Below are 47,246 nucleotides of genomic sequence, written 5' to 3'. Positions count from 1 at the left end.
GGGCGCGCCGCCCGGACGGGGCGCCTGCGGGCGCGCCATACCGGTGGAGCCACCAGAGGTGAACGGGTTGTTGCCCGGACGCGGGCCTGCGGGACGGGCACCGGGACGCGAGCCCTGGCCACCCGGACGCGGAGCGCCCGGACGGTCGCCACGGCCCTGGCCACCCTGACCGCCCTGCCCGGGGGCCGGACGGCCGCCCGGCTTCGGGGCGCCGGGACGGGCGCCCGGACGCGGGCCGGAGGACGGTGCGGCGGGAGCCGACGGCGGTGCCGTGAACTCGGGCGCGGCCGGAGCCGGAGCCGCGGGGCGCGGCGCGGGCTTCGGGCCGGGCGTGGGACGCGGACCCGGAGTCGGGGCCTGCGGTGCCTGCGGGGCCGACGGACGCTCGGCCACGGGGGGCTTGGGTGCCGCCGGGCGTGGCGCGGCCGGACGCGCGGCCTGCGCCGGGGAGGGCGCGGCCGGACGGGCCGGCGTCGCCTTGCGGGGGGCGGCGGGCTTGGCGCCACCGCCGTTGCCCTGCTGGAGGGCGTCAGTCAGTTTGCGTACTACGGGCGCCTCGATCGTCGAAGACGCCGAACGGACGAATTCACCGAGTTCCTGGAGCTTGGCCATGACGACCTTGCTCTCCACACCGAACTCCTTGGCGAGTTCGTATACCCGGACCTTAGCCACTTCGCTCCTTTTAGGTCCGGGTTGCGGCCGGACCGTCGCTACTTCATGGGCGTACTCATCGCGTACTCATCGAGTGCTCATCGCAATCTCGACCTGCTTTCGACTCGCGAGGTACCAGGACCGCACGGGGGGTTCCGCACGACCACGTTCTTACGGTGTTGCCCGATCAGCCTGCTCGGCCTGATCGGCAACGGTCTTTTCGACGGCCTGACGCAACGCCGCTGTGTCGAGCGCTCCTGGGGCACGCAACGCCCGAGTGAACGCCCGGCGGCGGACCGCCAGATCGAGACAGACCAGTGCGGGGTGTACGTACGCACCCCGGCCGGGCAGCGTACCGCGATGATCGGGGACGCAGACGCCCTCGACCGCCACGGTGCGCAGCAGATCGCTCTGGGCCGCTCGCTCCCGGCATCCCACACAGGTGCGCTCAGGGCATGCTCGGGTACGCGTCCGGCCAGACACTCTTAAGTCTACCTCCCCGCACCGACCTCACCCCTTTGGGGCAAGAATCGAACGGTTGTTGTCGAGATCTCGGCCACGTAAGGCCAGGATCTTGCTCTTGACCGCGACGGTGCAGGCCTTTCAGCTCAGCGCGGCGCGGCTCCGGTCTATTCCGCGATCACTCCCGGACTTCACGGAGTGTTCTATTCCGGCTTCTCGGCGGGCTGCGCGGCCTGCTCGGTGTCGGGCCGGATGTCGATGCGCCAACCGGTCAACCGCGCGGCCAGTCGGGCGTTCTGGCCCTCCTTGCCGATGGCGAGCGACAGCTGGTAGTCCGGGACCGTCACCCGCGCGGAGCGGGCAGACATGTCGACCACCTCGACCTTGGACACCCGGGCCGGGGAGAGCGCGTTGGCGACCATCTCGGCCGGGTCGTCGGACCAGTCGACGATGTCGATCTTCTCACCGTTCAGCTCGCCCATGACATTGCGCACACGGCCGCCCATCGGGCCGATGCAGGCGCCCTTGGCGTTCAGACCGCTGCGGGTGGACCTCACGGCGATCTTCGTACGGTGACCGGCCTCACGTGCGATCGCGGCGATCTCCACCGATCCGTCGGCGATCTCCGGGACCTCCAGGGCGAAGAGTTTCTTCACCAGGTTCGGATGGGTGCGTGAGAGCGTGACGGAGGGCCCGCGCACGCCCTTCGCAACCCTGACGACGTAGGAGCGCAGCCGCATGCCGTGCTGGTACGTCTCGCCGGGGACCTGCTCCTGCACCGGGAGGATCGCCTCGAGCTTGCCGATGTCGACGAGCACGTTCTTGGGATCGCGGCCCTGTTGGACAACACCGGTGACGATGTCACCCTCACGGCCCGCGTACTCACCGAGCGTGGCGTCGTCCTCGGCGTCGCGCAGACGCTGCAGGATCACCTGTTTGGCGGTCGTGGCGGCGATGCGGCCGAAGCCGGACGGCGTGTCGTCGAACTCGCGGGGCTCCTGGCCCTCTTCGAGGTCCTCGGGGTCCTCCTTCGCCCACACGGTCACATGGCCGGTCTCCCGGTCGAGCTCCACGCGCGCGTGGCGGCGGCTTCCCTCGGTGCGGTGGTAGGCGATGAGGAGGGCGGCTTCGATCGCTTCCACCAGCAGGTCGAAGGAGATCTCCTTCTCCCGTACCAAGCCCCGCAGGGCACTCATGTCGATGTCCACGGCTACGCCTCCTCCTCTTCCTTCATGTCCTTCTTGTCCTTGCGGTTGAACTCGACCTGGACGCGGGCCTTCACGACGTCGGCGAAGGCGAGCCTCCTGGCGGTGGGCTTGCGCCCCTTGACCCCGGGGACCTCGACGTCGACGCCTTCGTCGTCGACCTTCAGGATCCGGGCGGTCAGCTCACTCCCGGCGCCCTCGGTCAGCTGGAACCTGACCAGGCGGTCGGTCGCGCGTACGTAGTGCCGGTGCTCCTTGAGCTCGCGCTCCGCTCCGGGGGTGCCGACCTCCAGGGTGTACTCGCCCTGGCCCATCGCGTCGCTGTCGTCCAGCTTCGCCGAGAGCGCTCGGCTCACATCGGCGATCCGGTCCAGGTCGGCGCCTTCGTCGGAATCGACGACGACCCTCAGCACACGCTTGCGTCCGATCGCGTCCACCGCGATCTCCTCGAGATCGAGTCCCTGGGAGCGTACGAGCGGTTCCAGCAGTTCTCGCAGCCTCTCGCTCTGGGTGGTGCTCATCCGGGTGACTCCTCGGCCGCGTGTGCTGTTGTGGGTAGGTCGTGTGTCAGGTCAAAGGGTATCCGGTCGGCGGGGGTGTTGCCGTCCATCGGGTGCGGGGCGGGTTCCCAGGCGGGAGCGCGCGATGCCGTCCCTTCCCGGGCGGGTTCTCGCGGGCACCGGCCTGTTGCGGCCGCGTGTTGCTCCCGGGCGGAGGTTGGCGTCGGCGGGAGGTTGCGCCGGGCGCGGGGTTCGTCCCGGGCGCGGGTTCGTCCCCGGACGCGGGTTCGTCTCGGGCGTGGCTTCTCGCGCGCGGGTTCTCCCCGCTGCCGTGATCCACCACGCACGAAGGGGGCGAAACGTACCGGGTCGGCTCAGCGGCGTGCGCCCGCGTGTGCTCCGGGCGTGTGCCCGGGAGGGCCGCTGGTGGGTGTGCGGGTGGGGCGCGGGTACGGTGATCACGGGCCCGGGGGCTCCCCGAGCGGGCCAGCCCCGGCCCTTCCCTTTCGTACGAGCCTGTCGAGGACGTCTGCCGTGCCGTTGCCTCCGCCGTCGCGCACCCGCTCGGGCCCGCCCCGCAGGAGCCTGCTCGTGGGTGCGTTCGCTCTCGCGGGCTGCAGCGCCCCCGAGTCCGCCACCGAGGAGCGCGCGAACAGCGAGCGGTCGGCCGCCGAGACGGTACGCGCGCGTGCCGCACGGGACAGCGAGGAGCTCGGAGCGCGGTACGACGCGGTGATCGCGGCACATCCGGGGCTCGCCGACCGACTGGCGCCGTTGCGGGCGGACGTCACGCGTCATGTGTCGGCGTTCGCCGGGCCCGCCTCGCCCAAGTCCGCGCGCTCGCCCTCCCCCACTGCCGGCTCCGGGTCGCCGAGCGCGTCCGGCTCCCCCGTACCGTCCGACGGGAAGGCCGCCCTGCTGGCGCTGGCGGAACAGGAGCGCCGGCTCGCGGATCGGCGCACGAAGGCGTTGCCGAAGGTACCGGGGGAACTGGCCCGGCTGCTGGCCTCGGTTGCCGCGGCCGGCGCCGCGCATGTGTATCTGCTGTCGGAAAGCGCGAAGGCCGTGGAGGGCGATACGTGAGCGGGACCGCTGACCGGGCGGAGGTACTGAAGGCCCTGCAGGCGGCGCTCGCCGCGGAGCATGCCGCCGTCTACGGGTACGGGGTGGTCGGTGGCCGGATCGGTACCGAGCGGCAGGCCGAGGCGCGGGCCGCCTACGATGCCCATCGCGCCCGGCGCGACGAGTTGGAGCGCACGGTGCTGGACCTCGGTGGCAAGCCCGTCGCCGCCGGCGCCGCGTACTCCCTGCCCTTCGCCGTCTCGGGCTCCGCCGACGCCCTGCGGCTGGCGGCCGAGCTTGAGGAGCGGATCGCAGGGGTCTACTCCGATCTCGTCAGGGCCGCGGCCGGCGCCCGGCGGGCCGCGGCGGCCGAGGCGTTGCGGGACGCGGCGGTGCGGGCCGTGCGCTGGCGCGGGAGCAGCGTAGCCTTCCCTGGGCTCGCCGAGCGGGCCGCGGCGGCCGACCCGCCGACGACACCGACGACACCGCAGACGTGACGCGTACCCCGCGTACCGGGAAGGGAACGACTCGCGCATGGCTTTCGAACCGCCGCGCCGTCTCGTGAGGGCGCTCGCCGAGACGCGGCAGCAGGAAGCCCGCGACTGGCTGGAGAAACTGCCCGACATAACGCAACAGGCCGTGTCCCTGCGCGAGTTGACGGTGGAGAGGGTGCAGGTTCCCGGTGGGCGCAGCAGCCTGGTGGTGTTGGTGCGGCTGCCGGACGACACTCCCGCCGTGCTGAAGCTCGCCCCGCCGCGCGCCCGCCCCGAGGCCGAGCGGGCAGCGCTCGCCCACTGGGAGGGGCGGGGCGCCGTACGGCTGCTCGGGGGCGAGGCGGGTGTGATGCTCCTGGAGCGGCTGCATCCCGAGGTCTCCGTGCGGTCGCTGCCGGAGGCGAAGTCGATGCTGGAGGCGGCCGGGGCGCTGCGCCGGCTGTGGGTCGAGCCACCCGCCGGGCATCCCTTCGAGACGGTGGCCGAGCGGACCGGGCGGCAGGCCGAGGCGATGCGGGCGAGTGCGGGGACCGACACCGAGGTGGCGCCGCTCGTCGACGCGGCCCTCGCGGTCCGTACGGAGTTGGTGGCCGCGCCGCCGGAGGAGCGGCTGCTGCACGGCACCTTCCGGCAGAGCAAGGTGCTGGCCGGTGAGCGCATGCCCTGGCTGGTGGTCGGTCCCGATCCGCTGGTCGGCGAGTGCGCCTTCGACCTGGCGCGGCTGGTGCGCGACCGGGTGGAGGACGTGATCGCCTCCCCGTCCGGCGCTGCCGTCACCCGCCGTCGTATCAAGCGGCTGGCGGAGTCACTGGACGTCGACCAGGAGCGGCTGCGGGGGTGGACCCTGTTCCGCGCGGTGGAGTCGGGTGTGCGCGCGCGCCGGGTGGGCCGCGGTCAGGACGCGGAACTGCTGCTGGAGTTCGCGGGGTGGCTGTAGGCGTGGTGGGCGGGTCCCTGCCCCCGCCGCCCGTCGGTGGCGGAACCGTCTGACCTGAGGGCGTGTCCTCAGGGGCGTGCCCTCAGGATTCCTGCCGCGGACGCGCGGAGCATGCGCATCTTCACAGAGCAGCGGGCCTGTCCCGGGCCTCACAGAGCAGCGGGCCCGTCCCTGGCCTCACAGAGCAGCGGGCCCGTCCCTGGCCTCACAGAGCAGCGGGCCTGTCCCTGGCCGAGTTGGCGCGGCGGCCGGGTTGAAGTCGAGCCCGTCCGCCTCGGCCAGGTAGATGCGCCGTCTCGCCGGGTCCGCCGCGCCGGCAGTCCGAGCGCGGCGGTCGGCCGCCGACTTTCCGCGTATGCGTCCCCGATGAGGGCAGAGGGCCGGGTGCCCGCGGACCTGGCGTCGGCGCAGGTCCCGGCGGCCACCGTCACGGTGTGCCACCGGGTCCGCACCGGCGGGCCGGTCTGCGGGCTGCCGCGTGGGCGGGTGGAGGTGGCTAGTGCCGCGGCAGGCAACGTTTGCCCGTCAAGGAGCGGCGTCATGGGGGTCCCCCTGCTCATGGGGGTCCCCCCGCTCGAGCGCAGCCGAGAGTGGGGAGAAGTCGAGAGCTTGGGGGAGCGTGCTCTGGGGGTACCCCCTGCTCGAAGAGCTTGGGGAGTGCCGGCCGGAAGCCCTCGTACCGGACGTACTTGGGCTTTCGGCCGGTGCGGCGAGTGGGAGTGGGGGTCCCCCTGCTCGAAGAGCTCGGGGGAGTGCCGGGCGTCGCGACGGGGCGAACGTTGCCTGTCGGGGCACTAGGCCGAAAGGCGGGCGATCGCCTCGTCGACGGTCAGCTCCTCACGCTCACCGGTCCTGCGGTCCTTCAGCTCAACGACGCCCTCGGCGGAGCGCCGGCCGGCCACGAGGATCTGTGGGACGCCGATGAGTTCGGCGTCGGTGAACTTGACGCCCGGGGAGACACCGGCCCGGTCGTCCACCAGGACCCGGACGCCGGCCGCGGCCAGCTTCTCGGAGACGTCGAGCGCCAGCTCCGTCTGCAGGGCCTTGCCCGCGGCGACGACGTGGACGTCGGCGGGGGCGACCTCCTTGGGCCAGCACAGGCCCTGCTCGTCGGCGCTCTGCTCGGCCAGGGCCGCCACCGCACGGGAGACGCCGATTCCGTAGGAGCCCATGGTCACCCGGACCGGCTTGCCGTTCTGGCCGAGGACGTCGAGCTGGAAGGTGTCGGCGTACTTGCGGCCCAGCTGGAAGATGTGGCCGATCTCGATGGCGCGGTCCAGCTTGAGGCCGGTGCCGCACTTCGGGCAGGGGTCGCCCTCCTCGACGACGACCACGTCGAGGTAGTCGTCGACCTCGAAGTCACGGCCCGCGACGACGTTCTTCGCGTGCTTGCCGTCCTTGTTGGCGCCGGTGATCCAGGCCGTGCCGGGGGCGACGCGGGGGTCGGCGATGTAGCGGACCTTGTCGAGCCCCTGGGGGCCGACGTAGCCGCGTACCAGGTCTACCCGGCCCTCGAAGTCCTCGGCGGTGACGAGTTCGACGACGGCGGGCGCGAGGTGCTCGCCCAGCTTGCCCAGGTCCACCTCGCGGTCGCCCGGGACGCCGACGGCCACGATCTCGCCGTCGACCTTCACCAGGAGGTTCTTGAGGGTGGCCGAGGCGGGAACGCCCAGGTACTCGGCGAGGGTCTCGATGGTCGGGGTGTCGGGGGTGTCCAGCTCCTCGACCGCGCCGTGCTCGGCGCCCTCGACGGGCTGCAGGGCGAAGGTGACGGCCTCGCTGTTCGCCGCGTAGTCGCAGTTCGGGCAGTCCACGAAGGTGTCCTCGCCGGCGGGGGCCGGGGCCAGGAACTCCTCGGAGGCCGAGCCGCCCATCGCGCCGGAGACGGCGGAGACGATGCGGTAGTCCAGGCCCAAGCGCTCGAAGATCTTCTGGTACGCCACGCGGTGCAGTCGGTAGGACTCGGCGAGGCCCTCGTCGCTGGTGTCGAAGGAGTACGAGTCCTTCATCTGGAACTCGCGGCCGCGCAGTACCCCGGAGCGGGGACGGGCCTCGTCGCGGTACTTCGTCTGGATTTGGTACAGCATGACCGGCAGGTCCTTGTACGAGGCCACCTGGTCCTTCACCACGAGGGTGAAGATCTCCTCGTGGGTCGGACCGAGGAGGTACTCGGCGCCCTTGCGGTCCTTGAGGCGGAACAGCAGGTCGCCGTACTCCTCCCAGCGGGCCGAGGCCTCGTAGGGCTCCTTGGGCAGCAGGGCAGGGAGGAGGACCTCCTGGGCGCCGATGGCGTCCATCTCCTCGCGGACCACGCGCGAGATGTTGTCGAGGACCTTCTTGCCGAGGGGCAGCCAGGTCCAGATCCCCGCGGAGTTGCGCCGTACGTAGGCGGCACGGACGAGCAGCTTGTGGCTGAGCGTCTCGGCGTCCGCCGGGTCGTCACGCAGTGTCTTGACCATCAAACGGGACATGCGCTGGACCTGGGCCATGATTCTCGACTCCTGCTGCGTAAGGGTGATGGCAAGGAGGTTAGCCGGGTGGGAGGGGGCGGCGGAAATCGCTTTTGATCCGACGAGGTCGACGCCGCGGGTCCCACGCCCCCACCGCCACCACCCGCCCCCCACTCTCGGGGCCTCCGCACCGGGCCTGCTCTCCGCGCCGGAGTCGGCCGGGGCCGGGGCCCGCTGTAGGGCCGGGGGGCGGCTGTAGGGCCGGGGGGCGGCTGTAGGGCCGGGGGGCGGGGCCGGCCGTAGGCCCGGGGCCGGAGCCATAGCCCAGGGCCAAGGGCCGGGGGCCAGCGGCCGGGGCAGGCGGCAGGCGGCAGGCGGCAGGCGGCAGGCGGCAGGCGGCAGGCGGCAGGCGGCAGGCGGCAGGCGGCAGGCGGCAACGACCAGCGGGCGGGGGCCGAGGGCCGGGGGCACGACGCCCGCGACACGCCCCGCGCCCGCAGGGCGATGCAACGCGCCATCGCCCTGCACGACGGCAGGCCGCCCGCGGCTCCACCGTCGGCTCCCGCCGCGCCGTCCACGCCGTACCCGGGCGGCCGCCCGGCGCTCCGAAGCCGGGCGGCCATCCGGCCCCCGGGCAGGGCGGTCAGGGTGGCCAGGGCCGTCGCAACCGTCCGGACGCGGAGCGCACCGGGCCCGGGGCCCGGGGGCCCGCTGGCCAGAGGGGCGGGGGCCAGAGGGGCGGGGGCCGGAGGGGCGGCCGCGGCCAGCAACCAGCGGCCGGGGCCGGGGGGCAGCGACCAGCGGGCCAACCGGGGACCGGAGGGGCGGCCGCGGCCCTGGACAGGCGGCCAGCGGCCAACGGCCAGGGTCCGGGGCCCGGTGCCGGCGGCCAAGGACCGACTGCCAACGGCCAGCACCAGGCGGCGAACCACCAGCGGCCAGGGGCCCGGGCCGACGACCAGAGGTCAGGGCCCAGGGTCAGCGGCCGGGGCCAGCAACCAGCGGCCACGGTCCAACGACCAACGACCAACGGCCACGGGCCACGGGCCACGGGCCACAGGCCACAGGCCACAGGCCACGCCAACGACCAGGGTCCGGGACCCGGTGTGGGCGGCCAAGGACCAACTGCCAACGGCCAGCGACCAGCACCAACACCAGCACCCGGCGGCGAACCACCAGCGGCCAGGGGGCACGGGCCGACGACCAGGGGCCAGCGCCCAGGGGCAGCGGTCGGGTCAGCGGACAGCGGACAGCGGACAGCCGTTAGTGGGTGCGTAGTGGCAGGGGTGCTCCCATTACCGCGTACGGCTTCGGGGCGCTGGGGAACAGGACCTGGCGGGCCAGGTCCTCGTAGCCGAGTGAGCGGTACAGGCCCCGCGCCGGGCTCTCGATGTCGATCGCCGAGAGGATCGAGCGGCGCATACCGCTGGCGGCGGTGAGACCGGTGATGAGGCGGCGGCCGATGCCCCGGTTCTGGTAGTCCGGGTGAACGTGCAGCTCGGTGATGACGAAGGAGTCGTCGAGCCAGTGGTCGTTGCCACGGGCCCGCAGATACGGTTCGACGACCGTGGACCACCAGTGCGCGCGGTCGTTCGGCATGCCGTAGACGAAGCCGACCAGCCGGTCGGCCGCGGTGGTGGCGCCCAGCGCGGCCGCGCCCGGATAGGCGAGGTGACGCAAGACGATCTGGCGCCGTACGGCGATCTCGTCGGGGCCGAGTCCGAAGGCGACGGCCTGCACGGCGAGCGCCTCGTCGACGCGGGCGGCGAGATCCAGCGGACCGATCACGACATCGTCGGGCGTGCGGTGGCCCTGACCGGGAAAACGCAGCATGTCGGCGAGACTACAGGCCGCCCGGAAGTGTCAGTACGGTGCAGTCCGAGTACGGTGCGCCCTTCGGACAGCGGCTAGAACAGCACGCTCATGAAAGCCCCGACCTCCTGGAAGCCAACCTTGCGGTAGGTGGCGCGGGCCGGGGCGTTGAAGTCGTTGACGTAGAGGCTGACGATCGGTGCCACGTCGGCGAGGGCGTAGCGCAGGACCGCCGCCATGCCGGGGGCGGCGAGGCCCTGCCCGCGGTATTCGGGGGCCACCCAGACGCCCTGGATCTGGCAGGCCTGCGGGGTCGCGGCGCCGATCTCGGCCTTGAAGACGACCCGGCCGGCCTGGTCTATGCGGGCGAACGACCGCCCGGAACCGACGAGTTCGGCGACCCGGGCCTGGTAGAGCAGCCCGCCGTCCCCGGCGAGCGGGGAGACACCGACCTCCTCGGTGAACATCGCCACGCACGCGGGCATGATCGTTTCCATCTCGTCCTTGCGGATGCGCCGGACGTAGGGATCCGGGGCGACATCGACGGGGAGCCGGTCGGTGACCATGAGCGGCTGGTGGGCGCGGATCTCCCGGGCAGGGCCCCAGTTGCCCTCCAGCAGCCGCCACAACTGGGCGGTGGGTTCGGCGGGACCGACGATGGAGGAACAGCGGCGGCCGGCCCGGCGGGCGCGGTCGGCGAAGGCGCGGACGGCGCGCGGGGTGGCGCAGACCGGGACGAGGTTGGCGCCCGCGTAGCACAGGGACGTGAGCATTCCGTCCTCGTACCAACCCCACATCTCACCGCCGAGCCGCCAGGGATCGAGCCCGGCGATCTGCACGCGCGAGGTGACGAACGCGTTCGCCACCGGCTCGCGGTCGAGGACGGCGAGAGCGGCGTCGAGGTCACTCGGTTCGAGGACCCTGGTGGTGGTCTGGGTCAACACGTGCGGAGGCCTCACCATACGGTCTGCTGATCTCCGCACTGTACCTGGCGAGAATGTGCCGCGCCGCCCGGCGGTGGGGGCCTCCGGGCGGCGCGGGGGGCTCCAGGGGTCAGCCCTGGCCCCGAGGGTGGCCGAAACCTGTCTGTATCTCGTCGATTCTGAGTTTTTGGTAGTAGTTCGGCACGGTGGCCGCCGCCCAGGTCGTCTTGACGTCGAGCCTGATGAAGCGGGCGCGCAGGCCGTCGCCGAGATCGATGAAGCGGGTCCCGCGGGCGCTTTCCAGGACACCGGCCTTCACTTCGCGCCAAGTGTTGCCGTTGTCACTCACCGAGACCGTGTAGTCCTTGATCCGCGCGGAGTCCTCGAGCCTGCCGAAGGTCTCGCGGTTGTACGTGGGCGACCACTCGCGCTGGTTGATCCCCAGGTGGTCCGCCGTGCGGCGCTTGCCGAGGTCGAGGGTGTAACTCACGGGGAGGACGCCCTTGTTGTCGGAGTAGGTCGTGAAGTCACCGTCGGTGAGGGAGGGTTCACTGGCCTTGACGGTGCCGGTGGGGTACACGCCCACGCGCTGCGGCGCCGTTCTGATCTTGAACACCGTGTCATACGGGTCCCAGTCGGTGATGCCCTTGATGGTCAGGGTGCCGTCGCGTTGGTCGAACCGGAGGCGTTTGCCGGTGCGCAGGTCGGTGACGCGCTCGACCCGGTGGCCGTTGTCGCGGATGCGGACGCTGTCGCCGGTGGTGGGTTTGGTGGTGACGTGCACGTACTGGGATGGGGTCTGGGCGCGGCTGACGGTGACGTAGCCGTACGCGCCGTCGTTCCAGGCGCCCGGTTGCAGTCCGCCGTACATGTAGCCGCCGCCGTCGACACCGTTCAGTGACTCCCAGATGGGCGGCAGGTAGTTCGCCATGAGGTCGGTGAACTTCTCCTGCTGGGGCGGGAATCTGCCGTTGACCATGGCCGTGAGGTTCATCAGCGACTTGATCGAGGTGCCGGCGTTGGCGATGTAGCGGCCGACGTTGAGTCCCGTGGAGACGGGCCGGTCCTGGCCGTCGTACCACCAACTGCCCGTGTCGGGGACCTTGTAGCAGGACTCGGTCAGGCGCGGCATGGGGGTCCAGATCGCGGCGGGCTGGTCGTACGGCGGGGTCATCCCGGTCTTCTGCTCATGGGACACCATGTCCATGATCGGGGTGTCCTCGTTGTTGTTGCTCAGTGTCATGTCCGGGCGCAGCTCGCGGATCTGCTCGTAGAGCTTGTTCTGTTCCCAGTACTCGTTGTCGTTGTCGATCCAGAACCCGGCGAGCTTCGGGTAGTTGGCCATGACCTCGAAGAAGTTCTCGTAGCTGAACTCGCCGAAGCCGGGGCGGGTGGTGAGGTCGACGTCACGGCCCTTGTAGGCGGAGTAGGCGGCCGAGTCGAGGCTCTCGACGCCCTGTTCGTTGTGCCACTTGGGGTCGTCGGTCATATAGAGGATGACCTTGAGGCCCTTCTTCCCTGCGGCCTTGATCAGTTCGCCGAGGATGTCGCGCTCGGTGGAGCAGGTGCCCGGGATCTTGGAAGGCCAGGGGCGGGCGTAGCCGAGGCGGGAGTGGAAGGTGGCGAGCACGATGTAGCTCGCGCGGAGTTTGCGGGCCTGGTCGACCCAGTAGTCCGGGGTCCAGCCGCCGTCGGTGACGGCCTTCTCCCACTCGGCACAGTCATAGTGCTTGGGCGCGGTGTACATGCCCCAGTGGAGGAAGAGGCCGGCGGTGGCGTTCTGGAGCATGGCCTGGCGGGGAGGGTACGGCCGGGCGCCTGGCGTGCCGGCCCGGGCCTGGGCGCTCGCGGCCGGCGTGCCGGTGCCGGCCGTTCCCGCGCTGTCTGCCGTTTGTGCGCTGTCTGCCGTTCGCGCGCTGCCCGCCGTGCCCGCCTGGGCGGCCGGGGCGGTGAACAGTCCGCAGAGCAGGGCGAGTACGGCCGTCCAGAGGAATAAGGCGACGGGCGTTGTACGTCTCATGGATAGGTGACCTCCGTGCCGTTGACGGTGACCCGGTGGAAGGTGAGGCCGTCGGTGTGCGCGACGCTGTCGGGTCCGCGCACCCCGGTGAAGTCGGAGCGCGACAGACGCACCCCGGTGATGTGGTCGGACGGCAGGCCCTCGAGGTTCAGCACCGCCCGCGCGCCGTCGAGCCGGGTGCGGTCCACTGTGATGTCACTGACGGCGACGGGCAGTGTGCCGCCCTCGCCGCCGTTGTAGTTCAGCGTGACGAACACGGCCTCGCGTTCGACGCCACCACCTGTGAAGTCACGGATGTGCACTCCCTCGATCCGGCCTCCGCGCTTTTTGCTGGCCTTGACGTAGAGCGGGTACTTGACCGGGTAACGTCCGGGGAACGCGGGCGAGTTGATGACACACCGCTCGGCGAAGACGTCGCGCACCCCGCCCGACATCTCGCTGCCGACCGTGAGCCCGCCCCACCGGCCGGAGAACCGGCAGTCCTGGACGACGATGTTCTCGCTGGGCACTCCGACCCGGTGCCCGTCCTCGTCACGGCCGGACTTCACGGCGACGCAGTCGTCGTTGGTGTTGAAGTCGCACCCGGTGATGTGCACGTCCCGGCAGGCCTCCGGGTCACAGCCGTCGGTGTTGTAGAGGGTGCTGTCGACCGTGATGCCACGGACGGTGACGTTGGTGGACAGTACGGGGTGCACCGTCCACATCGGTGGGTCGACGATGGTGACGTCGCTGACGAGGACGTCGCGGCAGCGGTTGAACTGGATGAGCTGGGGGCGCAGCCAGTGGCCGGCGCCGAAGCGGCGCTCCGCCACCGGGACGCCGGAACTCCCCATCTGCCGCAGCAGTTTCTGGTCGGGGCCCTGGAGTCCGTCGGTGCGGTACCAGCTCTCCCAGGGTCCAAGTCGCGCCTGGCCGTCGAGTACGCCCTCACCGGTGACGGCCACGTTCCGGGCTCGGTGGGCGTAGACGAAGGGTGAGTAGTTCCAGCATTCGGTGCCCTCCCAGCGGGTGAGCACGGCGGGCAGGTAGTCGGCCGGATCGGGGCTGAAGGCGATGACCGCGTCCCCGGTCACATGCAGCTCGACATTGCTGCGCAGATGAATGGCTCCTGTCAGGTACCTGCCATCCGATACGACGACACGGCCGCCGCCCGCCCGATGAGCCGCCGCGATGGCCCGGCGGAAGGCCTCCGTGCACGGCACGGCCGCGCCCGCGACCGCGCCGAAGTCCCTGATGTCGAACCGGCGCCGGGGGAAGACGGGCGGACGGATCCGGGCCAGGACGCGGGGCACCCGGGCCCACGGATCGCCCCGGCCGCCGGCCGCCGCGGGGGGCGGGCGCAACAGCGGGCCGACCACGGCCAGACCGCCCGCGGCCAGCGCCCTGCGTCGGGACATGCGTACGCGCACAGTGGACCACTCCTCAGTCACAGTTTCCTGTTCATCGGATGAATCCTTGCCAAAGACCTACAGCAGCAGGTCCTTTGGTCGCAGCCTCGAACAAGATCCTGCGATACATCGGAGCTGTCAAGAGATCGCGCAGACGTGGACGTCGTACGGAACGCGCCGTGGGGGTGGGCGAAACGCCCACCCCCACGGGTGAAGTGTCACTCTCAGGTCACTCGGTGACGGTGGTCACTCGCTGACGGACACCGAAGGCTCGCCGGAGGCGGCGCCCGCCGCCTCCATCTCCTCCGCGATCTTCATCGCCTCTTCGATCAGCGTCTCCACGATCTTCGACTCGGGCACCGTCTTGATGACCTCGCCCTTGACGAAGATCTGCCCCTTGCCGTTGCCGGAGGCGACGCCGAGGTCGGCCTCCCGGGCCTCGCCCGGGCCGTTGACGACGCAGCCCATGACGGCGACGCGCAGCGGGACCTCCATACCGGTCAGCCCCGCGGTGACCTCCTCGGCCAGCTTGTAGACGTCGACCTGGGCCCGGCCGCAGGACGGGCAGGAGACGATCTCCAGGCCGCGCTGCTTCAGGTTCAGCGACTCCAGGATCTGGTTGCCGACCTTGACCTCCTCCACCGGAGGCGCCGACAGCGAGACCCGGATGGTGTCGCCGATGCCCTGGGAGAGGAGCGCGCCGAAGGCGACGGCCGACTTGATCGTGCCCTGGAAGGCGGGTCCGGCCTCCGTGACGCCGAGGTGGAGGGGGTAGTCGCACTGCGCCGCCAGCTGCCGGTACGCCTCGATCATCACGACCGGGTCGTTGTGCTTGACGGAGATCTTGATGTCGCGGAAGTCGTGCTCCTCGAAGAGCGAGGCCTCCCACAGCGCGGACTCGACCAGCGCCTCGGGCGTCGCCTTGCCGTACTTCTGGAGCAGTCGCCGGTCCAGCGAGCCCGCGTTGACGCCGATGCGGATGGGCGTGCCGTGGTCCTTCGCCGCCTTGGCGATCTCCTTGACCTTGTCGTCGAACTGCTTGATGTTGCCGGGGTTCACCCGGACCGCGGCGCAGCCCGCCTCGATCGCGGCGAAGACGTACTTCGGCTGGAAATGGATGTCCGCGATGACCGGGATCTGGGACTTCCGGGCGATGGTCGCGAGCGCATCGGCGTCGTCCTGCGTGGGGCAGGCGACCCGGACGATCTGACAGCCCGACGCCGTCAGTTCGGCGATCTGCTGGAGGGTCGCGCCGATGTCCGAGGTCCGTGTCGTCGTCATCGACTGCACCGAGACGGGTGCGTCGCCGCCCACGGCCACGGTTCCCACCTGGATCTGCCGGCTCTTCCGGCGCTCGGCGAGCTTGGTCGGAACGGACGGCATGCCGAGAGAAATGGCAGTCATCTGCTGTGCAACCCCAAGGTATGGATCGAGGTCCCGTTTTCAGCGGGCTCCACCCTGAGATTACGGCACCCGCGCAGCACGATTCACATCCCGTACGGGTGATCGGCGCCGGTCACCGTCGTGCGGCGGGCGGCCGGGCCGCCGGTGTGTCCGGCGGCCGCGAACCGCGTGCGACTTCCCGGTGAACCGGGGTCGGCCGGGGCCGACCAGGAACGATCCGGTGTCGTCGGGTGGCTCAGGAGATCGTCACCGGGTTCACCAGGTCCGCGATCAGGACCAGGATCGTGAAGCAGATGAAGATGCTCGCGACGACGTACGCGACCGGCATGAGCTTCGCGACATCGAACGGGCCGGGGTCCGGGCGGCGCAGTACCCGGGCCGCGTTCCGGCGCAGCGACTCCCACAGGGCGCCCGCGATGTGCCCGCCGTCGAGCGGGAGCAGCGGGAGCATGTTGAACAGGAAGAGGGAGAGGTTGAAGCCCGCGACCAGTAGCAGCATCATCGCGACCTGCTGGGACGGCGGGATGTCGAGCGTGAAGACCTCGCCGCCGACCCGGGCCGCGCCGACCACACCCATCGGGGAGTCCGCCTCGCGCGGGCCGTCGCCGAAGGCCGCGTCCCACAGGGCGGGAACCTTGCTGGGCAGCGCGATCAGCGACTCGACGCCGTTGACCATCATGTCGCCCATACGGTCCACGGACTGTCCGAAGGACTGCTGCACGATGCCGGAGGCCGGAGTGAAGCCGAGGAAGCCGGCGTAGACGTACTTGCCCTCGACGTATCCGCCGCTGCCGTCGCTCTGGCTGACCTGGTTGCGGATGAGGTGGGCCTTGAGGTCGACCGTCTCGCCCTTGCGCTCGACGGTGAGCGTGACGTCCTTGCCGGGGTTGGCGCGGATGTCCTCCTGCAGCGTGGACCAGTCGCGGACCTTCTCGCCGTTGAACGCGACGATCTTGTCGCCCGCCTTGAGGCCCGCAGCCTTGGCGGGTGCCTCCGGGTCGGAGGCCGCGCACTTCGAGCGGCTCTCGCTCTGCTGGATGACGCAGTCCGAGACCTTGCCCACGGTGGTGGTCTGCGTGTTGACGCCGAAGGTCATCATCACGCCGACGAACACCACGACGGCCAGGATGAGGTTCATGAACGGGCCGGCGAACATCACGATCACGCGCTTCCAGGGCGCGCGCGTGTAGAACAGCCGGTTCTCGTCGCCGGGCTTGAGTTCCTCGAACGCGGCCGCGCGCGCGTCCTCGATCATGCCGCGGAAGGGCGAGGTGGAGCGGGCCTCGATCCGGCCGTCCGGGCCGGGCGGGAACATACCGATCATGCGGATGTAGCCGCCGAGCGGGATCGCCTTGATCCCGTACTCGGTCTCACCCTTCTTGCGTGACCAGATGGTCGGCCCGAAGCCCACCATGTACTGCGGCACGCGGATGCCGAAGAGCTTGGCGGTCGACAGATGTCCCAGCTCGTGCCAGGCGATCGACACAAGCAGGCCGACCACGAACACGACTATGCCGAGGATCATCATCAGTGTCGTCATGCACGAGCCTCCGCCGTCTGCTCGGTCGTCATTTGTTTTTCGGTCGTCATGTGTTCGGTCAGCTCCCGGGCCCGGGCCCGTGCCCAGGCCTCCGCTTCGAGGACGTCTTCGACGGTCAGTGAAGTTCCCGTACGGGGCGTTCCGTGCTCGGCGACGACCCGTGTCACGGTCTCCATGATCCCGTTGAAGGGCAGTGCGCCGTTCAGGAAGGCGTCCACGCACTCCTCGTTCGCGGCATTGAACACTGCCGGTGCGGTTCCCGCGAGCTCCCCCACGTGCCGGGCGAGGCCGACCGAGGGGAACGCGTCATTGTCGAGGGGGAAGAACTCCCAGGTGGAGGCCTTGGTCCAGTCGAAGGCGGGCGCCGCGTCGGGGACGCGCTGCGGCCAGCCCAGACCGATGGCGATCGGCCCCCGCATGTCGGGGGGCGTCGCCTGCGCCAGCGTCGATCCGTCCGTGAACTCCACCATCGAGTGGACATACGACTGCGGATGCACGACCACCTCAATCCGATCGAAGGGAATGTCGTAGAGGAGGTGCGCCTCGATGACTTCCAGTCCCTTGTTGACCAGCGTCGCCGAATTGATCGTGATCACCGGGCCCATGGCCCAGGTGGGGTGCGCGAGGGCGTCGGCCGGGGTGACGTCCGCCAGCTCCGCCTTCGTCCGGCCCCGGAACGGTCCACCGGAGGCGGTCACGACGAGCTTGCGCACTTCAGGGCGCGTGCCCGCGGCGAGCGCCTGGAACAGCGCCGCGTGCTCCGAGTCGACGGGGATGATCTGCCCCGGCTTGGCCAGCGCCTTCACCAGCGGGCCGCCGACGATGAGCGATTCCTTGTTGGCGAGCGCGAGGGTGCGGCCCGCCTCCAGGGCGGCGAGGGTGGGGGCGAGGCCGATGGAGCCGGTGATGCCGTTCAGTACGGTGTGGCAGTCCCCCGCCGCGGCGAGCTCGGTGGCCGCCTGCGCGCCGGCGAGGATCTCGGGGAGCGGTTCCCCAGGTCCGTAGAGCCGGCTGAGTGCTTCCCTGAGCGCTGGCACGGCGTCCTCGCGGGCGACGGCGACGGTCCGCACCCGCAGCCGGTGGGCCTGCTCCGCGAGCAGCGACACCCGGCCGCCGGCCGCGGAGAGCCCGGTGACGGCGAACCGGTCGGGGTTGCGCAGTACCAGGTCGATGGCCTGTGTGCCGATCGAGCCGGTGGATCCGAGGACGACGATCTCTCTCGGTCCGTCACCGACGCCGGGGTCGTAGACGAGATGCGGGTCGGCGAGGGGGGCTGGGCTGTCGCTCATGGCCCCCATTGTCGCCGGTCCGCGGGCGGGCCAGGACAGGGTGTCCCACTCCTCGGCGGGAGTTCTCCCGTAGGAGTGGCTCGACCGGACGGCACGGGGTTCACCGCCACGCCTCGGGTCCCCGCCCCGGTCACCGGTCAGGCTGCCCGGCGCCTCGCTCACCGGTCAGGCTGCCCGGCGCACCTGTGCGTCGGGCAACCTGCGTCCTCGGTCGGTGAGCCTGCGTGCTCGGTCAGCCTCCGTCCCCTGTCAGCCTGCGGGCTGGGTCAGCCGATGGTCCGGCGGGCGGACTCCGGTCAGCGGATCGGTCGGTGGACGTTCTTTCGCTGGGACGGGCCGGGTGTGGCGTCCGCGATCCACGGACCCTGCCCCGAGGGGTCGACGACGCCCTCCTCCAGCCACTCGTACATGCCGGAGAGCACTCCCTTGACCACCCGGCGGTCGAGGTCGTCGGTGTTGCGCCACAGCCGGTCGAAGAGTTCCTCGACTCGGATGCGGGACTGGCGGCAGAACGCGTCGGCCAGTTGGTAGGCCTCGCGGCCGTGGTCGCCGTTCCTGCGCAGGAGCTCGGCCCGGACGCAGGTGGCGCTCATGGCGAAGAGTTCCGCGCCGATGTCCACGATCCGCCCGAGGAATCCCTGCTTGGTCTCCATGCGGCCCTGCCAGCGGGACATCGCGTAGAAGGTGGAGCGGGCCAGCTTGCGGGAGGTGCGCTCGACGTAGCGCAGGTGCGTGGAGAGATCCACGTGACCTGCGGGGTGGAACTCCCCGTACGAGCGCGGCAGCTGCCCCGGCCCGGCGACCAGCTTGGGCAGCCAGCGGGCGTAGAAGGCTCCGGCGTTCGCGCCCGCCCTCGCCTTGTCGGAGAGCGACTTCTCGGGATCGATCAGATCGCCCGCCACCGACAGGTGGGCGTCGACCGCCTCCCGGGCGATCAGCAGGTGCATGATCTCGGTCGAGCCCTCGAAGATGCGGTTGATGCGCAGGTCGCGCAGCATCTGCTCGGCCGGCACCGCCCGCTCGCCGCGGGCCGCCAGCGACTCGGCTGTCTCGAATCCGCGTCCGCCCCGGATCTGCACCAGCTCGTCCGCCATCAGACAGGCCATCTCCGAGCCGTAGAGCTTGGCGAGGGCTGCTTCGATGCGGATGTCGTTGCGGTTCTCGTCGGCCATCTGCGACGACAGGTCGACGACCGCTTCCAGCGCGAACGTCGTCGCGGCGATGAAGGAGATCTTCGAGCCGACCGCCTCGTGCAGCGCGACCGGCTTGCCCCACTGCTCACGGGCGGCCGACCACTCGCGCGCGATCTTCAGACACCACTTGCCTGCGCCGGCGCACATCGCGGGCAGGGAGAGCCGCCCGGTGTTCAGGGTGGTCAGCGCGATCTTCAGGCCGGCGCCCTCGGGGCCGATCCGGTGGGCGGCGGGGACCCGGACCCGGTGGAAGCGGGTGACGCCGTTCTCCAGACCGCGCAGGCCCATGAAGGCGTTGCGGTTCTCGACGGTGATGCCCTCGGACGAGGCCTCCACGACGAAGGCCGTGATGCCGCCCTTGTGGCCCTCGGACTTCGGTACGCGGGCCATCACCACGAGCAGGTCGGCGACGACGCCGTTGGTCGTCCACAGTTTGACGCCGTCGAGGATGTAGTCGTCCCCGTCCGGAACGGCCGTCGTGGCCAGCCGCGCCGGGTCCGAACCGACGTCCGGCTCGGTCAGCAGGAAGGCCGAGATGTCCGTGCGGGCGCACCGCGGCAGGAACAGCTCCTGCTGTTCCTTGGTGCCGAAGAGCTTCAGCGGCTGCGGTACGCCGATCGACTGGTGCGCCGAGAGCAGCGCGCCGATCGCGGGAGAGGCCGAGCCGACCAGGGCGAGGGCCTTGTTGTAGTAGACCTGCGTCAGCCCCAGACCGCCGTACTTGGTGTCGATCTTCATGCCGAGGGCGCCGATCTCCTTGAGGCCGTTGACGACCTCGTCGGGGATCCGGGCTTCGCGTTCGATGCGGGCCGAGTCGATCTTCGTCTCGCAGAAGTCACGCAGCTTGGCGAGAAACTCCTCGCCTCGCTGGGCGTCCTCGTCTGCCGGGAGCGGGTGCGGGTGGATCAGGTCCAGCCGGAAGCGGCCGAGGAAGAGTTCCTTGGCGAAACTGGGCTTGCGCCAGTCCTGCTCCCGGGCGGCCTCGGCCACTTCGCGCGCCTCGCGCTCGGTGACGGTCGGCTTCGTGGGTGCTGCGGTCATGAGGGGCTCACCTCGCCGCGATCGGGGGTCTGGGCGGGTCGGCCGGTGATCCCGGTTACCGACCGGTGCTACTCGGTCGTATGTACCCGATTTCGGGCACCCTCACCAGTCCTCGCGCACCTCCCACGGGCCCGGGGCCACCGTTTCGGCCGAGGGCGTCCGGGTGCCGCGGACAGGCAATCGAGTGATTGTCAGGTCAGTGGGAAGCCCCGGAGCCGGGAGCCGCGCAGCACGTACAGCCGCTGCGAATCGGCGAGCAACTGCAGGTCGGCGGCCTCCGCGTCGACGGACTTCAGCGTCCATGCGGTCTTGTGCGTGCGCAGGTCCACCGCGCAGGCGTCCTCGGTGCTTGCGGCCACCCGGGGGAAGACATAGCCGCCCGCGAGCAGCGGCGGAGCCACCGGTCCGAACCAGAAGTACGAGTGGGACCAGGACCACCGCCGCTTGCGCCGGTCCCGTTCGACGACGAGCAGGTCGGGGCCGTCGCTGCTCAGACAGACCGTCCTGCCGTCGATGGTCGCACCGCCGTACAGGGCCCTGCCCTTCCGGTCCGCGCCCGTGTCCTCGGGGTCGACGCTCCACAGGGTGCGGCCGGTGCGCAGTTCGAGGCAGAGGACACCACGGCCGGTGACCACCACGGTGTCGTCGGCGGCGGCGAGGGTCCGGTCGGGCATCCCGGCCCCCTCGGGCACCTCGAGCGCCGTGGTGGACAGCTCGCGGCGCCACGCCGGAGCGCCGGATCCGCTCCGGTACGCCGTGACCGAGTCCTCCTACAGGAACAGCAGCATGCCGTCGGCGACCGCCCCGACGACGGCACTGGCACCGCTCCGCCGGAGCGGCCGCCGCCAGCGCTCGCGCCGGTCCCGCATGTCGTACGCGACGAGGAACCTCTCGCGCCGCACGGGATCGTCCCTGTAGTCCGCGGCCGGCTCGTGTCCCACCAGGTAGACCGTCCGGCCGTCGGACGCGCACACGGGCTGCAGCAGCAGCGCGAAGCTGAGTCCGAGCGGATCCGTGTACCGGACGCGGCCGTCGAACGCCTCCACGGCGGCCAGCCGTCCGCCGCTGTCCACCGTGGAGGTGACGGCCAGCGGCCCGCACGCGGTCAGGTGGGGGATCACGCCCTGGGCCGTCCAGCGCAACGTGCCGCGGCGGGCGTCGATGCCGTACAGCTCCCGCCCGCCCGCGGGAACGAGGAGCGTGTCGTCGACGAGCAGGGCCCGTCGGTCGAGTTCCCAGTCGGTGTAGAAGTCCGCGCGGTACTCCCACAGCGCCCGCGGCGGTCCGTCCGGGTCCTGGGGGGCGGGCGCGGGCGCGGTGCGCGATGCCGTGGTCGCGGCCTCCTCCGGGGCGGAGGCGGCCAGCCACCAGGCGGTACCGGCGGCGCCGGCCGCGGCCAGGGCCGCGCCGCCGGTCAGCAGCCGACGGCGGGTGAGGCGCCGCGCGGCAGGCGTGGCGGCGGCGGTGGGACGGCCCCGACGCCGGCGGAGCGGGCGGCGATGTCGGCGCGCACGGCCGATGGCAGCCGGTCGCCGAACCAGCCCGAGCCCCCCGACCACTCGCCCGAGCCGCCCAGCCGGTTATCCGGGCCGACCATCTGCTCGCCCGAACCGCCCAGCCGGTCGTCCAAGCCGCCCATCTGCTCGCCCGAAAGCAGCTCCTCCATGCCGATCCCCCCGCCGCTCCCCCTGAGTGCTCCTGCCGGAGGGAACACGCCCGGGGCCCAGGCCCGCCCACCCCGGCGCGGGCCCGGACCGGGGCGCGCCCCGGCGTGCGGTCACAGCGTGGGCATCGCGCGCAGGCTGGTGAGGCGGGCGACGAAGACCCGCCCGGCCGCGCCCGCGAGGCGCCAGCCTCCTTGTTCGGCCTGGTCGTCGAAGGTCCACACGAGGGTGCCGGTGCGGATGTCGACGGTGAAGACGCCGTCGTCGTCGCTCCCATCGCCCCCGGAATCGGCCGGATTGCCGAGTGCCCCGTACAGCGCGTGTCCGACGACGACATCATCGCGCAGCGGTAGACCGCTGTAGTTCACCGAGGCGGGTCACCGTGGGGCGCCCGAATCGGCCTCCACGCACGAGAGTTCGGCGGGACGGCCCGCGTGCACCCGGCCGCCCGCGACGGTCGGCGCTCCCCAGAAGGTGTCCTCGGAGTCCTGTTCCCAGCGTTCCCGTCCGGTGCGGGCGTCGAGTACGGCGAGCAGCCGGCCGCCCACGCAGAAGCCGCCGTCCGTCACGGCGGGGGCGAGCGCGCCCGCCCGGCCTCCGCCGAGCAGCTCCGGCGTGCCCAGGTCGAGCGCCGGCTCGGCGAACCGTCGGCGGTGTCGAGGACCGCGGTGCCGTCGTCGGCGGTGACCATCAGCCGCCCGTCGGTCACGGCCGCGCGGGCGGTGCCGCTGCCGGTGACCGCGCGGGCGGAGGTCCATCGGAGGGAGCGGTCGGCCAGTGCCACGGCGCGCACCCGGCGTTCGCGGTCCAGGAGGTACGCGGTGGTGTCGTCGACGGCGAGCGCCCGGGCGGCGCCGACGTCCCGGGTCGCCCAGCGCTCCCCGCCCGTGGCGGCGTCGAGCGCGGTGACACCATCCTGAGCCGGGGCGATGTCCTCGGCCCGCGCCGCCACCGCCTCGGGAGTGGGACGGTTCGCCGGGCTCCCGCTCAGGCAGTCCCGGGCCAGCCCGAGCAGCCCGTCGGGCATCCCGTCGAGTGACGGTTCCTCGTGGACGACGCGGTAGTTGACCGCCGCCGGGTGCCCGGCGCCGAAGGGTCCCTGGCCGTGCACGCGAAGACCAGCACCGCGCCCAGGGCGAAGACGTCCGCGGGCGGGCCCGCACGGCGGCCGGTCACCTGTTCCGGCGGGGCGTAGCCGGGGGTCGCGGGGATCACGCCGGGTTCCGTGAGGGTGAGCCCGTACTCGGGGCGGGCGATGCCGAAGTCGATGATGCGCGGGCCGTCACGGGTCAGCACGACGTTGGACGGCCTGAGGTCGCGGTGGACCAGCCCGGCGCCGTGGATCACCGCGACGGCACGGGCCAGTTCCGCAACGAGCGCCCGGGCCCCGCCTCGTCGAAGACCCCGCACGCCGCGACGGCCTGTCGCAGGGTGGGCCCGGCCAGGTAGGCCGAGGCGATCCACGGCACGGGACCGTCGAGGTCGTGGCCCAGCACCGGAGCCACGCCCGGCCCGCGCACCGCCGCGGCCGCGTCGGCCTCGCGACGGAAGCGGCGCACCATGGCCTCGTCCCCCGCCAGTTCGCCGCGCAGCACCTTCACGGCCGCCAGCCGTCCTCGCGCGTCGCGTCCGAGGTGGCCGGTGCCCATACCGCCCTCGCCGAGCACGGCGAGGACCCGGTACGGGCCGATCCACCGGCCGGACCCGTCGACCCCTCCGACCTCATGGCCCCCCACGACCGGGCATGGTAGGGATGAACCCGCACTCCGGAAAGGGTGATCCAGGGACGAAGCGGCACGGCTGTGCGAACGCACCGCAGTCGAAGCGCTTCGACAACCTATGGACACCCGCATCGACGTCAAGCTACTGTCGTGCCACCCTCACTGATCTCTTGTCCGCAGCGCCCCCTGTCGAAGCGCTTCACACCAAGCTTGGAGAGAGCCGGATGGTCACTCTCGCCGAGGTCGCCCAGCACGCCGGAGTCTCGGCGAGCACGGTGAGCTATGTCCTCAGCGGTAAGCGGTCCATCTCCGCGGGCACCCGGCAGCGGGTCGAGCGGAGCATCCGGGAGCTCGGCTACCACCCCAACGCGGGCGCCCGGGCCCTGGCGAGCAGCAGGTCGAACATCATCGCGCTGATGGTCCCGCTGCGGACCGACATGTACGTCCCCGTGATGATGGAGATAGCGATCGCGGTCGCCACCACGGCCCGCCCCCACGGCTACGACGTCGTCCTCCTCACCGGCGAGGAGGGGCCCGACGCGGTGCGCCGGGTCACCGGCAGCGGGCTCGCCGACGCGATGATCCTGATGGACGTGGAGCTCGAGGACGAGCGGCTGCCGCTGCTCCGCCACACGGACCAGCCCTCGGTGCTCATCGGGCTGCCGGCCGAAACCACCGGTCTGACCTGCGTCGATCTGGACTTCACCGCGACGGGCACGCTCTGCGTCCAGCATCTGGCCGGGCTCGGACACCGCGACATCGCGGTCATAGGCGAGGCGCCCGCGGTTTACGAGCGGCACACCGGCTTCGCCGAGCGGACCCTCGACGGACTGCGGTCGACGGCACGGGAGTTGGGGCTCCGGCTGTTGCACCGGCCCTGCGAGGGCGGGTACGACGCGATGGCCCTGACCCTCTCCCGGATCTTCGACGAACGCCCCGGCACCAGCGGTTTCGTCGTCCAGAACGAGTCCGCGATCGAGCCGCTGCTGGCGCTGCTGCGCCAGTGGGGGCGGGCGGTGCCCGAGGACGTGTCCGTCGTGGCGATCTGCCCGGACCAGGTCGCGGCTCAGGCCTCCGTGCGGCTGACGTCCGTCGCCATTCCCGCGCAGGAAATGGGACGGCGGGCCGTGGAGCATCTGGTCGCGAAGCTGGACGGACGCGGGAAGGACGAGGTCGTGCTGCTCGGCCCGGAACTGACGGTGCGTGCGAGTACGGGGCCGGCGCCCGCGGCGTGACCCGGGGGCCGCCCGCCCCGCCCCGCCCCGCCGGCCTTCCGTCACCTCCGATCTCCCACCCCCCACCCCCCACCTCCCACCTCCCACCTCCCTCGACACCTCGCCCCCAGGCCGGACCGGCATGCCCGCGGTGGCCCGGAACTTGACGTCCTGTCACCGCTGGCGGGCGTCCGGCACCCCCTACCTCCTTACTCCTGGAGCACTCGTCGTGAATCAGTCCGCCGAGAAGCAGCCACAGGAGCACCGCACGCCCCACCCCGAGGGCACTTCCCCGCAGCAGGGTGTGGTCAGCCTCGCCCAGTCGTCGCCCACCGTCGGAACGTTCCGTGAGCGCGACGGCGCTCTGGAGTGGAGCGGGCGGCAGGAGACCGTGCGTGTCGAGCCGTGGGGCCCGGACGCCGTCCGGGTCCGGGCCCGGCTCGGCGGTCCGGTCCTCGAAGGGGTGCCCGGCGCCCTGCTCGACGACCCGCCGAGCACCGAAAGCACCGTGAAGGTCGAAGGGGGCACGGTCAGTTGACCGTCGGTTCGCTGACCGTGGAGGTCAACGCCGAAGGGCTCATCCGTTTCGTGCGGACCACCGACGGCGGTGAGTTGCTCGCCGAGGAACGCGCCCACTTCTGGTGGCCGGGTTCCCGCCTCCACACCGCCGTCGGTCACGGCCACCACCGCCTGGAGCAGCGTTTCGCCGCGTACGAGGGCGAGAAGCTGTACGGACTCGGCCAGCACCAGCACGGGCGGCTCGACCAGAAGGGCGTCGTCCTGGACCTGGTGCAGCGCAACGCCGAGGTGTCCGTCCCGGTCCTCACCTCCAGCCGCGGCTACACCCTGCTGTGGAACAACCCGGCGATCGGCCGCGTCGAGCTGGCGGAGAACGGTACGCGCTGGGTCGCCGACTCCGCCCGGCAGATCGACTACTGGATCGCCGCGGGCACCCCGGCCGACGCCCAGCGGCGCTACAGCGCGGTGACAGTGCCCGAGGTGGAGTCGGAGGTCCGCAGGAACGAGAAGACGTCGTGGTACGAGCCGTCCTGGTTGTTGACCCGGCCCTTGTACACGCCCCAGTTGTGCCCGCCGAGGGTGGCGTTGCCCTGGTAGTCGCCGAGCGCGCCTACGGCGCCGTTGTGGTTGACCCAGAGCATGATCTCGTAGTCGTGGTCCGTGTCCCAGATGTCCACACACGGCCGACGGCGGCTCGAGCCGGGTGCGTACGACGTGCTCGTCGGCGCGTCGAGCGAGGACATCAGGCTCCGTTCGACGCTCCACCTGGACGGAACTCCCGCCGCCCCGCGCCCCGTTGCCGAACTCGGCCTGAACGGCGTGGACTTCGACGAGCAGCGGAACACGGAGATCGTCGACCGCACGAAGGTGTCGGGGGACGCGGTGGCGCCACTGGTCGGCGGCAGGGGTGAACTGCTGTTCAAGAACTGTGACTTCGGGGACGGGGGCCCGTGGGAGGGCGGCCTCGCGGACCACGACCTCGGGGACGGCGGCCTTGGGGACGCGGGCCTCGGGGACGGGGTCCTCGGTGGCGGTGCGACGGTGGTCGCGGTGGAGGCGGCGGGCGAGGGTTCGGTCGAGCTGTCCCTGGCCGGCGGTGAGGTTCTGGCGACCATCGACGTCCCCGCGACGGCGGGTCCGTACGACTACGTGATCGTCGGGGCCGCCGCCGCCCGGGTCTCCGGCGTCCACGATCTGCGCCTGCGGCTGCGCGGCCCGTTGCGGCTGGCGCGGGTCGGCTTCTCCGGTTGAGGGTCCGGAGCAGGCCGGCACCGAGGGGGAAGGGGCCCGGCACTGCATCGCTCCGGTGCCGGGCCCCTTCGCACGTTCCCCGGTGCGGGTGCTCAGAGGGCGGTCACAGGTCGAGCCCGGTCAGCACCATCACCCGCTCGTAGGTGTAGTCCTCCATCGCGAACCTGACGCCCTCCCGGCCGACACCGGACTGCTTCACACCGCCGTACGGCATCTGGTCCGCGCGGTACGAGGGCACGTCGCCGATGACGACGCCGCCGACCTCCAGGGCGCGGTGGGCACGGAAGGCGGTCTGCAGGTCATGGGTGAACACCCCTGCCTGCAGGCCGTACTTGGAGTCGTTGACGGCGGCGAAGGCGGCGGCCTCACCGTCGACCCGCTGCATCGTGAGGACGGGTCCGAAGACCTCCTCGCAGGAGATGGTCACATCGGCGGGCACGTCGGCGAGGACGGTCGGCGCGTACGAGGCGCCGTCGCGCTTGCCGCCGGTGAGGACCCGGGCACCGGCCTTCGCGGCCTCCTCCACCCAGGCCTCGACCCGCTTGGCCGCGTCCTCGCTGACCAGTGGCCCGACGTCGGTGGCGTCGTCCGAGGGGTCACCGGTGACCTGTGCCTCCACGGCGGCGACCACACGGGGCAGCAGCCGCTCGTAGACGGACGCGTCCGCGATGACCCGCTGCACGGAGATGCAGGACTGGCCGCCCTGGTAGTTGGAGAAGGTGGCGATACGGGTGGCCGCCCAGTCGAGGTCCTCGTCGCTGGCGTAGTCGGCGAGCACGACCGCCGCGCCGTTGCCGCCCAGCTCCAGGGTGAGGTGCTTGCGCGGCACCGAGTCCATGATCGCGTAGCCGACCTTGTCGGAGCCGGTGAAGGAGATCACGGGGAGGCGCTCGTCCTGCACCAGGGCGGGCATCCTGTCGTTGGCGACCGGCAGCACCGACCAGGAGCCCGCCGGAAGGTCGGTCCCGGCGAGCAGTTCACCGAGGATCAGACCGCTCAGCGGGGTCGCGGGGGCGGGTTTGAGGATGATCGGCGTGCCCACCGCGATGGCCGGTGCGACCTTGTGGGCGCACAGGTTGAGCGGGAAGTTGAAAGGCGCGATACCGAGGACGACTCCCTTGGGGAAGCGGCGGGTGAACGCGAGCCTGCCCTGGCCGCCGGGGTCGGTGTCGAGCCGCTGGGCCTCGCCGCCGTTGAAGCGGCGGGCCTCCTCCGCGGCGAGCCGGAACACGGAGACGGCGCGGCCGACCTCGCCGCGGGCCCACTTCACCGGCTTGCCGTTCTCGGCGGAGATCAGCTGCGCGATCTCCTCGGTCCGCTCGGCGAGACGGCGGCTGACGTGGTCGAGGGCGGCGGCGCGGACGTGGGCCGGGGTGGCGGCGAACTCGTCGCGCACGGCGTGCGCGGCGGCGACGGCCTCTTCGACCTGGGCGTCGGTGGGGACGCTGACCTTGCCTACGAGACGCCCGTCCCACGGGGAGGTGACGTCGAAGGCGGCCTCGCCGGTGGCCTGGCGGCCGGCGAGCCAGAAGGCGTGGGTGGAAGTCATGTCGGGTTCCGGCCCTTCCGCGGTGGGGTGCGCTTGTTTTCCCTGGTCTGCTTTTCTCGGTCCACGGTAGGGCGGGAGGGGCGGCGGGTCGTTTGTCCGGGGTGGAGTAGTGGGGGCGGGGCGCTGGCCGGATTGGCGTGGTGGTTGCGGGTCACTCGGAGCCGGGGCAAGGTGTTCGCCCCCGCCGCCCCTACCCGTCCCCGTCCCGTCCCCTCCCGTCCCAAGGGGGCCTACCCCGGCCCCACCGCGGCCGTCGCCTTCAACGCCAGCCACAGCTCCATCCGCGCATCCGGATCCTCCAACGACCGCCCGAGGATCTCCTCGACCCTCCGCATCCGGTACCGCAACGTGTGGCGATGCACCCCCAGGTCCGCCGCCGCCGCGTCCCACTGACCGTGCCGCGCCAGCCACGCCCGCAGCGAGGCGACCAGATCACCCCGCCCCGTCGCGTCGTGCTCGTGCAGGGGGCGCAGCAACCCGTCCGCGAAGGCCCGGACCGCGTCGTCGGCGAGCAGCGGCACCACCGATCCCGCGGCGACCTGCTCGTGCTCCACCAGGAACCGCCCCCGCCGCCGGGCGACCGACAGCGCCTGCTCGGCCTGCTTGTAAGCGGCCGCCGCCGCGATCGGCCCCGCGGGCGCGGACATCCCCACCACCAGCGCTCCACCATGGCCGGAAACACGGAAAGCATCGGAAACAGCGGAAACAGCGGAAACGGTGGAAGCGCCGGAAGCCGCAGCGGCGGCGGAACCGCCAGCAGCCCCGGAAGCGGCAGCGGCCCCGGACGCGGCAGCAGCGGCGGTCTGCTCGGCGGGGGCGGACCGCGCCGCCGTCTCCAGCCCTCGCGCGTACTGCGTGCACGCCGCCACCGCCGCGCCGCCGTCCATGGCGAGGACCACCAGCCGCTCCCCCTTCGCCCCTTCGGGCACCACCAGCACGGCCTCCCCGGCGCGCGCCGCGGCCGACTCGACGACGTCGGCCAGGTCGGCCGGCGCGCCGAGCGGATCCCGCCCGGTGTCCTCCCCCGCGAGGGCCGGCGCGGGTTCGGCGATCAGCAGCCGGAACGGCGCGTCGAGCAGGTCCCCGTACAGGTCGCCGGCCACCGCCCGCGCGTGGTCGGGCTCCCCGGCCAGCAGCATCCGCAGTACCGCGGCGCCGATCCGCTGTTCCGCGGCCTGCAGCGATCCGGAGCGTTCGGTCGTGAGGGTGAGCAGGGCGATCGCGGAGTGCAGGGCGTAGCGCTCGGCCGTGCCCGGTGCGGCGGCCGTGCCCACGGCGAGCGCGGCCCGGGGCCGTCGTCCGGTGCCCAGTGAGTGCAGTTCCACCCGGTCACGGTCCTCGCCCGCGACCACGGCGCTGGCGGGTGCGGGCCGCTCCCGCAGCCGCTCCACGTCGGCGGTGAGTTCCGCGGCCCGCCGGGCGGCCCACTCGGGCGCGGTCGCGACGACGGCGCCAGAGGCGTCGTAGAGCGCGGCCCAGCCGTCGACCTGTGCGGCGAGCGCGGACAGCAGCCCCTCGGGCCCGCCGCCCAGCGCCTGCCTGGTCAGTTCGCGCTGGGCCGCGAACCCGGCCGTCACGGCGCGGTACTGGTCCGCGGCGATCGCCGCGGAGACGGCCTTGGTGATGGCGAGGAAGGGTGTGCGCCGGGGCACTTCGAGCAGCGGCAGCCCCTCCTGCTCGGCCGCGTCGAGGAGCGCTTTCGGGGTCTCGTCGTAGTTGACCCCGACGGCGAAGCCGAGCCCCACGACCCCGGCTCCCACCAGCCGCTTCACATACCGCCGCATGGCCTCGGGATCCTCTGCGTCCAGCTGGAGCGCGGTGATCAGCAGCAGCTCCCCGCCCTCCATGTAGGGCACGGGGTCGGCGAGTTCGCTGACGTGCGCCCAGCGGACGGGCACGTCCAGGCGGTCCTCGCCCGCCCGCACGGTGAGCTTGAGCGCGGAGTGGTGCACGAGCGAGGCGAGCGTGGGCGCCATGGAACCTTCGATCTTTTGTCCGCCGTGTATGAGCAACCCTTACCGATTCTGCCTCACTGTAAGGGGCGGCGGAGCATGTCGGGCTTTAGCGCCTGAGGTCCACCAGGAGTGGTGGGGCGAGTTCCCCGCGCACGGTCGTCAGCGAGAGGACCGCGTGGCCGGGTGGCACGGCATGCGCGAGCTCGGACGCCGACCAGCGTTCACGTTCGACCTGCCGCACGGTCACCGCGCGGGCGGTCGGGGCCTTGCCGGTGATCACTCGGCGCAGGACGTGCACTGCCTTGCCGGCCGGGGTCTCGGCGATGATCTGCCGGTCGGTGACGTCCCGTGCCTCGGTCCACTCCTTGCCCCACACCTCGGCGAAGTCCTGCCCGTCCCACGGGGTGAGCCCGGACAGCGCCATCCGGCAGCCGGTGGCTCCGAGGAGCGGTCCGCGCAGCGGCCGGGGCACGTCGTCGAGGGTCCGCAGGGTCAGTACGGTCCCGGCGTTGGCGGACCGCAGCCGCTGGATGCCGCGCACCGCTTCCGGGGTGACGACACCGGAGGCGTCGTCGAGCACCAGGCAGGCGAAGAGGGAGCGGTCCTCGCGTACCGCCGCGCTCGCCGTGAACTGGGCGAGCACCAGACGCGCCAGGATCCGTGAGGCGTCGGCGTGGCCGCGTTCGGGCAGGTCGATGCGGACGCGGACGGGGTGGTCGAGGGCGCGCAGGGAGAAGGGCCGGGACTGCCCGGAGGTGTCGAAGAAGGAGGCGAAGGCGGGCCGGTCGAGGAGGGCGACCCGGTCGGCGAGCGTGCCGCCCACGTCTCCGGGATGCCCCGACTGCCGTACGCGGGCGTCGAGTTCACGCAGCAGCGACTCCTGCCCGGTCTCCTCCAGTGCCTCCCGCAGGGCGCCGAGCGGGCCCGGGTCGCCGTCGAGGAGCCGGCGCAGCTCCGGAACGGAGGGGAAGCGTCCGTGGACGGCCCGGAAGGGTCCGAGGACCTGGGCGAGGACGGTGGTGGAGCGGCGGCTGTCGCTGCCCGGGTGCGGGTCGGCGAGATCGCCGACGAGCGCCTCGGCGAGGACGGCGGCGGCCTCGTCGGGGTCGGTGGTCCCGCCGTAGAGGTCGAGGTCGTAGACGGAGTCCGGGTGGCCGATCCGAACGACGACGTCGTACGCGTCCGACGGGCCGAGACCCGCGCCCGCCGCGCCGACCACGACCACGGCTGCGCGTCCGGCGAGCGCCTGCAGACAGAGCGACTCGGCGAGCGGCCAGACCACGTTCCCGGTCTTGCCTGACCCCGGGGGGCCGACGGCGACCAGGGAGGTGCCGAGCAGATCGGGGCCGAGAGCGAGACCGGCGCCGCGGTAGGCATAGGGGTTGCGCCGGTCGTCGGCGGTGGTACCGATGCGTACCTGGCCGGTGACCAGGTCGTGCTGGGCGAGCCGGCCGGGCAGGTCACGGGCTCCGGAGGGGTGCAGACAAGCAGCGGCACCATCCTTGAGCACGGCCCCGACGAACTGGGCGAGGGAGTGCCGGCCGTTGCGCACGCCCTGCCAGGCGCGGTTGATCCGGGCGAGGTCGACATCGCGCATCCGCCCCGCGCGGGCTTCAGCGGCGAGCTTCTCGGCGGCGTCCGTGGCACCGGCGGCCCGCAACTGGGGCCACTGCGCCGGGTCCTCCTCGGGCGCGGGCGGCGGCCCTTGCGTTGGTGTCGTCGTCCTGCGCCAGGCGGGCGGCCCGTACCGCCGCCAGATCTCACTCCAGCGGCCCAGCCGCCCGACCGCGACCATGATGACGAGCGCGACGAGGACGTAGTACGCGTAGACGACGACCACCGCGGTGAAGGAGTGGGGCTGCGCCCAGGAGTCCGGGATCATCGCGTAGAGCGGCACCAGCCACCAGCCACCGAGGTAGCCGTTCCACAGCAACGACCAGACGAGCCACCCGACAAGAAAGGCGATGAGCGCCCCGCTGAGCAACTGCCGCGCCGGAACGGTCTCGGGCTCCTCGGCGGGCCGCGGCCGATACCGGAACCGCCAGACACCGGGCGCGGCCTCGGGCCGGGGGGCGCGCAGCCAGGAGAGGAAGTCGGAGCCGTCGGGCCCGCCTTGGGCGCTCGGGGCCCGGCTGGGACGCGGGGGCGCGGCGGGTGGCGCGGACGGTACGGGGACCCGGGCGGACTCCGACGCGGGACCGGGCACGCCCGGGGACGCGGACGGACGGTCGGGCAGGTCCCGCGCCCCCGAGGACATACGAGCGAACGGGTCCGGCGCCCCGGACGGACGGCCGGGCATACCCGCCCCCTCCACCGAACTCCCAGGGGCGGGCCCCGCCGCGGACTCCGGCCCCGAGACCCACGGCGAACCGGCAGAGGCATTCGGCCTCCCCCACCCCGGCGCGGGCGCCCACGTCGGTACCGCCGGGTGGGACAGCGGATTCGGCCCGGTGTCCCGCGCGTCCGGCATGCGGTCCCTGTCCATGGCCCTGGCCCCCTGAGCGTCGCTCCCTACCCGATACCCGTGTCAATGTAATGCCCCGTCGGATGCCGTCCATCGCTCGCCGGGCCGGAGTGCGCGGCGACACGGCGCACCGGGGCTCGGCGCGTCTCGCGTCGTGCCGCGCGTCGGCTTCGTCAATCGGCACAAGATCACTTCGTGGTCCTATGGCCGCCACGGACAAGGACACACCCCGACCACTCCCAAACGGTGCATGCCCGGCCGCCCTCGCCGGGCCTAGCCTGCGAAAGGAGGCGTCCGAAACCGGCCCGTCCGCGAGACCCCCCACACAGACCCAGACCCCAGGGAGCCCCTCATGAGTGCACTGCCGCAGGAGCGCCGTGTCGTCACCGCCATCCCCGGCCCCAAGTCGCAGGAGCTGCAGGCTCGCCGCACCGCCGCGGTCGCGCAGGGCGTGGGCTCCGTGCTGCCGGTCTTCACCGCGCGGGCCGGCGGCGGGATCATCGAGGACGTCGACGGCAACCGGCTGATCGACTTCGGCTCCGGCATCGCGGTGACGTCCGTGGGCGCCTCCGCCGAGGCCGTCGTACGCCGGGCCTCCGCGCAGCTCGCCGACTTCACCCACACCTGCTTCATGGTCACGCCGTACGAAGGCTACGTGGAGGTCTGCGAGGCGCTGGCCGAGCTCACACCGGGCGACCACGCCAAGAAGTCGGCGCTGTTCAACTCCGGCGCCGAGGCCGTCGAGAACGCCGTGAAGATCGCCCGCGCGTACACCAAGCGGCAGGCCGTCGTCGTCTTCGACCACGGCTACCACGGCCGCACCAACCTCACCATGGCGCTGACAGCGAAGAACATGCCGTACAAGCACGGCTTCGGCCCGTTCGCGCCCGAGGTGTACCGCATGCCGATGGCGTACGCCTACCGCTGGCCGACCGGCCCGGACAACTGCGGCCCCGAGGCCGCCGCGCAGGCCGTCGACCAGATCACCAAGCAGGTCGGCCCGGACAACGTGGCCGCGATCATCGTCGAGCCGGTGCTCGGCGAGGGCGGCTTCATCGAGCCCGCGAAGGGCTTCCTGCCGGCGCTCGCCAAGTTCGCCAAGGACAACGGCATCGTCTTCGTAGCCGACGAGATCCAGTCCGGGTTCTGCCGCACGGGCCAGTGGTTCGCCTGCGAGGACGAGGGCGTCGTGCCCGACCTGATCACCACCGCCAAGGGCATCGCCGGCGGTCTGCCGCTCGCCGCGGTGACCGGCCGCGCCGAGATCATGGACGCCGCGCACGCGGGCGGCCTGGGCGGCACCTACGGCGGAAACCCGGTGGCCTGCGCCGGTGCGCTCGGCTCGATCGAGACCATGAAGGAACTCGACCTCAACGCCCGCGCCAAGGCGATCGAGTCGACGATGAAGCCGCGGCTGGCCGCCATGCAGGAGAAGTACGACGTCATCGGCGACGTCCGCGGCCGTGGCGCGATGATCGCCATCGAACTGGTCAAGGACCGTACGACCAAGGAGCCCAACCCCGGAGCCACGGCGGCGCTGGCCAAGGCCTGCCACCAGGAGGGGCTGCTGGTCCTGACCTGCGGCACCTACGGCAACGTGCTGCGCTTCCTGCCGCCGCTGGTCATCGGCGACGACCTGCTGAACGAGGGCCTGGACATCATCGAGCAGGCGCTCGCGCGCATCTGAGCGCGCCGGGCGCTCGTGAGCGCGCGAAGAGCCGTCTCGCGGGCGCCCCGGCGGATTCCGTATGTGCTCTGACATGTGTGAACGTCATCCGGTACCGGTGCCGTGACCTGGGGTGACCGGCAGAGCGTGTGAAGAAGGTGTGCGAGGTGGATGGCGGGGCCCCATTCCGGGTGTCGCGGGCCGACTCGCTGCCGTAGGTTCTACACCAGATGAGAGAAACACCCCGCCCACAGGGGACTGTGGGCGACACCAGGACGGGGCCTCCCCAGCTTCGCCCTGGTCGTGCCCTCGCGCACACCACCGGAGCTTCCAGTTCCGGATCTCCTCACCGATCGGATCGCCGAGCGCCCCAAACCCCCCGGGGCGCGCGGCCGACCGATCTGGACGGCCGCCTCGGAACTACCCCCCCTGTTCCGGGGCGGCCGACCTTCCTCCTTCTCCCACCCCGCGGGCTCCGCGGGGTTCTTCCGTTGCTCGGCCTGTGCGCAGTGGTCTTCGCTCTGGTCACCTGGCAGGTCGCCGCCGGTGGGCCGGTGCGCCGGGCCGACGAACGGTTCAGCACGGCACTCGCGGACCCCGACGGGTTCTCCGGATTCCTCTCCGACCTGGGCAACTTCACCGTCGCCGTACCCGTCCTCGCAGTCGCCGTGCTGTACACGTCCTGGCGTGCCCGGCGGTCCGGTGCGGACCGCTGGTGGCTGTCGGCGCTCGCCGGCACGGTGGTGATGTGTGCGGTTCCGGCCGTGGTCGCCCCGTTGAAGGCCCTGGTCGACCGTCCGGCGCCGCCCGGCATGGACGGCAGCGGCTTCTACCCCTCCGGCCACACCGCCACGGCCGCGATCGCGTACGGCGCCGCGGCCCTGCTCCTGCTCCCCTGGTGCGACGGCCGCCGCGTCCGGCGCGTACTGACCGCCGGTTGTGGGGTGCTGAACGCGGGTGTCGGCTTCGGGCTGGTGCGGCACGGCTATCACTGGGCTCTGGACGTCGTGGGCAGCTGGCTGCTGAGCGCGATGCTGCTGACCGCGCTCGCCATGGTGGTCGCGGGGTTCGGCCGAAGCCGCGGGCCGAAGCCCGTGCAGCCCGCTCGACAGCGGTAGCCATGCCCTGGCCCAGGGCCATTGGCCGGTGACCATTAACCGTTAGCCGCCCTCAGGTTGCGGCTCTCAGGTTGCGGCCCTCAGCCCTCATCCCCACAGTCTCAGCTGTCGAACCCCATCCCCAGCCGGTCCATAGTCCGCAGCCACAGGTTCCGGCGCCCCCCATGGGCATCGGCGTGGGCCAGCGACCACTTGGTGAGCGCGATACCGGTCCAGGCGAACGGCTCGGGCGGGAACGGCACCGGCTTCGTGCGGACCATCCGCAACGCCGTGCGTTCCGTACGCTCGCCCGACAACAGGTCGAGCATCACGGCGGCACCGAAGCGGGTCGCGCCGACGCCGAGCCCCGTGTAGCCGGCCGCGTACGCGACCCGTCCCTTGTGCGCGGTCCCGAAGAACGCCGAGAAGCGTGAGCAGGTGTCGATCGCGCCGCCCCAGGCGTGGGTGAAGCGCAGGCCCTCCAGTTGCGGGAAGCAGCGGAAGAAGTGCCCGGCGAGCTTGGCGTAGGTCTCCGGCCGGTTGTCGTACTCGGCGCGCACTCGTCCGCCGTACGGATAGACGGCGTCGTAGCCGCCCCACAGGATCCGGTTGTCGGCGGACAGCCTGAAGTAGTGGAACTGGTTGGCCGAGTCGCCGAGGCCCTGGCGGTTCTTCCAGCCGATCGACGCCAGTTGGCCGTCGGTGAGCGGTTCGGTCATCAGCGCGTAGTCGTAGACGGGGACGGTGTACGGACGCACACGCCGTACGAGGCTGGGAAAGACGTTGGTGCCGAGGGCCACGCGGCGGGCGCGGACCCGGCCGTACGGGGTGCGGACGGCCATGCCGGCGCCGTACGGCTTCAGGTCGAGCGCCGGCGTGTGCTCGTGGATGCGGACGCCGAGCCGCAGACAGGCCCGCTTCAGGCCCCAGGCGAGCCGGGCCGGGTTGAGGATCGCGACGCCTCGCCGGTCGTGCAGTCCGGCGAGGAACGTCGGTGAGTCGACCTGCTCCCTCACCGCGTCGGTGTCCAGGTACTCCAGGCCGTCGGCGAGGCCCCGGCGGGCGGTCTCCTCGTACCACTGCCGCAGTTCGGCCGCCTGGTAAGGCTCGGTGGCGACGTCGATCTCGCCGGTGCGTTCGAAGTCGCAGTCGATGCCGTGGCGGGCGACAGCGGCCTCGATCCCGTCGAGGTTCTCGTCGCCGAGCCGCTGGAGGCGCTCGATCTCGTCGGGCCAGCGGGCCAGGCCGTTGGCCAGGCCGTGGGTGAGGGACGCGGCGCAGAAGCCGCCGTTGCGGCCGGAGGCGGCCCAGCCCGCCTCGCGGCCCTCCAGGAGCACCACCTCGCGCCGTGGGTCGCGCTCCTTCGCGAGGAGCGCGGTCCACAGTCCGCTGTAGCCGCCGCCGACGACCAGCAGGTCGCAGGTGTCGGTGGCGGTGAGGGCGGGTTCGGGGCGGGGCTTTTCCGGGTCGTCCAGCCAGTACGGGACCGGCTGGGCGTCGGAGAGTGATCTCGTCCAACGGTTCATGGCGCTGGGGGCCATGATGTCAACTCCCTACAGAGGCTCAGAGGCTTCGGGGCCGGTGTCACCCGGCCACGGGTTCACGCCTTCTGCCGTTTGCGGCGGTTGCCGATCAGCATTCCCGCCAGGACGAACAGAACGGCGACGACGAACATGGCGGTGCCGATGACATTGATCTGGACGGGCGTTCCGCGCTGGGCCGAGCCCCAGACGAACATGGGGAAGGTGACGAGCGAGCCCGCGTTGAAATTGGTGATGATGAAATCGTCGAAGGAGAGAGCGAAGGCGAGCAGCGCGCCCGCCGCGATTCCGGGCGCGGCGAGGGGCAGCGTGACCCTGAGGAAGGTCTGCGCGGGCCCGGCGTAGAGATCCTGCGCGGCCTGTTCCAGGCTCGGGTCCATCGACATCACCCTTGCCTTGACGGCGACGACGACGAAGCTGAGGCAGAACATGATGTGGGCGATCAGGACCGTCCAGAAGCCGAGTTGAGCTCCCAGGTTGAGGAAGAGCGTCAGCAGGGAGGCCGCCATCACGACCTCGGGCATCGCCATCGGCAGGAAGATGAGTGAGTTGACCGCCCCTCGCGCGCGGAAGCGGTAGCGGACCAGCGCGAAGGCGATCATCGTGCCGAGGACGGTGGCGCCGAGCGTCGCCCAGAACGCGATCTGCAGGCTGACGGAGAGCGAGCCGCACAGGTCGGAGACCCCGCAGGGGTCCTTCCAGGCGTCCGCGGAGAACCGCTGCCACTCGTAATTGAATCGGCCCTTCGGTTTGTTGAAGGAGAACACCGTGACGACGACGTTCGGAAGGAGGAGGTATCCGAGCGTCAGCAGTCCCGCGATGACGACGAGATGGCGTCTGAGCCAGTTGACGAAGGTCATTTAAACCAGATCCTCCGTGCCGGACCTGCGGATGTAGAGCGTGACCATGATGAGGATCGCGGCCATCAGGATGAACGAGAGGGCGGCGGCCGTCGGGTAGTCCAGGACCCGCAGGAACTGCGTTTGGATGACGTTGCCGACCATGCGGGTGTCCGTGGAACCGAGGAGTTCGGCGTTGACGTAGTCGCCGCTCGCCGGGATGAAGGTGAGCAGGGTGCCGGAGACGACTCCCGGCATGGAGAGCGGGAAGGTCACCTTGCGGAAGGTTGTGGAGGGCCTCGCGTACAGGTCGCCGGCGGCCTCGTGCAGCCGTGGGTCGATGCGCTCCAGTGAGGTGTAGAGCGGCAGGATCATGAAGGGCAGGAAGTTGTACGTGAGGCCGCACACCACCGCGAGGGGGGTGGCGAGGACGCGGTCGCCGGCCGTGATGCCGAGCCAGTTGGTGACGTCCAGGACGTGCAGTGTGTTGAGGGCGCCGACGACCGGGCCGCCGTCCGAGAGGATCGTCTTCCAGGCGAGCGTACGGATCAGGAAGCTGGTGAAGAACGGCGCGATGACGAGGATCAGCACGACGTTGCGCCAGCGGCCCGCGCGGAAGGCGATCAGATAGGCGAGCGGATAGCCGAGCAGCAGGCACAGGACGGTCGCGGTGCCGGCGTAGAGCACCGAGCGCAGGAACTGCGGCCAGTACTCGGCGAGCGCGTCCCAGTAGGTCGCGAAGTGCCAGGTGACCTTGTAGCCCTCCTCCAGGGAGCCCGTCTGCACGGACGTGGAGGCCTGGTAGACCATCGGCATCAGGAAGAAGACCAGCAGCCACAGGATGCCGGGCAGCAGCAGCCAGTAGGGGACGAGCCGGCCGCGCCCGCGCGGCGGCTTCTGCTCGGGCGCGGGGGGCGCGAGAGGCGGTGGCGCCTCGGTCAGGGTCGACATCAGGCCGCCTCTTCCCCTACCGCCTGGGTGTCCGCCGCGCCGGTTGTGCCGGCCAGCGGGGACTGGGACGCGTCCAGGCCGAAGCTGTGCGCGGGATTCCAGTGCAGGACGACCTCGGTGCCGGGCACCAGCCTCGTGTCCCGGTCGATGTTCTGCACGTACACCTCGAACTCGGGGCACACGGGGCTGTCGATCACGTACTGGGTGGAGACGCCGATGAAACTGCTGTCGGCGATCTTCCCGGTGATGCGGTTGCGGCCGGGTGGTATCCCGCCCGCGTCGTCGGCGTGGGCCAGGGAGATCTTCTCGGGTCGTACGCCGACGAGAAGCTCGCCGCCGGTCGTGGTGGGCGCCGAGCAGCGGGACTCGGGGAGGGTGAGCTTGCAGTCGCCGGCCTTGACGACGATGTCGTCGCCCTTCCTGGTGTCGACCTCGGCCTCGATGAGGTTGGAGGTGCCGAGGAAGTTGGCGACGAACGTTGACCGCGGGTTCTCGTAGAGGTCGGCGGGCGAGCCGAGTTGCTCGACGCGGCCCGCGTTCATCACGGCGACCGTGTCGGCCATCGTCATGGCCTCCTCCTGGTCGTGCGTGACGTGGATGAAGGTGATGCCGACCTCGGTCTGGATCCGCTTGAGCTCCAGCTGCATCTGGCGGCGCAGCTTCAGGTCGAGGGCGCCGAGCGGCTCGTCGAGGAGGAGCACCTTGGGGTGGTTGATCAGGGCGCGGGCGACGGCGACGCGCTGCTGCTGGCCGCCGGAGAGCTGGTGCGGCTTCTTGCGTGCCTGCTCGCCGAGCTGGACCAGTTCGAGCATCTCCCCGACCTGCTTCTTCACCGACTTGATACCGCGTCTGCGCAGGCCGAAGGCGACGTTCTCGTAGATGTCGAGGTGCGGGAAGAGGGCGTACGACTGGAAGACGGTGTTGACCGGCCGCTTGTACGGGGGCAGCGCCGTCACGTCCTGCTCGCCCAACCGGACGGTTCCGGAGGAGGGTTCCTCCAGGCCTGCGATCATGCGCAGGGTGGTGGTCTTGCCGCAGCCCGACGCCCCGAGGAGCGCGAAGAACGAGCCCTGCGGCACGGTCAGGTCGAGGGGGTGCACGGCGGTGAAGGAGCCGTACGTCTTGCTGATCCCGGAGAGGCGGACGTCGCCGCCGGCTTCTGTCGTCATCATCGTCACGCCCCTGTGAGCTTCGCGAACTTGGCTTCGTAGGCCGTCTCTTCCTTCTGGCTCAGCGAGCGGAAGGCACGGGACTTCGCGGCCATGGACTGGTCGGGAATGATCAGCGGGTTGTCGGCCGCGCTCTGGTCGATCTTCGCGAGGTAGGGCCTCACCTTCGTCGCCTCGACCGGGGTCACGTAGTTGATGTACGCGGCGAGTTCGGCGGCCGGTCCGGGCTCGTAGTAGTAGTCCATGAGCCGCTCGGCGTTGGTCTTGTGACGTGCCTTGTTGGGGATCAGCATGTTGTCGCTCGACGTCAGATAGCCGCTGTCGGGGATCATGAAGTCGACGTCCGGGCTGTCGGCCTTGAGCTGCACGACGTCACCGGCCCAGGCGATGCAGGCCGCGAAGTCGCCCTTGGTGAGGTCGGAGGTGTAGTCGTTGCCGGTGAAGCGGCGTATCTGCTGCGAGTCGACGGCCTTCTGGAGGCGGGCGATGGCGGCGTCGTAGTCGTCGTCGGTGAACTTCGCCGGGTCCTTGCCCATGTCGAGCAGGGTCATCCCGATCGTGTCGCGCATTTCGGTGAGGAAGCCGACGCGCCCCTTGAGTTTGGGGTTGTCGAGCATGTCGGAGACCGACTTCACCTCGGCGCCGTCGAGCGCCTTCTTGTTGTACGCGATGACCGTCGAGATGCCCTGCCAGGGGTACGAGTAGGCGCGGCCCGGGTCCCAGTCGGGGCTGCGGAACTGGTCGGAGAGGTTGGCGAAGGCGTGCGGCAGGTTGGACGGGTCCAGTTTCTGCGCCCAGCCCAGGCGGATCAGCCGGCCGGCGAGCCAGTCGGTGAGGACGATGATGTCGCGGCCGGTGTCCTGGCCTGCGGCGAGCTGCGGTTTGATCTTGGCGAAGAACTCGTTGTTGTCGTTGATGTCCTCGGTGTACTTGACCGTGATGCCGGTGCGTTTGGTGAAGGCCTCAAGCGTGGGGTGACGCTTTCCGCTGTCGTCGATGTCGATGTACTCGGTCCAGTTGGAGAAGTTGACCGTCTTCTCCTTGGCCGAGTGGTCCTCGGCGGAAACACCGCCCTGGGTCTTGCCGGCGGCGGGGATGCCACAGCCGGTGAGCGCCCCGAGCCCGCCGGCGACCAGTGCGCCGCCTGCGGACGCCCGCAGCAGCGACCGACGGGTGAGGGCGGCCCTCCCGCTGGTGAGACTGCGCCGCATGGCGGCCAGTTGGGCCGGGGATAGGCGTTCGGGCTCGTTCTGCTCCATGCGCGTGGTGGCCTTTCGTCAGGGGGGCCTGGTCAGCGCCCGAGGTGGCGGTCGTTCCCCCGGTGTGTGCGGCGGTCCGTCGGCGGCGCGCCGCCGACGGCGGCGGCGGCGGGCTATCGGTCCCCGAAGACCGTGCGGTGCCAGTCCTTGCGGGCCACCGCGGTGTTGTCGAACATGACGTGCTTCACCTGGGTGTACTCCTCGAAGGAATAGGCGGACATGTCCTTGCCGAAGCCGGACGCCCGGTATCCGCCGTGCGGCATCTCGCTGATGATCGGGATGTGGTCGTTGATCCAGACGCAGCCCGCCCGGATCTCCCGGGTCGCACGGCCCGCCCGGTACACATCGCGGCTCCAGGCGGAGGCGGCGAGCCCGTACGGGGTGTCGTTGGCGAGCGCGATGCCGTCATCGTCGTCGTCGAAGGGCAGCACGACGAGCACGGGGCCGAAGATCTCCGACTGGACGATCTCACTGTCCTGCGCGGCGTCGGTGATCAGCGTGGGCAGGTAGTAGGCGCCCTTCAGGTGCTGTGGGGCGGCGCCGCCGGTGACCACGCGTGCGTGCGTGCGCGCCCGGTCGACGAAACCGGCCACGCGGTCGCGCTGCGCGTACGAGATCAACGGGCCCAGGTCGGTGCCGGGCTCGAACGGGTCGCCGAGCCGGACGGTCGCCATGAGGTCGGCGGTCGCGGAGACGAACTCCTCGTAGAGGGGCCTTTGCACGTACGCGCGCGTGGCCGCCGTGCAGTCCTGGCCGGTGTTGATCAGCGCGCCCGCCACCGCGCCGTGCACGGCGGCCTCGATGTCGGCGTCGTCGAAGACCACGAAGGGGGCCTTGCCGCCGAGTTCGAGGTGGAGGCGCTTGACGGTACCGGTGGCGATCTCGGCGACCCGCTTGCCGACGGGGGTGGAGCCGGTGAAGGAGATCATGGCGACGTCCGGGTGCGCGACCAGGCGCTCACCGGCCTGTCCGCCGGTGCCCGTGACGATGTTGATCACACCGTCGGGGATGCCCGCCTCGGTCGCGGACGCGGCGAAGAGGAGCGAGGTCAGGGGGGTCAGTTCGGCGGGCTTGAGGACGATCGTGTTGCCCGCGGCGACGGCCGGGAGGATCTTCCAGGCGGCCATCTGCAACGGGTAGTTCCACGGCGCGATCGAGCCGATGACGCCGATGGGTTCGCGGCGCACGTAGGAGGTGTGGTCGCCGGAGTACTCGCCCGCGGACTGGCCCTGGAGATGCCGGGCGGCCCCCGCGAAGAAGGCGGTGTTGTCGATCGTGCCGGGGACGTCGAACTCCCGGCTGAGCTTGAGCGGCTTGCCGCACTGGAGGGACTCGGCCAGGGCGAACTCCCCGGCGCGGTCGGCGAGGACGGCGGCGAAACGGTGCAGGGCGTCGGAACGCTCGCCGGGGGTGGCGGCGGACCACAGGGGGAAGGCGTCTCGGGCGGCGGCGACGGCGGAGTCGACGTCGTCCGCTCCGGCGAGTTCGTAGGTGTGGATCTCGTCGCCGGTGGCCGGATCCACCACCGTGTGAGTACGGCCGGAAGTCCCCTTGGCCGGGCGGCCCGCGATGTACTGGGCACCGTCGGCGAAGTGTTCGCGTACGTGTCGCAGCGCCTGGTCCCGGGTGCCTCGGGCGCTGTCGCCACGGTTTTCCATGTCGCTCTCCTCCACCGCGTCCACGCAGACCATGACGTAGCTTCAGCTCGATTTGAGTGCCGATCCTGACAGAATCAGGCCACTCCAACAAGTGATTCCGTTGTTGCCTTTTGATTACGCGACGGAATCTGTCGGCTGAGTGTCGAGTCGGGGCCGAAAACGCGGGACGGACTGTCAGTGGCGGCTGCCACACTGACGGGCATGGGGAAGATCGAGTCGGTGGAGTCGCTGGTCAACGCGGTCCGTTCGGGGACTCGCGTCAAGTATCTGCACTTCTGGGGGCACCGGCCCCGGCCGGACGGGCGGCTGGGACCGAGCTGTCTCAGCCAGTGGTGGCCGTCGCCGTTCACGGTGGACGGGGTGTCGTACGCGACGGCGGAGCACTGGATGATGGCGTCGAAGGCGCGCCTGTTCCAGGACGCGGAGGCGGAGCGCCGCGCTCTACAGGCGCCGAACCCCGCCCTGGCGAAGAAGGCCGGCCGCCTGGTGCGCGGCTTCGACGACACGGTGTGGGAGCGCGAGCGCTACGGCATCGTGGTCGAGGGCAGCGTCCACAAGTTCGCGTCGGACCCCGAGTTGGGGGCTTTCTTGCGCGGCACGGGTGAGCGGGTGCTGGTGGAGGCCAGCCCCATGGACCGCGTCTGGGGGATAGGCCTGGCGGCGGACGACGAACGAGCCGGGGATCCGGAGCGGTGGCGGGGGCTGAACCTGCTGGGGTTCGCGCTGATGGCGGCCCGGGAGCGGTTGCCGAGCGAGGTCGGCCGACAGTTGCCGAGCGAGGTCGGCTGAACCGCCTTGCGGGAGGGCCCGGTCTACGACCGGGCCGCCGAGTAGCCCTCTTCCGTCGGCGGCTCATCGGGCTCGTCACCCCACGTCGCGTACATGAGGCCGATCATCATGACGCCCAGCAGGATGCCGATGACCCCGCAGATGATGCCGGTCATGGCCTGACCGGCGTTGGTCGCCTCGCCCCGGCGGACCCTTCTGCTGCCGATCACACCGAAGACGACCGCGAGGACGCCGAGGACGATCGCCACCGGCCAGAGGCAGAAGCCCACGGCCGCGATGATGCCGAGCACCATGGCGGTGGTGCCCAGGCCGTTGTTCGGAGCCACCGGCATGGCGGGCCAGCCGTAGGCCGGGGTGCCGGGGGCGCCCTGGTAGTGGGCGGGGCCGCCTTGATGGTGGCCGGGGGGACCTGGGTGGTGGCCGGGGGGACCTGGGTGGTAGCCGGGCTGTCCGCCGGGGGCCGGGTACGCGGGGTAGCCGTATCCCGGGTAGCCGTACGCGGGGTAGCCGTAGGGGACCTGCCCGGGCCCGTCCGGGGAGATCGGCGGCGGGGGAACGGGTTCGCCGGGCGGGACGGCGCCCGGCCGGGCGAAGGGCGGGCCGGCGTGCGAGGTGCCGCTGGGCGGCGCGAAGGGGTCCGCGGGCGGCGTGCCGCCCGGTGGCGCGAAGGAGTGCGGGGCCGGGGTGGCGCTTGAGGGAGGTCCGGCCGGAGGCGCGAAGGGGTTGTCCGCCTTGCCGGGAGCACCGGAGGGAGCGTTTCCCGGTCCGGTCGGAGACGCGAAGGGGTTGTCCGCCGAGCCGGAAACCCCGGAGGCACCGGAGGCACCGGAGGCACCGGAGGCACCGGAGGCACCGTTTCCAGGTCCGGTCGGCGCCGCGAAGGGGTTGTCCGATGTGTTCGGCGTACCGGAACTGCCCCGCTGTGGGGGGCCGCTCGGGGGTGCGGAGTGGCGGCTGGGAGGCGCGGAGGAGTCGCTGGAGGGTGCGGAGGTGGCCGCCCAGGGCTGAGGGGTGGAGCCGCCGGCGGGTCCGGCGGGGGCAGCCCAGGGCCGGGGGGTGGAGCCGGCCGCCGGGGCGGGGTCCGGCACGATCCGATCGGTCTCCCAGGCGGTCTCCGAAACGCCCGCCACATCCTCCCCGTACTGGGTCGTCTCCTGCGGCGCGTCCGCGTCCGTCCCCGTCTCCGCCTCCGGCCAGGACCCCCGGGGTGGGGTGGCATCCGGCACGGCGGACCCGTCGAGGGAAGCCTTCGGTGCGGGCGTGCGCGGGTCCGGAGTGGCGCGCTGCTCGGGTGGGGCCCAGGGGTCGCCGGTGCGTTCCTGCGCGTCGTCGGACATACGCGGGTCCCCTCCCGTTGCAGACCAGGCAATGGTACGGCCCGGTCTGATCATCAACGAGCGCGCCCTACGATGTCTCCGCACCACCGATCAGCCGATCACCCGCGCCGCACCGGCCCGCAGACCGGACCGCGCGGCGCCCTTTCCGGGGAGGACCCCTTGACCGACCACCGCACCGAGCACACCCCCCGCGCCCCACGGGACCTGCAGGCCTTCATCGCAGGGCTCCCCAAGGCCGAACTCCATGTGCACCACGTCGGCTCCGCCTCCCCGCGCATCGTCTCCGCCCTCGCCGCCCGCCACCCCGACTCCCGGGTCCCCGTAGACCCCGAGGCCCTCGCCGCCTACTTCACCTTCACGGACTTCGCCCACTTCATCGAGGTGTACCTGTCGGTCGTCGACCTCGTCCGCACCCCCGAGGACGTACGGCTGCTCACCTACGAGGTCGCCCGCGAGCTCGGCCGGCAGCAGGTCCGCTACGCGGAGCTGACGATCACCCCGTACTCGTCGACCCGCCGCGGCATCGAGGCGCGCGCGTTCATGGACGCCATAGAGGACGCCCGCAAGGCGGCCGAGGCCGAGCTGGGCGTCGTACTGCGCTGGTGCTTCGACATCCCCGGCGAGGCCGGTCTCGAAGCGGCCGAGGAGACCACGCGGCTGGCCACCGACGACAGGCTGCGCCCGGAGGGGCTGGTGTCGTTCGGGCTCGGCGGGCCCGAAGTAGGCGTGCCGCGGCCGCAGTTCAAGCCGTACTTCGACCGGGCCATCGCTGCCGGGCTGCGCTCCGTCCCGCACGCCGGCGAGACCACCGGGCCGGAGACGGTCTGGGACGCGCTGACCGAACTGCGCGCCGAGCGCATCGGCCACGGCACCAGCTCGGCGCAGGACCCGAAACTGCTGGCGCACCTCGCCGAGCGGCGGATCCCGCTGGAGGTCTGCCCGACCTCGAACATCGCCACGCGCGCGGTGCGCACCCTCGACGAACACCCGATCAAGGAGTTCGTGCGGGCCGGTGTCCTGGTGACCGTGAACTCCGACGACCCGCCAATGTTCGGCACGGACCTCAACAACGAGTACACGGTCGCCGCCCGCCTCCTCGACCTCGACGAACGCGGCCTCGCGGACCTCGCCCGGAACGCCGTGGATGCGTCGTTCCTCGACGCCGCTGGCAAGGCGAGGCTGGTGTCCGAGATCGAGGACCACACCTCGGCGTGGCTCGCCCGCTGACACCGAGCACAATGGGGGCCATGCCCCAGCGCACCATCACGGCCGTGGCCCACCGCGGCGATCCCTATCGCTTCCGTGAGAACACCATCGCGTCGCTGCGGTCCGCGCTCGACCGAGGCGCGGACGCGGTGGAGTTCGACGTCCGGTCGACCCGGGACGGCGTCCCCGTTCTGCTGCACGACGCGACGCTGAAGCGGCTGTGGGGGCACGACCGGCCGCTGGCCGCCCTGTCCTTCGCCGAGGCGAACGGCCTGACCGGCGGCGGAGTGCCGACGCTCGCCGAGGCACTGGAGGCCACCAAGGAGAACCGGGTGCTGGTGGACCTCCCGGGGCCGGTCGACGCGGCGGCGATCCGTACGATCGTCGGCGTCGTCGGCGACTGCGGGGCGGCGGACCGGGTGTACTACTGCGCGGGGCCGTCCACGATGCTCGCGGTCCGCGCCGCCGATCCGCGGGCCGAGATAGCACTGACCTGGACGAGCCTCGCGCCCCCGCGCCCCGCGCTGCTCGACACGGTGCGCCCGCGCTGGCTCAACTACCGCTTCGGTCTGGTGGACCGCGCCCTCACGGACCGCGTCCACCGCGACGGCCACCTGCTCTCCGTCTGGACCCCGGACACCCGCCGCTCGATGCGCCGCCTCCTGGACGCCGGCGTCGACTCAATCACGACGAACCGCGTGGACGTCCTGCACGGCCTGCGTGCGGGGGCTCCTGCGGCGGCTCGTGCGGGAGCTGACTCGACCGGAGGCTGACCCGTCCGGGAGCTCCGGGGGACAAGGAGACTAAGGGCTTGCCGGGAAATAAATCGTCGGCGAGCATCTGTCCTGAGCTGCAGTGTCAAGACCCGGAGCACGCAAGTTGCATCCCGGCAAGCCCTAAGCCTCGATCCACCGGGCAATAGCCGGTCCAGGGCTTGGACATGAAGACGCGGATGCCCTCTGAGCTGGGATGATGGGACTTCCTAGGGTTCCATGTCCACAGAATCGGAGTGCATCCGCGAGATGC

General features: G+C 71.6%; 40 protein-coding genes and 2 pseudogenes. 11 read left to right on the top strand and 31 right to left on the bottom strand.

Annotated features, from left to right (window positions below):
- From EF387_RS41965 to rimP, 4 genes are all read right to left on the bottom strand, one after another.
- On the bottom strand, positions 1–672 hold a 672-nt coding region (locus EF387_RS41965), incomplete at its 3' end, for a translation initiation factor IF-2 N-terminal domain-containing protein (RefSeq protein ID WP_202918541.1).
- Between the two features lie 150 nt (positions 673–822).
- Positions 823–1,134: a YlxR family protein gene (locus EF387_RS41960; protein WP_128381872.1), complete on the bottom strand. Its 312-nt coding sequence runs from the start codon at positions 1,132–1,134 to the stop codon at positions 823–825.
- 182 nt (positions 1,135–1,316) lie between these two features.
- Positions 1,317–2,321, bottom strand: coding sequence for a transcription termination factor NusA (nusA, locus tag EF387_RS41955; protein ID WP_128381871.1), 1,005 nt, complete (start codon positions 2,319–2,321; stop codon positions 1,317–1,319).
- A gap of 2 nt (positions 2,322–2,323) precedes the next feature.
- Entirely contained in the window at positions 2,324–2,839 is a 516-nt protein-coding gene (gene rimP / locus EF387_RS41950; protein ID WP_128381870.1) for a ribosome maturation factor RimP, read from the bottom strand.
- A gap of 570 nt (positions 2,840–3,409) precedes the next feature.
- On the opposite strand from rimP, the gene EF387_RS41945 reads away from it, so the two are divergent.
- Genes EF387_RS41945 through EF387_RS41935 form a run of 3 tightly spaced genes read left to right on the top strand, consistent with a single transcriptional unit; the run spans position 3,410 to position 5,311 of the window.
- Positions 3,410–3,901: a hypothetical protein gene (locus EF387_RS41945; RefSeq protein ID WP_238432006.1), complete on the top strand. Its 492-nt coding sequence runs from the start codon at positions 3,410–3,412 to the stop codon at positions 3,899–3,901.
- Positions 3,898–4,377 carry a ferritin-like domain-containing protein gene (locus EF387_RS41940; RefSeq protein ID WP_128381868.1) on the top strand — a complete coding sequence of 160 codons (480 nt, stop codon included), beginning with the start codon at positions 3,898–3,900 and terminating at the stop codon, positions 4,375–4,377. The genes EF387_RS41945 and EF387_RS41940 overlap by 4 nt, the downstream gene beginning before the upstream one ends.
- Positions 4,378–4,414: 37 nt before the next feature.
- Positions 4,415–5,311, top strand: a complete 897-nt coding sequence (locus tag EF387_RS41935; RefSeq protein ID WP_128381867.1) for an aminoglycoside phosphotransferase family protein — start codon at positions 4,415–4,417, stop codon at positions 5,309–5,311.
- A gap of 794 nt (positions 5,312–6,105) precedes the next feature.
- Here the strand turns inward: EF387_RS41935 and EF387_RS41930 are convergent.
- The 16 genes and pseudogenes from EF387_RS41930 to EF387_RS48950 form a co-directional block, all read right to left on the bottom strand.
- Complete coding sequence (locus tag EF387_RS41930) at positions 6,106–7,800, bottom strand: proline--tRNA ligase (protein WP_128381866.1); 1,695 nt, start codon at positions 7,798–7,800, stop codon at positions 6,106–6,108.
- A 1,224-nt stretch (positions 7,801–9,024) separates the two neighbouring features.
- A complete protein-coding gene (locus tag EF387_RS41925) occupies positions 9,025–9,594 on the bottom strand; it encodes a GNAT family N-acetyltransferase (protein WP_128381865.1) in 570 nt (189 codons plus the stop codon).
- Positions 9,595–9,668: 74 nt separating this feature from the next.
- On the bottom strand, positions 9,669–10,517 hold the full coding sequence (locus EF387_RS41920; protein WP_128381864.1) for a GNAT family N-acetyltransferase: 849 nt from the start codon (positions 10,515–10,517) through the stop codon (positions 9,669–9,671).
- Between the two features lie 109 nt (positions 10,518–10,626).
- Entirely contained in the window at positions 10,627–12,516 is a 1,890-nt protein-coding gene (locus tag EF387_RS41915) for an alpha-L-fucosidase (protein ID WP_128381863.1), read from the bottom strand.
- Entirely contained in the window at positions 12,513–13,913 is a 1,401-nt protein-coding gene (locus EF387_RS41910) for a glycoside hydrolase family 28 protein (RefSeq protein WP_128381862.1), read from the bottom strand. The genes EF387_RS41915 and EF387_RS41910 overlap by 4 nt, the downstream gene beginning before the upstream one ends.
- A gap of 237 nt (positions 13,914–14,150) precedes the next feature.
- A complete protein-coding gene (gene ispG, locus EF387_RS41905) occupies positions 14,151–15,308 on the bottom strand; it encodes a flavodoxin-dependent (E)-4-hydroxy-3-methylbut-2-enyl-diphosphate synthase (RefSeq protein WP_128381861.1) in 1,158 nt (385 codons plus the stop codon).
- Positions 15,309–15,543: 235 nt separating this feature from the next.
- Positions 15,544–16,848 (bottom strand): M50 family metallopeptidase, encoded by a 1,305-nt coding sequence (locus EF387_RS41900; protein WP_128381860.1) that lies wholly within the window; start codon positions 16,846–16,848, stop codon positions 15,544–15,546.
- Positions 16,845–18,137 (bottom strand): 1-deoxy-D-xylulose-5-phosphate reductoisomerase, encoded by a 1,293-nt coding sequence (gene dxr, locus EF387_RS41895; protein WP_128381859.1) that lies wholly within the window; start codon positions 18,135–18,137, stop codon positions 16,845–16,847. Before dxr ends, EF387_RS41900 begins: the two co-directional genes overlap by 4 nt.
- Before the next feature lie 296 nt (positions 18,138–18,433).
- Positions 18,434–20,371, bottom strand: coding sequence for an acyl-CoA dehydrogenase family protein (locus EF387_RS41890; RefSeq protein WP_128381858.1), 1,938 nt, complete (start codon positions 20,369–20,371; stop codon positions 18,434–18,436).
- 191 nt (positions 20,372–20,562) lie between these two features.
- Positions 20,563–21,126 (bottom strand): annotated as a pseudogene (locus tag EF387_RS41885) (outer membrane protein assembly factor BamB family protein); the annotation flags it as partial.
- A 15-nt stretch (positions 21,127–21,141) separates the two neighbouring features.
- Positions 21,142–21,930, bottom strand: coding sequence for an outer membrane protein assembly factor BamB family protein (locus EF387_RS41880; protein WP_128381856.1), 789 nt, complete (start codon positions 21,928–21,930; stop codon positions 21,142–21,144).
- A gap of 218 nt (positions 21,931–22,148) precedes the next feature.
- Positions 22,149–22,403 carry a hypothetical protein gene (locus EF387_RS41875; protein ID WP_128381855.1) on the bottom strand — a complete coding sequence of 85 codons (255 nt, stop codon included), beginning with the start codon at positions 22,401–22,403 and terminating at the stop codon, positions 22,149–22,151.
- 9 nt (positions 22,404–22,412) lie between these two features.
- Positions 22,413–22,604, bottom strand: coding sequence for an outer membrane protein assembly factor BamB family protein (locus EF387_RS47225; protein WP_162467314.1), 192 nt, complete (start codon positions 22,602–22,604; stop codon positions 22,413–22,415).
- On the bottom strand, positions 22,601–23,062 hold the full coding sequence (locus EF387_RS48960; RefSeq protein WP_238432005.1) for a PQQ-like beta-propeller repeat protein: 462 nt from the start codon (positions 23,060–23,062) through the stop codon (positions 22,601–22,603). Before EF387_RS48960 ends, EF387_RS47225 begins: the two co-directional genes overlap by 4 nt.
- On the bottom strand, positions 23,023–23,445 hold the full coding sequence (locus tag EF387_RS48955) for a protein kinase domain-containing protein (RefSeq protein ID WP_238432004.1): 423 nt from the start codon (positions 23,443–23,445) through the stop codon (positions 23,023–23,025). The genes EF387_RS48960 and EF387_RS48955 overlap by 40 nt, the downstream gene beginning before the upstream one ends.
- Positions 23,379–23,771 (bottom strand): protein kinase family protein, encoded by a 393-nt coding sequence (locus EF387_RS48950; RefSeq protein WP_238432003.1) that lies wholly within the window; start codon positions 23,769–23,771, stop codon positions 23,379–23,381. Before EF387_RS48950 ends, EF387_RS48955 begins: the two co-directional genes overlap by 67 nt.
- 209 nt (positions 23,772–23,980) lie before the next feature.
- Here EF387_RS48950 and EF387_RS41860 point away from each other — a divergent pair, with 209 nt between their 5' ends.
- Both EF387_RS41860 and EF387_RS41855 read left to right on the top strand, forming a co-directional pair.
- Complete coding sequence (locus EF387_RS41860; protein ID WP_128381853.1) at positions 23,981–24,991, top strand: LacI family DNA-binding transcriptional regulator; 1,011 nt, start codon at positions 23,981–23,983, stop codon at positions 24,989–24,991.
- A gap of 208 nt (positions 24,992–25,199) precedes the next feature.
- Positions 25,200–25,960: pseudogene (locus EF387_RS41855) on the top strand (glycoside hydrolase family 31 protein); the annotation flags it as partial.
- Here the strand turns inward: EF387_RS41855 and EF387_RS41850 are convergent.
- Positions 25,945–26,130 (bottom strand): glycoside hydrolase family 12 protein, encoded by a 186-nt coding sequence (locus EF387_RS41850; protein WP_420802694.1) that lies wholly within the window; start codon positions 26,128–26,130, stop codon positions 25,945–25,947. The pseudogene EF387_RS41855 and the gene EF387_RS41850 sit on opposite strands and share 16 nt — an antisense overlap.
- Before the next feature lie 28 nt (positions 26,131–26,158).
- Here EF387_RS41850 and EF387_RS49540 point away from each other — a divergent pair, with 28 nt between their 5' ends.
- Positions 26,159–26,740 (top strand): carbohydrate-binding protein, encoded by a 582-nt coding sequence (locus EF387_RS49540; RefSeq protein ID WP_128381851.1) that lies wholly within the window; start codon positions 26,159–26,161, stop codon positions 26,738–26,740.
- Between the two features lie 103 nt (positions 26,741–26,843).
- Here EF387_RS49540 and EF387_RS41840 read toward each other — a convergent pair whose 3' ends face one another.
- The 3 genes from EF387_RS41840 to EF387_RS41830 all read right to left on the bottom strand — a co-directional run bounded on the left by EF387_RS41840 (position 26,844) and on the right by EF387_RS41830 (position 32,543).
- Entirely contained in the window at positions 26,844–28,289 is a 1,446-nt protein-coding gene (locus tag EF387_RS41840; protein ID WP_128381850.1) for an aldehyde dehydrogenase family protein, read from the bottom strand.
- A gap of 230 nt (positions 28,290–28,519) precedes the next feature.
- Positions 28,520–30,265: a PucR family transcriptional regulator gene (locus EF387_RS41835; protein WP_128381849.1), complete on the bottom strand. Its 1,746-nt coding sequence runs from the start codon at positions 30,263–30,265 to the stop codon at positions 28,520–28,522.
- 85 nt (positions 30,266–30,350) lie between these two features.
- Positions 30,351–32,543 carry an ATP-binding protein gene (locus EF387_RS41830; RefSeq protein ID WP_238432002.1) on the bottom strand — a complete coding sequence of 731 codons (2,193 nt, stop codon included), beginning with the start codon at positions 32,541–32,543 and terminating at the stop codon, positions 30,351–30,353.
- Between the two features lie 517 nt (positions 32,544–33,060).
- Here EF387_RS41830 and gabT point away from each other — a divergent pair.
- On the top strand, positions 33,061–34,395 hold the full coding sequence (gene gabT, locus EF387_RS41825) for a 4-aminobutyrate--2-oxoglutarate transaminase (protein WP_128381848.1): 1,335 nt from the start codon (positions 33,061–33,063) through the stop codon (positions 34,393–34,395).
- A gap of 488 nt (positions 34,396–34,883) precedes the next feature.
- Positions 34,884–35,492 (top strand): phosphatase PAP2 family protein, encoded by a 609-nt coding sequence (locus EF387_RS41820; protein ID WP_338058157.1) that lies wholly within the window; start codon positions 34,884–34,886, stop codon positions 35,490–35,492.
- A 101-nt stretch (positions 35,493–35,593) separates the two neighbouring features.
- Here the strand turns inward: EF387_RS41820 and EF387_RS41815 are convergent, their stop codons facing one another.
- From EF387_RS41815 to EF387_RS41790, 6 genes are all read right to left on the bottom strand, one after another.
- Positions 35,594–37,012 (bottom strand): NAD(P)/FAD-dependent oxidoreductase, encoded by a 1,419-nt coding sequence (locus EF387_RS41815; protein WP_128381846.1) that lies wholly within the window; start codon positions 37,010–37,012, stop codon positions 35,594–35,596.
- 59 nt (positions 37,013–37,071) lie between these two features.
- Entirely contained in the window at positions 37,072–37,872 is an 801-nt protein-coding gene (locus EF387_RS41810; RefSeq protein WP_128381845.1) for an ABC transporter permease, read from the bottom strand.
- Entirely contained in the window at positions 37,873–38,802 is a 930-nt protein-coding gene (locus EF387_RS41805; protein ID WP_128381844.1) for an ABC transporter permease, read from the bottom strand.
- Positions 38,802–39,971: an ABC transporter ATP-binding protein gene (locus tag EF387_RS41800; protein WP_162467315.1), complete on the bottom strand. Its 1,170-nt coding sequence runs from the start codon at positions 39,969–39,971 to the stop codon at positions 38,802–38,804. Before EF387_RS41800 ends, EF387_RS41805 begins: the two co-directional genes overlap by 1 nt.
- Before the next feature lie 5 nt (positions 39,972–39,976).
- Positions 39,977–41,230 (bottom strand): polyamine ABC transporter substrate-binding protein, encoded by a 1,254-nt coding sequence (locus EF387_RS41795; protein WP_128381842.1) that lies wholly within the window; start codon positions 41,228–41,230, stop codon positions 39,977–39,979.
- Between the two features lie 113 nt (positions 41,231–41,343).
- Entirely contained in the window at positions 41,344–42,888 is a 1,545-nt protein-coding gene (locus tag EF387_RS41790; RefSeq protein WP_128381841.1) for a gamma-aminobutyraldehyde dehydrogenase, read from the bottom strand.
- A gap of 201 nt (positions 42,889–43,089) precedes the next feature.
- On the opposite strand from EF387_RS41790, the gene EF387_RS41785 reads away from it, so the two are divergent.
- Positions 43,090–43,677 (top strand): NADAR family protein, encoded by a 588-nt coding sequence (locus EF387_RS41785; protein ID WP_202918540.1) that lies wholly within the window; start codon positions 43,090–43,092, stop codon positions 43,675–43,677.
- 23 nt (positions 43,678–43,700) lie between these two features.
- On the opposite strand, the gene EF387_RS48940 is transcribed toward EF387_RS41785, so the two are convergent.
- On the bottom strand, positions 43,701–45,014 hold the full coding sequence (locus tag EF387_RS48940) for a DUF4190 domain-containing protein (protein ID WP_238432000.1): 1,314 nt from the start codon (positions 45,012–45,014) through the stop codon (positions 43,701–43,703).
- Positions 45,015–45,086: 72 nt separating this feature from the next.
- Here EF387_RS48940 and EF387_RS41775 point away from each other — a divergent pair, with 72 nt between their 5' ends.
- Positions 45,087–46,241 carry an adenosine deaminase gene (locus EF387_RS41775; RefSeq protein ID WP_476691253.1) on the top strand — a complete coding sequence of 385 codons (1,155 nt, stop codon included), beginning with the start codon at positions 45,087–45,089 and terminating at the stop codon, positions 46,239–46,241.
- 11 nt (positions 46,242–46,252) lie between these two features.
- The gene (locus tag EF387_RS41770; protein WP_128381838.1) at positions 46,253–46,993 is read left to right on the top strand and encodes a glycerophosphodiester phosphodiesterase; all 741 of its coding nucleotides are present in this window, start codon (positions 46,253–46,255) and stop codon (positions 46,991–46,993) included.
- Positions 46,994–47,246: the final 253 nt, after the last annotated feature.

The organism is Streptomyces cavernae, assembly GCF_004023625.1.
GTDB lineage: Bacteria > Actinomycetota > Actinomycetes > Streptomycetales > Streptomycetaceae > Streptomyces > Streptomyces cavernae.
Note: the sequence above shows the minus strand (reverse complement) of the source record. Positions and strands in the feature narration are given on the sequence as shown.

Coding starts and splice junctions, on each gene's coding strand:
- rimP (WP_128381870.1), bottom strand. CDS start 2,839: ATGAGCACCACCCAGAGCGAGAGGCTGCGAGAACTGCTGGAACCGCTC.
- EF387_RS41935 (WP_128381867.1), top strand. CDS start 4,415: ATGGCTTTCGAACCGCCGCGCCGTCTCGTGAGGGCGCTCGCCGAGACG.
- EF387_RS41930 (WP_128381866.1), bottom strand. CDS start 7,800: ATGGCCCAGGTCCAGCGCATGTCCCGTTTGATGGTCAAGACACTGCGT.
- EF387_RS41925 (WP_128381865.1), bottom strand. CDS start 9,594: ATGCTGCGTTTTCCCGGTCAGGGCCACCGCACGCCCGACGATGTCGTG.
- EF387_RS41915 (WP_128381863.1), bottom strand. CDS start 12,516: ATGAGACGTACAACGCCCGTCGCCTTATTCCTCTGGACGGCCGTACTC.
- EF387_RS41910 (WP_128381862.1), bottom strand. CDS start 13,913: ATGTCCCGACGCAGGGCGCTGGCCGCGGGCGGTCTGGCCGTGGTCGGC.
- ispG (WP_128381861.1), bottom strand. CDS start 15,308: ATGACTGCCATTTCTCTCGGCATGCCGTCCGTTCCGACCAAGCTCGCC.
- EF387_RS41900 (WP_128381860.1), bottom strand. CDS start 16,848: ATGACGACACTGATGATGATCCTCGGCATAGTCGTGTTCGTGGTCGGC.
- dxr (WP_128381859.1), bottom strand. CDS start 18,137: ATGAGCGACAGCCCAGCCCCCCTCGCCGACCCGCATCTCGTCTACGAC.
- EF387_RS41890 (WP_128381858.1), bottom strand. CDS start 20,371: ATGACCGCAGCACCCACGAAGCCGACCGTCACCGAGCGCGAGGCGCGC.
- EF387_RS48960 (WP_238432005.1), bottom strand. CDS start 23,062: ATGCCCGACGGGCTGCTCGGGCTGGCCCGGGACTGCCTGAGCGGGAGC.
- EF387_RS41860 (WP_128381853.1), top strand. CDS start 23,981: ATGGTCACTCTCGCCGAGGTCGCCCAGCACGCCGGAGTCTCGGCGAGC.
- EF387_RS41850 (WP_420802694.1), bottom strand. CDS start 26,130: ATGCTCTGGGTCAACCACAACGGCGCCGTAGGCGCGCTCGGCGACTAC.
- EF387_RS49540 (WP_128381851.1), top strand. CDS start 26,159: ATGTCCACACACGGCCGACGGCGGCTCGAGCCGGGTGCGTACGACGTG.
- EF387_RS41840 (WP_128381850.1), bottom strand. CDS start 28,289: ATGACTTCCACCCACGCCTTCTGGCTCGCCGGCCGCCAGGCCACCGGC.
- EF387_RS41835 (WP_128381849.1), bottom strand. CDS start 30,265: ATGGCGCCCACGCTCGCCTCGCTCGTGCACCACTCCGCGCTCAAGCTC.
- EF387_RS41830 (WP_238432002.1), bottom strand. CDS start 32,543: ATGCCCGGCCGTCCGTCCGGGGCGCCGGACCCGTTCGCTCGTATGTCC.
- gabT (WP_128381848.1), top strand. CDS start 33,061: ATGAGTGCACTGCCGCAGGAGCGCCGTGTCGTCACCGCCATCCCCGGC.
- EF387_RS41815 (WP_128381846.1), bottom strand. CDS start 37,012: ATGGCCCCCAGCGCCATGAACCGTTGGACGAGATCACTCTCCGACGCC.
- EF387_RS41810 (WP_128381845.1), bottom strand. CDS start 37,872: ATGACCTTCGTCAACTGGCTCAGACGCCATCTCGTCGTCATCGCGGGA.
- EF387_RS41805 (WP_128381844.1), bottom strand. CDS start 38,802: ATGTCGACCCTGACCGAGGCGCCACCGCCTCTCGCGCCCCCCGCGCCC.
- EF387_RS41800 (WP_162467315.1), bottom strand. CDS start 39,971: ATGACGACAGAAGCCGGCGGCGACGTCCGCCTCTCCGGGATCAGCAAG.
- EF387_RS41795 (WP_128381842.1), bottom strand. CDS start 41,230: ATGGAGCAGAACGAGCCCGAACGCCTATCCCCGGCCCAACTGGCCGCC.
- EF387_RS41790 (WP_128381841.1), bottom strand. CDS start 42,888: ATGGAAAACCGTGGCGACAGCGCCCGAGGCACCCGGGACCAGGCGCTG.
- EF387_RS41785 (WP_202918540.1), top strand. CDS start 43,090: ATGGGGAAGATCGAGTCGGTGGAGTCGCTGGTCAACGCGGTCCGTTCG.
- EF387_RS48940 (WP_238432000.1), bottom strand. CDS start 45,014: ATGTCCGACGACGCGCAGGAACGCACCGGCGACCCCTGGGCCCCACCC.
- EF387_RS41775 (WP_476691253.1), top strand. CDS start 45,087: ATGTCTCCGCACCACCGATCAGCCGATCACCCGCGCCGCACCGGCCCG.
- EF387_RS41770 (WP_128381838.1), top strand. CDS start 46,253: ATGGGGGCCATGCCCCAGCGCACCATCACGGCCGTGGCCCACCGCGGC.